The sequence below is a fragment of the Aliivibrio sp. S4MY1 genome, assembly GCF_028765545.1.
In the GTDB taxonomy this organism is placed as follows: Bacteria; Pseudomonadota; Gammaproteobacteria; order Enterobacterales; family Vibrionaceae; genus Aliivibrio.
Genome location: NZ_JARACP010000023.1, coordinates 1 through 46,879, shown reverse-complemented (window position 1 = coordinate 46,879; position 46,879 = coordinate 1). Strand labels below are relative to the sequence as shown.

Genomic DNA, 46,879 nt, shown 5'->3' with positions numbered 1-46,879 from the left:
TACGTCTGGATAAAAGTAAGATGATGCAGAATAGACACAGCGAAGTGGTAGTTCAGTTGATTAAGCTTTTTATCTCCTTCTTCATCCTGTATTCTTTTTATATCAATATTTCAAGGATGATTTTATGCGCTTCAAGCCTCTCCTGTTTCCTTCTATTTTTTTATATCTATCTTCTTCAGTGGCATTAGCTGATGAAACTCGCCCTAAAATTGGGTTGGTGCTTGCTGGCGGTGGAGCAAAGGGTGCTGCACATATTGGGGTACTTAAAGCACTAGAAGAAATGAAAATCCCCATTGATTATATTACAGGTACCAGTATGGGGGCTTATATTGGGGGGTTATATGCATCAGGATTAAGTGCGGATGAAATCGAAATCTTTATTGATACTATTGATTGGAATAGCGGATTTGTTGATAAAGTTGAACGAAGTGAAAGACAAATTAGAGATAAGGAATATGAAGATCGTTATCAAATCGGAACAGATATTGGCTTCTCCTTCACAGAACTAAAAGCACCAAAAGGCTTTGTTCAAGGCCAGAATATGGCCAAAATCCTGAGAACAACGTCAGGAAATGTTCCTTATTTAGAGTCATTTGATGATCTTCCTATCCCATTCAGAGCTGTTGCTACTGATATAGAGAAGCTAGAGCCTGTGATATTAGATCATGGCAATTTAGCAGAAGCAATGATGGCAAGTATGTCAGTTCCTGGAGCGCTTCCACCTGTTGAATATGAAGGGCGTTTGTTGGTTGACGGCGGTAGTGTAAATAATATGCCTGTAGATATAGCAAGGGAGATGGGGGCAGATATTATTATAGCTGTAGATATAGGTTCTGATTACTTAGAGGCAAAAGATATCTCTAGTTATTTATCTGTAATGGGGCAATTAACAAATTACATTGTAAAAAATAGCACCCTTCAGCAAGAAAAATTATTAGGTGAAAAAGATATATTACTTTCTCCCCATGTAGGGAAAATGGAAACTGCTGAATTCGATCGAATGCCTTTTGCTTATGATAAGGGTTATGACATTGCTTATGAAAAACATAAAGTATTAGATAAATTAGTTATATCAGAGAAGGCTTATCAGGCTTATAGCGATAATAAATATAAAAAAACAGAGCAACTTATACGTGGTAATTCGTTACCAATAAATAAACTGCAATTAGAGAATAAAAGTTTATATACAGAAAAAATGTTGCTAGACCGTCTTAATATTAAAGAAGGTCAAACATATACCGCCGATGAATTAGAAGCACATATAAGAGATTTATATGTCATTGATAGATTTGAACGAGTTGATTATTACTATAAAGAAACAAGTGAAGGAACTCATGATCTTGTTGTTGAAGTTAAGGAGAAAAGTTGGGGTCCAAACTATTTAGATTTTCGCTTTGCTCTTGAAGATGACTTTGATAATCAGAGTAAATATTCACTAGGAATGTCGATTAATTTTACTGATATTGAATTAACGGGCTTTAGAGATAATCGTTCAGAATTGAGAGTTAATTTTGAGTTAGGAACCGATAAATTGATCTCTGCTGAGTTATATACCCCATTTTTAATCAACCAACTATTATTTACATCATTTAAGTCGACTTATAGTGTTGAGCAGAAAAAATTCTCTTTATCAGGTAATGAATTAAGTTCAATTGATAATGATTTTCCCTTGGAGTATAGCGATTTAGTTCTTGAAGCTGCGTTTGGTCTACAGGGGCGTTTATGGAGTGATTTTAGGATCGGTGGACGATACACTAAAGGTGATGTTGCTTTTAGTAGTATCTCAAGCATTGATGCAAGTTATACTCGAGAAGGTGTTTTTGCTCAGTATCGTCTTGATACATTAGATAACTATACTTTCCCAACTAAAGGTTTCTACGTTCGTTCAGAGTATCTATATTCTCATGATAATGTAGATGACAGTGTTATTGATATTGATGGAACAAAAGATTCAGTTATAGAGTTTACTGTGAACACAAGGGCAGCTTGGACTTATTATCGTCATACTTTCGTCGGTAATTTTGAGTATGGCGTTGTTGAAAATAAAAAGGGAGATTTACAGTTAGAGCCCAAATCACTCGGTGGTTTTTTACGTTTATCAGGTACACCAAAAGATAGCTTAACAGGACAAAATTTAGTTTTTACTAGTCTTGTATATCGATATCGCTTAATGGATAACGATTTTGGATTATTTCAATCACCTATATATTTAGGTGCCTCAGTCGAAAATGGAGGGTTATGGAATGAAGAGAACTTCAGTGATGCACCAATTTACACTGCGGGCTCTATTTTTGCTGGAATAGACTCACCAATAGGCCCAATTATTTTCGCTTATGGTCGCACAGAACAAAATCACGAATCAGTATATTTAAGTATTGGTGCAACTTTATAATGTTTAAAAGTGCGCCATAAGTCGTATGTTGTTTGATGTGGTGAGATTTTAATTTTGAGTTAAATTTGCTATCATCTCGCCACATTTTTAGTCTATTCCGATACATATTCTCTTGTTTTATTGAGATTTATAACAGAATTAAAAAGTTAATGGATATAAACTGAATTGTTTCCAAGGATGTTTACTCATTAAGAGTAGACCAGAAAGTGAGGAATTAAGTCGTGCTTGAAGCTTATCGTAAACACGTCGAAGAGCGTGCTTCAGAAGGTGTGGTCCCAAGACCATTAGATGCTGAGCAAGTAGCAGCATTAGTTGAATTAGTAAAAAATCCACCGCAAGGTGAAGAAGAATTTATTCTTGATTTGCTAGAAAATCGCATTCCACCGGGTGTTGATGAAGCGGCTTATGTAAAAGCGGGCTTCTTAACTGCAATCACAAAAGGTGAAGTGGCGTCTCCATTAGTTAGCAAAGCAAAAGCGACTGAACTGCTTGGTACTATGCAAGGTGGTTACAACATTGAACCTCTAGTCTCTCTACTAGACGATGCTGAGCTTGCTCCAATCGCTGTTAAAGCATTGTCTCATACTCTACTTATGTTCGACGCATTCTACGATGTAGAAGAGAAAGCGAAAGCAGGTAATGCTTCAGCACAACAAGTACTTCAATCTTGGGCTGATGCTGAATGGTTTACTGCTAAAAATAAAGTAGCAGAAAAAATTACTGTTAAAGTATTTAAAGTCACTGGTGAAACGAACACCGATGATTTATCTCCAGCGCCAGATGCGTGGTCACGTCCTGATATTCCAGTACACGCAAAAGCGATGCTGAAGATGGAACGTGATGGCATTACTCCTGATGAACAGGGCAGCGTTGGTCCAATTGCTCAAATTGAAGAAATGCAAAAAGAGGGTATCCCACTGGCTTATGTTGGTGATGTTGTTGGTACGGGTTCTTCACGTAAATCGGCAACAAACTCAGTACTTTGGTTTATGGGTAAGGATATCCCGTTCGTACCAAACAAGCGTACTGGCGGTGTTTGTCTTGGGGGTAAAATTGCACCAATCTTCTACAATACAATGGAAGATTCAGGCGCACTACCCATTGAACTGAACGTACAAGATATGAACATGGGCGATATCATTGATATCTACCCGTACGAAGGTGTTGTTCACAAGAACGGTTCTGTGATTTCAAACTTTGAGCTAAGCAAAGTACTTCTTGATGAAGTGCGTGCTGGTGGCCGTATTCCACTGATCATCGGTCGTGGTTTAACAAGTCGCGCTCGTGACGCTCTAGGTCTAGCTGAAACGGATCTGTTTGCTAAACCAATCGATCCATCGGCATCTGATAAAGGCTACACACTAGCTCAGAAGATGGTTGGTAAAGCATGTGGTGTTGAAGGTGTGCGTGCTGGTCAGTACTGTGAACCTAAAATGACGACGGTAGGCTCGCAAGATACTACTGGTCCTATGACGCGTGATGAGCTTAAAGATCTGGCGTGTCTTGGTTTCTCTGCTGACCTTGTTATGCAGTCTTTCTGTCACACATCAGCATATCCAAAACCAGTTGATGTAAACACGCATCACACGCTACCTGATTTCATCATGAACCGTGCGGGTGTTTCACTTCGCCCTGGTGATGGTGTTATTCACTCATGGCTAAACCGTATGCTTCTTCCTGATACGGTAGGTACAGGTGGTGACTCGCATACTCGTTTCCCTCTAGGTATTTCATTCCCTGCAGGTTCTGGCTTAGTAGCATTCGCTGCTGCGACAGGTGTTATGCCTCTTGATATGCCTGAATCTATTTTGGTTCGTTTTAAAGGTGAAATGCAACCGGGTATCACACTACGTGACCTAGTACATGCGATTCCACTATATGGCATCAAGCAAGGCCTACTAACGGTAGAGAAAGCCGGTAAGATTAACGAATTCTCAGGTCGAGTTCTTGAAATTGAAGGCGTTGAACACCTATCTGTTGAGCAAGCTTTTGAGCTTTCTGATGCATCGGCTGAGCGTTCTGCTGCAGGTTGTACTGTTAAGCTATCTCAAGAGTCTATCGATGAGTACCTGAACTCGAATATCGTTATGCTTAAATGGATGATTGCTGAAGGTTACGGTGATGTTCGTACGATTGAGCGTCGTATTACGGCAATGGAAGAGTGGTTAGCGAATCCTGAGTTGCTGTCTGCTGATTCAGATGCGGAATACGTGCACGTTATTGAGATTGATCTTGCTGACATCGATCAACCAATCCTATGTGCACCAAACGATCCAGATGATGCACGTCTTCTTTCTGACGTTCAAGGTACTGATATTCAAGAAGTGTTCATCGGTTCTTGTATGACCAACATCGGTCATTTCCGTGCAGCAGGTAAGATGCTTGAAGAGTTTAATGGCTCTTTGAATACTCGCCTATGGGTTGCTCCGCCAACTAAAATGGATAAAGACCAACTGACAGAAGAAGGCTACTACGGTATCTTCGGTCGTGCTGGGGTTCGTATTGAAACTCCGGGTTGTTCATTATGTATGGGTAACCAAGCTCGTGTTGCTGACAAGTCGACGGTAATGTCTACGTCTACTCGTAACTTCCCGAACCGTTTAGGTACTGGTGCGAACGTTTATCTGGCTTCTGCTGAGCTTTCTGCTGTTGGCGCGATTCTAGGTCGTATTCCAACAAAAGAAGAGTACTTAGAGTACGCTGAGAAGATCAATGCAACCGCTGCCGATACATACCGTTATTTGAACTTCCATAAAATGGGTCAGTATACAGAAAAAGCAGATACGGTTATCTTCCAAGAACCCGCTTAATCTTTGTTTATAAATGAAAAAAGCAGCCAAATCGGCTGCTTTTTTATTGCGTTGAATCTTAAGTTAATTATTTTTAATGTTCATAGAGTAAATAGCAGCGACATTTCTTGCTGTGTTTTCAACATTAATAGCGGCTTCTTTTAGCGCTGTTTCTAATGATACAGAGCGAGGAACAACACTGAATACTGCATCAATACCATATTCATGAACAATAGCGCAATCATCAGATAAGCAACCAGCAATGCCAATAACAGGTAAATCAAACTTTTTCGCTGTTCTTGCTACACCAATAGGCGTTTTGCCATGAATGGTTTGGCTATCGATACGCCCTTCACCTGTAATCACTAAATCTGCTTTAGCCAGCACATCGCTTAAATTAACTGCGTCCATAACGATTTCGATACCAGGGCGAAGAGTAGCATCAAATAAACCAAGTAGTGCAGCGCCAAGTCCACCAGCAGCCCCAGCTCCTGCCGTTTCTTTTACATCTTTGTTTAATTGTGATTTCATTACATCAGCATAATGGCCTAGGTTTGAATCTAATGTTTTTAGCATTTCAGGTGTTGCCCCTTTTTGTGGGCCAAAAACATAAGAAGCACCTTTGGGGCCGCATAATGGATTATCAACATCGCACGCGACTTCAAGCGTAATATCATTAAGGCGGGGATCTTTACTTGATGTATCGATCGTTGCAAGGTGTGTTAAGGAACCTCCACCAAAAGCAAGATCATTACCATTTTTATCCAGAAGTTTGATGCCAAGCGCTTGAGCCATGCCAATGCCGCCATCGTTAGTCGCACTACCACCGATACCTACAATAATATGTTTTACACCTTTATCGAGAGCCGCTTTAATTAACTCGCCAGTACCATAGGTTGTGGTGTGTAAAGGGTTACGTAAACTTGGTTCAACAAGGTGTAAACCTGATGCCGCAGCCATTTCAATAATCGCGGTTTGGCCATCGCCAAGTAATCCATAGAACCCTGTTACTTGTTCACCAAGAGGTGAGGTAACCGTATGTTCAATGATAGAACCGCCAGTAGCGTCAATTAGAGATTGAACTGTCCCTTCACCGCCGTCGGCCATTGGTAATTTAATATATTCTGCGTTAGGTAATACTTGTTTAAATCCAGCTTCAATTGCCGTAGCGACTTCCATCGCTGTTAAACTTTCTTTGTAAGAATCAGGAGCAATAACAATTTTCATAATAAAGCCTTATTAAACAAATAAACCGAAGACACCAAAGATGAGCGTTGAAACAGTTGCGATCATAAGACCAACCGCTGATTCATATGGGATAAGTTTTAAACGTTCTTTCATGTCCATGTGAACTGCGCCACCTGTTGCATGAAAGAAGCTACCATGTGGCATGTGATCAAATACTGTCGCACCCGCGTGGATCATTGCAGCACCAGCAAGAGCAGGAACGCCAAGCTCTAAGATAGTATGACTAAAGACACTTGCTGCAACCGCTGTACCTGCGGTCGTTGATGCTGTTGCGAGTGACATCATGGCACCTGAGATTGGCGCTAATAAATAAGAAGGAAGACCAGAGGCGGTTAATATTTCAATTAAGCCTGATTTAAGTCCAGAGTTCGCAATAATGCCAGCTAGAGTACCGGTACCAAGTAGCATTACCGCCACTGGAGCCATACGAGAAAGGCCAGATACTGCAAAGTGATTGGTGTCTCTAAAGCGCCCCATAGCAACAGCACCTAGTAAACCACCAAGTGGAAGTGCGATGAGTGGATCAACGTTAATCCCAGCGATAGGACGTAGAGCAAGAAGGCTAATAGCAACAAGAGGAGCGACGATTGAAGTAACGAAACTTGGTAAGCGAGAATGATCAACCGCCACGACTTCATGCTCTTGAACTTTGCTGCCTTTATTGACTAATTTCTTAGCGATAAAATAGGCAAAGACTAGACCGAATAAGCCAGGAATCACACCTGCTGCCATTACTGAGGTTAAAGGGACATTGAATGCGTCAGCCGCTGCAATGGCGTTTGGATTAGGAGACATAACGTTACCCGCTTTACCGCCTCCAACCATAGCTAATAGAATCGCCATTTTTGAAAGATCAGCACGACGAGCAATAGCTAGCGCAATAGGAGCTACGGTGATAACAGCAACATCAACAAAAACCCCAACGGCGGTTAAGATCATTGTTGCTACCGCTAAAGCCAGTAAAGCTCGAGTTTCCCCGACTTTCTTTACAATGGTTTCAGCAATAGAGGTTGCTGCACCAGATTCGATTAGAACACCAGCAAGAACACCAGCAGCTAGAATACGAAGCACAGCAGTAACAATGCCTTGCGCACCACCTATCATTAAGTTAACGGTATCTGTAAGTGATACACCACCAATAACACCACCGATTAAAGCACCAATGATCATGCCATAAGCCGGCGGTACTTTTTTCAAAATGAGTGTTATTGCAACGGTTAAGGCGGCGAGTGCACCTAAAGTCGATACTTCGATCATATTAACGTTCCATTTAATAATTAAGATGCCAGTAATCTATCTTTAAGCATAGAAATAAGCTTTAGACGAATGAACAAATTTTATCGTCTGGGTAGACCTTTGATTGTGCAGTTGCACAAATGTGTATTATGTATAACTTGATAGTGTTGATAAATATAAATAAGTGCGATCATTTATCTTATTGATATTTAATGATGTTTCTTGTTGTATTTTGTCTATTCGATAGCGAAGAGTATTTCGATGAATATGAAGCGTATTGCAGGTTTGAGCTGAATCACAATTATGACTAAAAAAAGCTCGAAGCGTTTTAATTAAAATACCTTTTGTATCGCTGGCCATTAATTTTTGGATTGGAAGGGCGAGTTGTTCTGAACGCCATGCATCGGTTTGTAAGCCATCAATTAAAACAGGCAAGACATTATCTTGGTAAAAAAGAATACGACTTTTTGAATTGGCAGTATTCATGGTGGCTTTGGCTGTCATATAAGATTGCGCCAGCCCTTCTAGATTTGGAAAGTAATCACCAAGCGCTATTTTTATCGTGAACTTTTCATCATGAGAGATCCTTTGGAAAAGTTGGCGAATACGTTTTTCTTCGTGCGATCTATTCCAGCCACTATCAGTCAGCGTAATAGGTTTTAAAACCACGACTTCATTTAGAGTTACAGAGCTAATTGCCACTAAATTATCGCGTTCAGGATATTCTAATAAATGAACTAGTTTTTGTAGGTGAGTAAGAGAGAGATTCTCTCCTTTAAATGAATCAACCTTAATAATGGTAGCGATCCTAGGTTGATGAAGATCGAGTTCTAAGCGTTCAGCAATCGAATACAGTTGTTGAGTGTTGAGATCAGAAGGTTGAATTAGCTGTAAAACCAACTCTTCCTTATGTCGTTTCGACCACTGTATCTCTGTCATTAATGCCGCTTGCTCTATGATTAGTTCAGCAGTCATTTTTACTAATTCACCGTATTGTTGAATATCTATTGGGTGGCCTGAAATACCAACCACACCAATGATGTGATTTTGGAAAATAATAGGCAAGTTGATCCCCGCTTTTACCCCACGTAATTGCTGGGCTGTAGAGTGGTCTATCTCGACAATACGGTTCTCATTAATAGCTAAAATAGCGCCCTCATGACGGCAATTAAGACGAGATGGATCGCCGGAACCAATGATCACACCAAACTCATCCATCACATTGACAGAATGCTTGATGATTTTCATTGAACGTTCAACGATTTGCTTTGCGATCACGGTGGTTAGTTGCATGGTTGAATCTCTTTCATCATGGAATAAGGGGCTTAGCTATAAAAATACTAGGGATAGGATTATACTGGAGGAAAATAGCTCAGCACTGTCTTTGGTTAAAAACGTGTGAGCTAACGTCAATTATCGTAAGGGTTTCCGATGGATTACGAATTTAAGAAAAATACACTCGATGGCACCTATCATGCGAACTTTTCTATGGGGCATGAGGCTATGGGGCGTTGGCTAGTGGAAGATGTTGCAAAAGATACTGAGCTATTAGCAGAGTTGTATCAGCAAATAGCAGCAGTAAAAAATACTCAAGACGAATGGAAGCGCTCAGGAAAGGTGATGACACTTATCCTAAGTGATCAAGAAGTTATCGTGCAGGAAAACGTGCTGTTTGAAAACTCAGAAGAAGAGTTTGAAGAAGATATTCATATGTATGACGATGAATGTATTTCAGTATGTGGGTTAGAGGACTTTGAAACTATGCTCCAAAGTTGGGAAGCATTTATTCGACGCTTCTGATATTAGTTGTTATTGCTCAATACTAGGGAAAGGCTGCACTTATTTAGTGCAGCCTTTTTTTTGTTATTGGAAATGGATAACATTAACATATTGAAATTATTGCATTTTCAAAGTTGGCACATGAATTGAATTGTTAAGTATAAGTTACAAATAATTCAAGGACTGAAGCATGAAAATAATCAATGCCATTATAAAGCCATTTAAATTAGATGATGTACGTGAAGCGCTTTCTGATGCTGGCGTCGATGGAATGACGGTATCAGAAGTAAAAGGGTTTGGTCGTCAGAAGGGTCATACAGAACTGTATCGTGGCGCTGAATATCAAGTCGATTTTTTGCCAAAGGTAAAACTTGAAATTGCCGTTCAAGCAGAGCATGTAGACAATATTATTGAGGCGATTACAAAAGCTGCGCATACCGGAAAAATAGGTGATGGTAAGATTTTTGTGTATGACCTTCAGCAAGCGGTGCGTATTCGTACTGGCGAAACTGACACTGAAGCACTTTAAGGATAGAGGAAACAATTATGGAACTTTCAACAACTGTATCAGAACTTCGTTATGCCCTAGATACCTTTTTCTTTTTAATGTCAGGTGCTTTGGTTATGTGGATGGCAGCAGGTTTTGCCATGTTAGAGGCGGGCTTAGTTCGCTCAAAGAATACCACGGAAATATTAACTAAGAACTTGTGCTTATATGCGATTGCTTGCACCACGTATTTAGTTGTCGGCTATAACATCATGTATGTTGATAATACGGCGGGTGGAATTATGCCCTCTATTGGCGCTTTAATTGGAACTCAATCAGAAGGGGCCGATCATTCACTAGAGTCTGACTTCTTTTTCCAAGTGGTTTTCGTTGCTACCGCAATGTCAGTAGTATCTGGTGCAGTGGCTGAACGTATGAAACTTTGGTCTTTCCTTGTGTTCTCTGTCATCTTAACGGCCTTTATTTACCCAATGGAAGGGTATTGGACATGGGGTGGTGGCTTCTTATCTGAAGCAGGATTTAGTGACTTTGCCGGTTCTGGTATTGTACATATGGCTGGTGCTTCAGCCGCATTAGCTGGTGTGCTATTACTTGGCGCACGTAAAGGTAAGTACGGTAAGAAAGGCCAAATTTACCCAATTCCTGGTTCTAACATGCCACTGGCAACATTAGGAACCTTTATCTTATGGTTTGGTTGGTTCGGATTTAACGGAGGTTCTCAATTAATGATTTCAGATTTTGAGAATGCAACAGCAGTAGGTCAAATCTTTTTGAATACTAATGCTGCAGCTGCAGCTGGTGCAATCACAGCGTTATTCGTATGTAAAACTACGTGGGGCAAAGCGGATTTAACCATGGTATTAAATGGTGCATTAGCTGGGCTTGTAGCGATTACCGCGGATCCTTTATCCCCGTCTCCATTAGCGGCTGTGAGTATAGGTGCTGTTGCTGGTGCATTGGTTGTCTTTAGTATTGTTGGTTTTGATAAAATTAAGATTGATGATCCAGTGGGCGCGATTTCTGTCCATGGCGTATGTGGCTTATTTGGTTTGATGGTTGTTCCACTTAACAATGCAGATGCAACCTTTGGTGCTCAACTATTTGGAGCTGTGGTTATTTTTGCTTGGGTATTTGGTGCTAGTTTAGTTGTTTGGGCGATATTAAAAGCAACCATGGGCATTCGCGTATCAGAGGATGAAGAGCTTGAAGGAATGGATGTACATGACTGCGGCATCGATGCTTACCCTGAGTTTGTTAGTGTGAAATAAAGCTAAGTTAATATTTATTTACAAATTATGAAGCCTCAACATAAACAATGTTGGGGCTTTTTTAGTAAATAATGCGTGAGATCATTGCCATTTAAGAATTGATTTGTATAATAGCGATATTGATAAGTATTCTTATTACCATTTGTAACTAGAGAAATATTAAAGGAATATCATGAAAAAGTTATTATCAGTTTCTGCACTAATCGCAGGTATGTTTGCACCAAGTGTTATGGCTGCTGAAGAAGTTAATGTTTACTCTTACCGTCAGCCTTTCTTGGTTGAGCCAATGTTTAAAGAGTTTACCAAAGAGACTGGTATTAAAGTTAACGTGAAATTTGCTAAAAAAGGCTTGGCTGAAAAGCTAGCTCAAGAAGGTGAATTAAGCCCTGCTGATGTTATATTAACAACAGATATTAGCCGTCTTGCTGAGTTAACAAATAAAAATCTAGTTCAACCAGTAGATAGCAAAACGATTGATGCTAACGTTCCTGCTCAATACCGTGATTCAGATGATGAGTGGTTCGCATTAACGCTACGTGCTCGTAACGTATATTCATCTCGTGACCGTGTTGGTAAGTTAGGTGCTGATTTTGATTATGCTGATTTAGCAAATCCTGAGTGGAAAGGTAAAATCTGTACTCGTAGTGGTAAGCATCCTTACAATGTTTCTCTTGTTTCTTCTATGATTGCTCATCATGGTGAAGCAGAAGCAAAAACATGGTTAGAAGGTGTAAAAGACAACTTAGCTCGTAAACCACAAGGTAATGATCGTGCTCAAGTTAAAGCGATTAAAGAAGGTCTTTGTGATCTTGCTTTAGGTAATAGTTACTACCTAGGTAAAATGGTTAACGATCCTAAACAAGTGCCATGGGCAGAATCGGTATACATTAATTTCCCAAATCAAAATACTGATGGTACTCATGTTAATGTGAGTGGTATGGCGATGGCTAAATACGCACCAAATAAAGACAATGCATTAAAACTAATGGAATTCTTAACAGGTGATGTTGCTCAAGGTATGTACGCTGAAGTGAACTATGAATACCCAGTAAAACCTGGTGTTAAACGTTCTGAGTTAGTTGCATCTTGGGGGGATTTCAAAGCCGATACACTATCTCTAGATGCGATTGCAGATAACCACACTAAAGCAATTAAACTTTTAGATGAAGTGAAGTTTGATCTTTAATTTGATATTTACTATTGGTGAGGTAACAATACCTCACCATTTAAAAAAGAGCCTTGCAGTTTAGGCAATGAAAGAAAAATTATTATTCTGGAAAACCAGTAGTTGGAGTTTATCTCTACTACTGGTTTTGCCGATCTTAGCGATCCTATATACCGCACTAGGTAATACCGATGATATTTTTACTCATCTGTTTAATACTGTGTTACCTACCTATACGTTAAATACGGTGTTATTAGTATTTGGTGCGATGTTCTTTTCCTTAATTTTAGGGGTTCCTTCTGCATGGTTCATGGCCATGTGTCGCGTACCTTCCTCTTCTATTTTGCAGTGGGCGTTGGTGCTTCCTTTAGCAATGCCTGCTTATATTGTTGGCTATATCTACACCGATTGGTTAGATTTTGCTGGACCTATCCAAGTATTACTTCGAGATATTACCGGGTGGCAATCCTACGGGGATTATTGGTTCCCTGATATTCGTACCTTAACCGGTGCTATTCTTGTGATGTCTTTAGTTCTTTATCCCTACGTATATTTACTTGCTCGTGCTGCATTTATGGAACAAAACATCAGTTTGTTGCAATCAGCTCGTCTACTGAAATGTACACCTTGGGAAAGTTTTAAACGTATCTCTTTGCCTCTTGCAAGACCTTCTATTGCGGTAGCTTTATCTCTTGTAGCGATGGAAGCGTTAGGAGATTTTGGTACGGTTAGCTACTTTGCGGTTAATACGTTAACGACGGCGGTTTATGATACGTGGTTAGGCTACTCGAATTTGAATGCGGCTGCGAAAGTGTCCGCATTTATGTTGATGGGGATCCTATTGCTCATCAGTGGTGAACGTTATAGCCGTCGTAAACAAAAAATGTTCCAAGAGAAGTTTAATACCAATGAAGAATTTCAATATGAACTTCATGGTTGGAAAAAATGGGGCGCATTTACTTGGTGTTGGGGATTGGTTTCCATCGCATTTATTTTTCCGTTGTTACAATTGATTAGTTATTCTTTTCATTACTTTGAAGAGAGTTGGACGGCAGAGTTTCAAGAGTACGCAATAAACAGCTTATACGTATCTTCTATTGCTGCCGTTATCGCTGTCATTATTGCTTTGGTGGTGAATTTTTTACACCGTTTACAACCAAATAATAAATGGAGTGTAATACCAATGCGTTTGGCATCTCTTGGCTATGCAGTTCCAGGAACCGTACTTGCCATTGGGGTCATGCTACCAATGATTGGGTTGGATCATCTTGTGAATGATATTTCAAAACAATTAGGCTTTGGAATGGTTGGTTTAATTTTCTCAGGTTCAATTTTTGCGTTAATTTTTGCATCTGTAACTCGCTTTTCAGCTGTTGCGATTGGGTCGATTGAAAGTAATTTAAATAAAATCCCCCCTTCATTAGACATGGCATCACGAACTTTAGGTTGTGGAACATGGTCGATGTTACGTCGAGTGCATTTTCCATTAATTCGTCGTGGTTGCTTGATTGCTGGGTTATTAGTCTTTATTGAAACCATGAAAGAGTTAAATGCGGCATTGCTATTGCGTCCATTTAACTTTGAAACTCTTGCAACGTATGTATTTAACTTTGCTTCTGACGAGCAATTAGAAATTGCAGCAATGCCTGCAGTATTATTGGTTTTAGTTGGCTTGATCCCGTTGATTATAGTTAACCGTTCTCTGGAGCAACATCATTAATGAATTCTGCATTATCTATCTCTAATTTGACTTGTCGTTATCATGATCAAGATATCCTGACTCAGCTATCACTAAATGTTGAGTCTGGTGAAATAGTCTGTCTACTTGGGGCGAGTGGTTGCGGTAAAACAACATTATTAAAAGCGATTGCTGGTCTTTTGCCTTTATCTGAAGGTGAAATGAATCTTAATGGTAAGGTGATTACTGACAGTGATACCTGGTTACCACCAGAGCAGCGAAATATAGGTATGATCTTTCAAGATTATGCATTGTTTCCCCATCTTACGGTAAATGAAAATATCGGTTTTGGCTTAAAGAGCTGGGAAAAGCAGCGAGCGACAGAAAAAGTTGAATCTATGCTTCATCTTGTGCATTTAAGTGGCTTTGGAGATCGTTATCCTCATCAATTATCAGGTGGTCAACAGCAGCGTGTTGCTATTGCAAGAGCACTAGCCAGTGAGCCAGATCTTCTGCTATTGGATGAACCATTCTCTAATATTGATACTCAAGTACGTCATGATTTAATTAAAGAAATCCGCCGTATTTTTAAAGCTCAAGGTGTAACTGCAATTTTCGTGACCCACAGCCGTGAAGAGGCCTTTGCTTTCTCTGATAAATTAGCGGTAATGAATCATGGTGTGATAGAGCAGTTTGGCAGTGCGAATGATTTATACTATTCACCAAACAGTCGCTTTGTGGCTGATTTCTTAGGTGGTGGCTCGTACGTATCAGGCATGATTGATCAAAATGGCAATATTGAAACGGCCGTTGGCTTCATTTCTTGTGGTCGCAGTTCTGATGATCTTAATAAAAAAGCAGACGTGTTGCTTCGTCCACAGAATATAACCTTGTATCGAGATAATGCGGGAGAGGCGGTAGTGCAAGAGCTGCAATTCATGGGAGATACTTGTCGTTATATTGTTGAGCTTAATGGCACTCAACTGATTGGTGTTTCTAATGACGCATTATCGAATGGGGAGAAAGTGAGAGTGGATATTAAACCTCATTGCCCAATTGTTTTTGTTCAAGAAAATAAATAAAAAGAACCCAGCTAATCGACTCAAGTATTAGCTGGGTTAATTCTTTAGAATTTTGGTTTTAGTTAAAACGTAGAAACTAAAGAGAAAGGAAAGCTTTCATTTGATTCAGTACTTTTTCTGCTGTTAGTTGGTCTTCCATTTCAGAAAAAATTCTTAGCAATGGCTCTGTTCCTGAGAAGCGAGCAATCACCCAACCACCATTTTTGAAATAGACTTTCGCACCATCTTCATAGCTTACTTTTTCTATTTCATATTCAAATTCAGGCAGTTGTTTTTCAATATAAATTTTATTGTACAGTGCTTCTTTTTCACTTGATTTAAAAGTACAGTCGCCTTCGGCAGTATAGGCATAACCATATTTAGCATAAATTTCATCAAGCATTTCAGATAATTTCTTTCCTGTTACACTGATCATTTCAACTAATAAACTTGAAGCGAATACGCCATCTTTACCTTTAATATGACCACGAATAGTTAAGCCACCCGAGCTTTCACCACCAAGTAAAGAATCATCCGCTTCCATTTGTGAACTAATATGCTTAAAGCCTACCGGAACCTCAAAGCTCTTTTCACCGTGATCCGCGGCAACTTTATCTAATAAGTGAGTGGTCGCGATATTACGCACAACAGAGCCTTTCCAGCCTTTGTACTCAAGTAGGTAATAATAAAGTAGCAATAGCACTTCATTTGGATGAATAAAATTACCTTTTTCATCAATGATACCTAGACGGTCAGCATCACCATCGGTACCAATACCAATGTCATAACCATCATGAGCAACTAAGTGTTTTAAACGATAAAGTGTTGCTGCATTTGGAGATGGCATTAAACCGCCAAAAGAAGGGTTTTCACCATCATTGATAACGTCAACATCACAACGAGCACTAATTAATACGGTCTGTAGGGCATTTTTTGCTACACCAAACATAGGATCGATCAGTACACGTAAATTCGCTTTTTTAATGGCTTCCATATCGATAAAGTTAACGATGGAATCAACGAATGCGTTCATTGGATTGATGATTTCAATGCAACCATCATTTAATGCATCTTCAAAATCGACACTGCTGACATCTTGCTGCGTCAAATGCGCAATTTGTTGCTCAATTTTTTGAGTGATTATTTCATCAGCATCGCGTCCGCCTTCAATGAAGACTTTAACGCCGTTGTAATCAGCAGGGTTGTGAGAGGCTGTAATGCAAGCCGAGTAAATACATCCCATCTCTTTTGCTTGAAACATAACAATTGGCGTTGGGACAAATCGGTCAATAAAACTGACTTTAATGCCATTTGCTGCAACAACTTCAGCAAACCATTTACCTGCTTTATCTGAAAGAAAGCGACGGTCATAACCGATAACAAAGCCTTTTTCTTGCGCTTGTTCATTGATCATAATATTAGATAGGGCTTGAGCAACAAGGCGTACATTGTCTTTAGTGAATTCTTCACCAATGAAAGCACGCCATCCGCCAGTACCAAATTGAATCATTGTAAATTCCTTTTAGAGTAAGGAACTTGTAATAAGCTCCTTACTTTTATCATTTAAATTAAGCGTTAATTAAACGAACTTAACCCATGATTACGATAACGTCGTTCACACTGCCTTCTGCTTGAACAGGGACTGCGCCATTAACTTCTTCGCCATTAATCGTGATAGATTGAACGCCTTTACTTACTGAGTTAGGGTTCTTAACTTGAATGTTGTATGTCGCACCACGCCATTGACGAGTCACCGAGAACTCAGGCCAATCAGTTGGAATACAAGGATCAATCGTTAACCCTTCAAATCCAGCACGTACACCAAGAATAAAGTTAGTTACTGCGAAGTAAGCCCAACCAGAAGTACCTGTTAACCAAGGGTGGTTAGCTCGGCCATGATCTTGATGATCTTTACCCATGATAAATTGTACGTATGAGTATGGTTCTGCAACACGCTTTTCAATCATGTCATTTTGGTTGTATGGGTTTAGTGCGTCGTAGAATTTCATTGCACGGTCACCACGACCTAGTTTCGCTTCTGCTACCCAAGCCCATGGATTTGGATGGGAGAAGATTGCACCATTTTCTTTTACGCCTTGGTAAACACGAGTAACAAAACCGATATCATCGTTTGGTGTTGCGAATGAAGGTGAATTTAGGTGTAAACCGTATTCAGAGAATAAGTTCTCATCAACCGCATCCATCGCTTTCTCACCGCGCTCTTGAGATACAGCACCAGATAAAACCGCCAAGGTGTTTGATTCAAGGTGAACACGGCCTTCAGTTTGCTGTGCTGTACCAATTTTGTCGCCATCTTTGGTTAGACCACGAATGTACCAACCGCCTTCTTCATCCCAAAGATGAGTTTCACACGCTTCGCGTACATTAGCTGCCATTTCCGAGTATTTAGTTACATCAGCGTCATTATTACGGAATTTTGCTAAATCTAGGAATTCTTCTAATGCCCAGAAATGTAAGAATGAAACCATTGATGATTCACCACCACCCAAGTTCAGGCAGTCATTCCAGTCAGCACGTAAACCTTTACAAATACCAGTACGACCAACGTATTCTGCAGAGAAATCTAACGCCGCTTTCATGTGCTCATAAACAGTAGCGTTACCGCCATCAGCGTATGGGATCACTTCGTCGAAGAAAGAGTGTTCGCCAGTTTCCATTACATATTTGATGATAGTAGGAACGATCCATAAATGGTCATCAGAGCACGTATCTTCAATACCGTGGATCTTATCGTCATCCGATGGAGTAGGAACAACGGTTGGTGACTTTGATGGTTTCACGTCTGCTTTTGCAGGATCGAACCAGTCAGGATCAAATAGGTGTAGACCGTAACCCGCTTTAACTTGGCCACGTAATAAGTCTACGATACGTTTGCGAGTCATTTCAGGGTTTGCATGAGGTACAGAGATCGCATCTTGAGCGGTATCACGGTAACCAAGACCCGTACGTCCGCCTACTTCGATGAATGATGCGAAACGAGACCAAACCACACAGGTTTCAGCTTGATACAGTGTCCAAGTGTTGATCATTGTATCCAAACCTTCGTTTGGTGATTTAACTTGGAATTTATCGCAACGCTCACTCCAGTGATCTTTAATCTCTTGGAAAGCGGCATCTACATTAGCTACATCTTGGTATTTTTGACGTAGACGCTCACCATTGCCTTTACCTAGGCCAAGTACGTAAGCAAAACGAACTTCTTCGCCCGGTTGAATAGTGAATTGCTTATGAAGCGAACCACAGTGGTTGTAACAGGTTTGAGCCGAGTTAGAGCATTGACCTTTTTCAACCGCAATTGGGTTTGCTTCGTCACGGTATGCACCTAAGAAGCTGTCACGTTGGCCGTCGTATGAATCAGGATCAAACGTAGATGCTAAGTAGTAGAAACCTTCAAAATCATTGGTATTGTAGTAAAGATCGTATTCGATCACGCCTTCATTGTAAGACGTACCAGCAGAGTACAATGACATTTGGTGGTTTTGGTTATCTGATTGGATATGGCTGAATGAGAATTCAACAAAAGAGAATGCAGAGATAACGCGAGGCTTATCGCTAGTATTCTTAATAACCACATCCCACACTTCAGCGTCTTCACCTTTTGGAACAAATAAAGTTTTAGTTGCTTCAATGCCGTTGTAGTCACATTTGAACTTAGAGTAAGACAAACCGTGACGAACTTCGTAGCTTGCTTCATCTAAGCTTTTAGCTACAGGTTGCCATGAGATTGACCAGTAATCGCCAGTTTCATCATCACGCAAGTAAACATAGTGTCCAGGGCGATCAAATGTGCCATTTGGACGGAATTTAGTAACACGATTATACTCTGGAGAGTTATAGAAAGAGTAACCGCCAGCATTGTGAGAAATAACCGTACAGAATTTCTCTGTACCTAAATAGTTAGTCCATGGTGCTGGTACGTCAGGGCGAGTGATTACATATTCACGGTTATCGTTATCAAAAAAGCCGTATTTCATTGTTTTATCCTTAACTAAAATACTAATAATTGGGTGACTTATGGTTGACGGAAATTAATACCCTGACGTGTTAGGGTTGGTAATCGTCCATTTAACCTTGATAAAAAGTCTGTCCAGTTTCTGTGTTGTTTTTGTGTCCACATACCTTCAGATATCGCTAAAAGGCGTGGGAAAATCATGTAGTCCATACGCTCTTGGTTATTGATGATTTCACACCAAAGCGCGCATTGAATGCCAAGAATTCGTTTACGAATAGGGTCGTTATCAGCAAGTTCTGCTAATGGTTCATAGTTATATGCATCTTCAAGAGGAAGTACATTAGCCCAATCAACTCCTGGTTCTTCTGGAGCGTAATCTTGAGCCATATCTAAGTAAGTCGTTTGTCCAGGTTGAAGTACCACATCAAAGCCTTGTTTTGCACAGTTAAGTGCCGCTTCTTCGCTTAACCAAGAATAAATAACCGTGTCTTTACTGACTTTATTGCCATGTTGAGCTTCTTCCCATCCAAGCATTCTTTTACCAAGCTGTTTCAATTTTGTTTCAGCGTGACGAAGTAGGTGGCCTTGAAGCTCTACAGGATCGCTATAGCCTTGTTGTTTCATTAGTTCTTGGCATTTTGAGCTGTCTGTCCAAACGCCTTTTGGAACTTCATCAGCTCCGATATGAACATATGGAGCAGGGAAAAGTGCAGCAACTTCTTCAAGTACCGTATCAATAAAGGTGTAAGTTCCTTCTAATGCAGGAGAAAGTACATTGTCTGTGTAATGTTGGATACTGCGATAATTTGAGTGATCGTCGGTATCAACTAATAAATGAGGTAGTGCTTTAATAGCAGCACGACAATGCCCAGGGATATCAATTTCAGGGATCACGGTAATACCACGAACTTCAGCGTAAGCGATCACCTCTTTAATTTCTTCTTGTGAGTAAAAGCCACCATGAGAGCTAGCAACATGCGTATATTGAGGCTCTAAAAGATGGTTAGAACCACGCCAAGCACCAACTTGAGTTAATTCTGGAAATGCTTTGATCTCAACGCGCCATCCTTCATCATCAGTGAGATGCCAATGGAAAACATTGAATTTGTATTGAGCTAATTGATTGATTAAACGTTTTACTCGTTCAAGAGGGTGAAAGTGTCTTGCACAATCTAACATCATGCCGCGGTAGTGAAAGCGTGGTTGATCTTTAATTTTCACGCATGGTACTAGCAGTGTGTCTTCATTAATTAGTTGCAATAATGTCGCGCAAGCATGAGCAAAGCCTTCACTTGAGCCAGCATGGAGTGTGACTTTATCTTCTATCACTGAGACTTTGTAAGCCCCTCTATCTAGAGTTGGGTTAGCAATAAATTGGATCTGCCCATTATCACTAATCGGATGATTTTTTGATGTAATTATCTTTAGCTCTTCACTTAGCCATGTCGCAGGCCCTTCTGCTAAGTGAGTTTGAATCTCAAGTGAGGAATTCGTTAAATTAAATAACCCATCAAGACGTTGAACTGATTCTGGTTTTGGAATTAGCGATAATTCAGCAGGTGCCACTCTTGGAATTTGAGTGCGCTCAGTATGTGGTGATGCTAATACTATTGGAGAAATAGATACCTCTAAAAATTGAGGTTTTATAGCATCAGCAATGAATATCGCTGCATCATCAAGACCATCAGAAATAAAACGAAAAGGAGCAGTTCCAATACTGAACTCTACGTAATAATGGTTGTTTGCTTTTAGTACTTGGTTAGCATTTGGAATAAGCTTACAGAAGCTACCGGTTTGCTCTAAAGTACCTTGCGTATTGCTGTGTGGAGCTATGAAGCGATCAATCGTAAAGTGAAATTGCCAATGATGAAGATCCACATCGCTTAAATTATGTAAGGTTAAGCCAAAGCGGCTTAGATTGTCTTTTTCTGACAAAACAACAAGATCAACACGATAATCCATCATATTTTCCTTATAAAAATGCTAGAACAGGTTATGTTCTGCTTTTCCTGCCATCATGATGCCACCTTCAATCGCATCACATTGTGGTTGTACTAAATATTGGCGAATAGAAGGGGATAACCACTCAACAATGCGTTCGCCAATACTTCCCATTAACGCAATTTGTGTTGCGCCTTTTTTATTTAAAGCAGTTAAGAACATTTCTATATCGCTAGCTGTTTGCTGTAACAGCTCAATAGCAAGATCATCTCCTTTTAATGCAAGAGCGAAGATAGTTGGAGAAAACTGTCCATAATCACATGGACGAGCCGTTTTAGACCAATCAACGATGCTATCGATATCATGATTAAAGTGCGCCAATACATGTTCGGTTAGAGCTGTCATAGGTTTTATACCATCAGAAGCCAAAAGCGTATGTTGAATTAAATTAAGGCCCATAATTGCTCCGCCACCTTGATCAGATATTGGGAACTCTCGACCGCCAACAACATGTTGCTGAGCATCTTGAATGTAGATGCCACAAGAGCCAGTTCCAGCAATCATAATGGCACCGTTTTTACCTTTATGAGCACCTAAGCAAGCGCCGTAAGCATCGGTATTAAGAACCATTGAGGCAAAAGGATGAGCTTGTAGCATAAAGTTATGCCAAGCGGATTTTTGTTCAGCGCCAGCAAGGGCTAAACCAACGTGCATGCGAGAGAAGTCTGCGTCAGTTAAATTATGTTGTGCAGCAGCTTGAGTGATGGCATCAATGATCGAATCCATTGCGACATCGACCCCAAGCAAGATGTTGGCGCTGCCACTCTTCGCTTCACCAAGTAACTCACCTTGTGCATTGCGAATTCGAGCGCGACAAGACGTACCACCACCATCAATACCTATGTATAAATGCGTCATGATTATGCTCCTTTCTCTGAGTAATAAGCAGATTGAGACATAATGGCTAATAGATACCATGCTCCGTGAGGGATCCATTGTTCGCCCCAACGCCAGTTTTGCAACATGTCCTCACCGTGTGGTGCTGGATTAAATGCGATATCTTCTTCATCGTCAAACCCGCCTGTAATACCGTTACAAACACCACCTTTAGCATTAAAGAAGCCTAAATGAGGTAAGTAGTCAGGATTGTTGTGTCCATGACCGTCTAACATACACATGTCATAAGGATTTAGGCCTAATACCCAGTTCAAATTATGCTGAGCAAATTCAGTGAGTTTTTGTTTTACATTAGTTGATGCCAAGTGCGGCAGAACAAGGTAACTCATGCTAGCAAGAGAGCTGAGTCGTGCGTTTTCTCCTTGCCACCAATAACCTGACTCATTGTCGTGAGCAACAAAGAAAGCGCTGTGTTTTTCACCATTAACGGGTTTTACATATTGTCTTGGGTAACCAAATGGATTGAATACTTCAGAAGATACAGTTAATTCAAATTCAATCGCTTGGTTGATAATTAGTTGAGTATGAGCTTTGCGGCTATTATCCGTTTCTACTTCTAAGTATTGAGATAGCGTAATAACAGGAAGGCCAGCTTCTGCTGCGTGAAAATATGGACGTTCGCCATTATCAGTCGCTGACCAGAAATGTGAGAAATTATCATCACTTTGTTGACGAGCTGATAGTTTATCTGCCCAAGTGCGCGCTTCAATTAAGAAGGTGTTATCTTGAGTTGTTTTGAAAAGCTCAATAACGGCAAGTAGAGCACAATATTCATCAATAATATTCTCTTTGCCATTATTTAAGTAACTAAGATTGTTTTCTTTTAAATGCCAGTAACCTTTTACTGCTGCTGCGAGATATTCTTCTTGAGTATACTCACCATCTGTTGCTAAGCGAGATGCTGCGGCCAATGCGGCGATAGAAACGCCACCACCTTGGCGGAATCCTGCTTGATAGTCATCAGATTTTAGACCATCTTGGGTTGCATAAGCACAGATATCTCGTTGATTGATATCCTTGCTCCACTTGTCAAATACCGTCATGTAAAAGAAACCTTCCGGACTTTGCATTCTAACTAGGAAGTCAGCACCAAATAACGCCTCTTCCGTAAGACGGGTGCGAGAGAATGCGGCAAAATCCGATAGGTTTTGTGTTAGTTCTAATCCTTTTAGCATATTCCAAACAACCATCGGAATTTGCTGAGGGTTAAGATAATTTGCATAAGACAAATGACTGAGGTATTTACTTACGTCACCAGACGCATCGTACCAACCACCATGAACATCGACGGTTTTATTACTGTTTAATAAAGGGGCTTGCTTATCTTGCTTATCAAAAATTCCGCCACAACGTTGTGATTTAAAGTAGTGCATAACATCAGAAAATGTATGACTCATTAATAGGTTGGTTTTGATAATAAAAGGGTGAGAAATCGCTCCTTCGATAACAAGAATGAATTCTCCCTGTTCTGAGAATTCATTAAATGAGATCTCAGCAAAGTAACCTTGATGCCAATGAGCAACTTGGTTTGATGAAGAAATAGAAAAACGGTGTTTTACCTCTTGTGTTTGAGTACAAACAATTTGACCTGATATTGGCTGTGCTAAGGCAGTGGTAGTCAATAATACCGCTGATTTCGGTCCGTTTGTTTCATATCCAATATGGTTAGTTAACAGTTGCATCTATTTCTCCAAAATACCAATTACTGCTGTTCGATATTACTAATGAAATTAATTTTCGTATAAGTAACAACGAACAAAATGGTTGTCTGACAGTTTTGTTACGCCAGGCATACGTTCTTTACATTTTTCTGTTACGTGAGTACAACGGCCGGCAAATGGGCAACCTGCTGATTCTGGTGTCCAAAGAGGAATTTCCCCTTTGTTACCTTTCAACTTGGTATGGATCGATTTGCTTGGATCTGGCACTGCTGATACTAGTAATTGAGTATACGGGTGCTGAGGATCATGGATGATCTCATCAGTATCTCCCCACTCAACCATATGCCCAACATACATTACCGCGAGATCTTCTGCGATGTAACGAGCAGTTGCGATATCGTGCGTGATGTAAAGTAGAGACATTTCTTTCTCAAACTTCATCTCTTCCATCAGGTTAAGAACCCCTGCACGGATAGATACATCAAGCATGGATGTTGGCTCATCAGCAAGTACTACTTCGGCACCTACTGCAATATTTCGAGCAAGGTTTACACGCTGACGTTGACCACCTGAAAGTTGATGCGGGAATTTAGCCGCAGTCTCTTTTGGTGGAATTAGACCTACTTGTTCAAGAAGATCATACACACGCTCTTCTAACTCTTTCTTATTACCCGGAGCCACTTTCTTGTGAATAAGAAGAGGACGAGCAATATGATGGAAAATGTTATGGGTAGGGTTTAGAGAACCAAATGGGTCTTGCCAAACCATTTGAACACCTTCGCGATAGCTCATTAAGTCACTTTTCTTAACGATATCTTGAATATCACGACCTTTGTATTCAATTGTACCGCCTGTAGGCGCATACATTTTTGCGATCATTTTTGCTGTAGTGGATTTACCAGAACCTGATTCACCAACCACAGAAAGACCACGACTTTTGTACATTTTGAATGATACGTCGTTGATCGCTCGCATCATTGGGTTTTTTAGTGCGTTACTGCTTACAGGGAAATCTTTAACTAGATTTTTACCTTCAATCAGTAATTCGCCAAATGCTTTGCTCATAATTTACTCCAGAAAATCCGTTTTATGCTTTTGCTTGTGCAATTGTCTCACCGTAAAGGTGGCAATTTGACAAGTGACCAGGCTCAATCTGACGAAGCTGTGTAGGAATCGTACGGCATGCTTCGTGTACACGATCACAACGAGACTGAAAGCGACAACCTTGCGGTATTTCTAATAAATTAAGAGGGTTTCCAGGAATACCCGTTAATTTGGTTTTTGGCCCCGTTAGTGGTGGGAATGAACTTCCCAGCCCTTTTGTATATGGGTGGTAAGGAGAGGTTAAGATCTCTTTTGAAGAGGCAACCTCGATCAATTCTCCTGAGTACATGATCCCAATGCGATCTGAGAACTCAACCATTAACGATAAATCGTGCGTAATAAATAGAATTGAGAAACCAAATTCTTCTTTAAGCGCATAAATTTTCTGTAAAATTTCACGTTGAACAACAACATCAAGTGCCGTTGTTGGTTCATCCATAATGATCATTTTAGGGTTAAGTGCTAATGCAATGGCAATAACCAAACGCTGACGCATACCACCAGAGAACTGGTGAGGATAATCACTTAAACGGCTCGGGTGAATATCAACAATTTCCAATAAACCTTGAGCGCGAGTAATCGCTTGCTCACGAGTCATTGTGGTATGGCGCATGATTACATCACAAAACTGCTCTTCCATCGGAAGTACTGGGTTTAATGCGTTCATGGCACTTTGGAACACCATTGACATTTCACTCCAACGGAAAGCCTGCATTTTTGGGTCGCTATATTTTAAGATGTCTTGACCATCAAATATAACCTCACCACCAGTGATGAATGCAGGCGGCTTATGCAGGCGCATTAAAGAGAATGCAATAGTTGATTTACCACAACCAGATTCGCCTGCTAGACCAAAGACTTCACCTTTACCAATGTCAAAACTCACATTGTTTACTGCTCGTACATCACCTGATTCAGTAATGTAATCCACACATAGATTGCGGATAGAAATTTGTGGGTCAGTCATATTAATCTTCCCTGTTCCAATTTAATTCTGGTTTGCCTAAATCTGGTTTACGTTCGTTAGTGTCTTGAGCCGCTAGTTTTTTCCAGCGCTTCATGCCTTTATGAGAACGTAGTTGTGGGTTTGCAATTTCATCAACCGCAAAGTTCAGCATTGCAAGACCGATAGCTAGAATAGTCAGAGCCATACAAGGGGCTATTAATTCCCACCATGCGCCAATTAGAATTGATGATGATGTTTGTACGTTGTAAAGCATGATGCCCCAACTGATTGTACTTGGGTCGCCAAGACCTAAGAACGAGATTGTTGCTTCCATCATGATTGCATACATCACTGAGCCGATAAAACTAGCACCAACGATTGAGATAAGGTTTGGAAGAATCTCAACAAAGATGATACGCCATGATGACTCACCTAATACTTCGGCAGCTCTTACAAATTCTTTCTCACGTAACGCTAAGGTTTGGGAGCGAATAACACGAGCACCCCAAGCCCAGGAGGTACACCCTATGATGAGGGCGATAGTCATCGGCCCAGCTTCACCAATAAAGGCAGCAAGAACGAATAGCAGTGGATATTGAGGTATAACCAGCATGATATTCATTGCTGCTGTTAGTACATCATCCACTTTTCCACCAAAGTAACCTGCAGAGATACCGATAATCGTTGCTAAGAAACACACAACTAAGCCAGCACCAAAACCTACTGCTAGTGATACACGAGCACCATGAGCAAGTTGAGACCAAACATCGCGACCCATGCGAGTCGTTCCCATTACGTGATCTGCTTTCTTAGACATTAGTAATGTACGGCGATCTGTCGCAAGGTTTTCAGATACCCAACCATCAGGGTTATTCTGAGCTGCGTTTACAACAAAGCTTGGGTATTCATGTGGTTTACCTGTACGTTTATCTGGTGCGTGATCACTAAGAAATGGTGCAAACACAGCAATAAAGATAAACATGAATAGGATACCTAAACCAAATAGAGATTTAGGGTTACCAGAAAGTAATTTAATTAAGCCTTTCATTATTATTTTCCTCCCTTGCGTAGGCGAGGGTCTAGAACAACATATAACATGTCAGCAAGAAGGTTAAAGAACAGCATGAACAGAGTCATGATAAGAAGCTGACCTTGAAGAACTTGGTAGTCACGAGATGTGATAGCGTTAAATAGTACAGAACCAAGACCTGGGTAGTTAAAGATAATCTCAACGATTAATTGACCACCAATCGCCATACCTAGTGACATTGATAAAGCAGTAACACTTGGAAGCATTGCGTTTCGTGCAGCATAGTTAAATACAACTCGGTTTTCGCTTAATCCCTTTCCTTTAGCCATGGTGATGTAATCTTCACCAAGTAGGTTAATCATGTTGTTACGCATGTTAATTAGGAAACCACCAATTTGAACGATTGAAGCACATAACAGTGGAAGTATTGCATGATAAGCAACATCTTTGATAAATGCCCAACTTGTCCAATCAGGAATAACACCTGGGGTATACGCATACCCTGTTGGGAACCATTTTAAGCCGACAGCAAAAGTAAACATGGCAAGCATAGCAATAACTACTTGTGGGACAGCTTGAATAACCAGCATCCCAGGAGAGATGAATGTGTCATAAGCACTGCCGCGTTTCCACGCTGCGAAAATACCTAGGATTGAACCTAAAGAGAAAGACAAAACAACCGCGGTACCAGCAAGAAATAGAGACCAACCAAATGCGCCGCCTAATAGTGTATTTACACTTAAAGGGTAGAACTTGATAGAAGTACCTAGATCCCAAGTTAGAATGTTTTTGATGTAGATAAAGTATTGCTCGTATAGAGGGCCATCAACAAAACCAAGCAGTTGTTTCATCGCCTCGATACGCTCAGGAGTTACCTGAGTGGTTGCATTAGCGAACATCATGACAACAGGATCACCTGGCATTGCTCGCGGAATGATGAAGTTAATCGTTGCAGCAACGACCAACGCAATAAAATAGAACGATAAACGTCTTAGAAAAAATCCCATAACTCACACCTTACTCATCCAGATATTGTTTGCCTGACCTGGAAATCAGGACATAAAAACCCCTGACGACGAGCGCCATTCCTTTAGCTAGTAGGGAAGGGGGGAATAGGCGGTGCACAAGGGGTACACCGCAAAGATAGTTACATATTACTTAACAGGTTTTAGGTCAAGAACGTGTAGAAGACGCTCAGGGATACCTGCCCAGATATTTGGACGACCCTTAGGATTCTTCTCGTTCCACCAACCAGTGAAGCGTTTAGTGTTGTATTGGTACATGTAAGCACCAGACATTACAGGGATTGTTACTTGATTCTCTGCAATGATTTTCTGAATGCCATGAGCGATTTCTAGTTGCTCATCACGGTCAGCTGTTTTGTAGAAGCTATCAAGTAGTGCATCCAGTTTCGCATCTTTGAAGTAGTGCATTGCGAAACGTGGCATACCATCACCATTTTGAAGTGCTGAGTTATAAGCACTGTTCCAGTATAGGTGAGGATCGGCACCGTGGAAGTAGTTAGTGTAAGCTACATCATAAGTTGCATCTAACATCGCTTGGTTGTAAACCGCAAACTCTGGAGTACGAGCTTTTGCTTTAATACCAACTTCATCTAGTTGCTCAACAGCAAGTTGAACCGTGTTGTTGAAGTCAGTCCAACCATTTGGTGATTGCACTAGAAGCTCAAACGATTTACCTGATGGAGTTTCAACATATCCATCACCGTTAATGTCTTTAAAGCCTGCTTTAGCTAGTTGCTTTTGAGCCGCTTCAACATTGTATGTATTGAATTTCTTGTACTTGTTATGAATAGCTTCATCAGACCATGCTTCAAATGCATAACCAAGACCAGATGCGAAATCATTCACAGTACCGCCGCCGTAGAATGCGATATCAATGATGGTTTGACGATCAAGAGCCATACCCATAGCGCGACGGAACTCAACGTTTGTTAGTGCTTCATTTTTAGCTGCATCAGGGTTTTTGAAGTTAACCATGAATGCTTGTGTACCTGATGGCGGGTACCAGTATTGGTGGTTAGGACTTGCTGAAGCGTAAGTACGGTCAATGTCAGGAATGAAAGATGAAGTCCAATCAAGTTCTGAGTTAACTACTTTACCTAATAATTGGTCGTTGTTTGCGATTTGAGGTACACGTAAACAGTCTACATCTAGGTTGTCGTTATCCCAGTAATTCGGGTTACGACATTGAATATAAAGTTGTGGTGTAAAAGTATCAATTTCAGTAAATGGACCTGTACCTACTGGATTTTCGTTAGTAAACGTTGTTGGGTTTTCAACTTTAGACCAAATGTGTTCAGCAACGATTGGAACTAATGAAATTTCGTATGGAACGTTTGAGTTAGCTTCAGATAGGCTAAATTTAACTTGATATTCGTTTACGCGTTCAACTTTTGTTACCCATTTATTGATACCACGTTGATCAAGCTCAGGCTTGTCTTTTAATAGTTGGTAAGAATAAATCACATCATCCGCTGTGAATTTCTCACCATCAGACCATTTTACTCCTTTACGAATGTCAAAAGTAACACTCATAAGATCGTCAGACATACGGAAGTCTTCAGCAAGACGCATTACAGGTTTATTACCGTGCATCTCATTAAAGATAACTAATGGTTCGTAAACAAAATCAGTTGTTGTACGAAGGTTAGTTGCTAAGTATGGGTTAAAGTTTTGGATCATTGTAGGGTAGAAATCTGGCACTACTGTTAGCTCACTACGAGCAGCTGCATCTGTTGCTGCAAAACCCGTTGTTGCTGCTAATACAGCAGCAGCTAGTGTAGTTTTTTTAATATTGGCAAGCATAGCTGTTCCTTACTCTTTGCTTTAGTTTCACGATATATACGTCTTTATCAATTCGATAAACACACATTAAAGACCTACCTCAAATCCATTTTTCCAAATTGCGTTTAAATGTTTTTTGAGTGGCCTGTAGGCCTTGGGCATGTATAGAAAAGCGCTTTTACATTAAAACGTCAATTTCGATTACCGTTAAAAACGGCAAAATTGATCAATTTAACGTTAAAACCGTTACTTTTAATTATTTTGTTCATTATTTGAACTGAGTTGGCTGTGTGATATTATTCATGTAAATGCCGTACTATAAAGTTAGATGTTAGTGATTACTAACTCTGTTATCTTTTGTTTGTAATGGACTTGGCTTTTGTTAGATAGATGGTGATAGGGGTCACTAGTGAACTTTATCGTTAATTTTACCGCTAAAATTATCACCTTGAATTTGTTGTGAGTCGCTTCTCATTATTATGACAAACTGATTAAACCTAGGGTATTAAGTACTGATATTCGTAAATTTAGCGGTATTAAGAATAGATTTTGGAAGGCTTATTTCGCCATGATAATTTGTAATGATGAAAAAAAACCTACAAATAATTGTAGGTTTTTATTGGGATAAAAATAGAATAATTTAGGCTGATGCAATGAGAATTTGAAGTTTGTCTTTAATTCTAACGAGCTTTTCTCGCTGAGTATTGTGCTGTTCACAATGCGTCAAGATGTACTCTAGGGTGCTTATTACTGTGCGCCACCTTGGTGTTTTAGGTAATGTTTCAACGCGCAAATACTTATCAAGAGTTCGAGTCTGTAATGTACTTCTATCTAGGTAAACTCGCCATAAGCCACTTTCTTCGGCTAAAGTGTATTTAGTTTGTCCTGTTGATTCTTCCCAATAAAGTAGCCCTGAAGTCATACCATCGACAATTAATTCACGCATAATGGTGCCTTTATCGTCTTTATTCTCGTTAGCTTTTGTGACTAATTGAGCTATGTCGCCATTGAGGAGAGATAAGGAATCTAATTTCTGTTTATCTCCGTCAAACGCAAAAGCAGAAAGTGCCTCAACAGCGCTTTCTAAATCATGAATGCGCTGCTCACTGGCTTCATGTTTGTGACTTACGATGAGCATTAATGATAAACCAGACTCTGCTGGTAGATGCAAAAGGTCTGCATTAATTTGCTCTATTCCACCATCAATATAAACATCAATATTACCTCTGTGATTTTGCTTACTTTCAATTAAGCTTCGTTTGGCAATCAGTTCATCAATAGAGTAGCGAGTTAGTTGCTCTTCTGTTCTTTGGAATAGCTTAGCTGCTGCGTGATTAACATATTGAATGTTGCCATCTTTTTTAGCGCAAATAATAGCCTCATGAGCATGATTTAATTGCTCTAAAATATGTGTTTGTGTTTCTAGTAAGCTGGCTTCTACTTTTTCTCTATGACGTATTTCTTGTAGTAATCGGCTGTTTTCATTAATAAAGCCTTCAGTTTGACTTGCTTGAATATGTGCTTTAATTCTGGCAGCTAATTCTTGTTTATTAAAGGGTTTGCTTAAATAGTCGTTAGCACCAGATTCAAACCCTCTTACACGATCTTGAGTTTGATTTAATGCAGTGAGCATGATGATTGGTAGTTGTGAATGATTGTATTCTTGTCTTAGGGATTGACACACCTCATAACCACTCATACCTGGCATCATTACATCTAGTAATAATAATTCTGGCTTTTCTTCTTTTAGTACCTGCAAGGTTTCAGGCCCGTCATTTGCTGTTTTAACGCGATAGCCCTCAAGCTTTAAAAAGCTACTTAATACTTGAAGGTTTACTGGTTCATCATCGGCAACTAAAAGTAAGGGACCATCAGGATTCTCAGGGATCTCTTCTGCTAATTCATCCAGATTGTATTCTAACTTCTCAGGTGTTTGATAATGAGCTATGTCTTCTTTAGTAAGCAATTTATGATGTTGTATTTGCTCTTTTGTTGCTAAAGGAATAGTAAAGCTAAAAGTAGCCCCAACCATTGGTTGACTGCTTACATAGAGAGAGCCGCCCATGAGTTCAATGAGTTGGCGGCTAATTGATAAACCGAGTCCAGAGCCTTGGCGGTAGCGATTTGAGTCATGTCCTGCTTGAATCAATGGCTCAAAAATATGCTCTAATTCATCGGCAGGGATACCATGCCCAGTATCGACAACTTGCACTCTTAAACATTGGTCAACGACGCTAGCTGAAATTACAATTTTACCTTCTGAGGTATACTTAATGGCATTGCCAATTAAATTGTAGAGAACTTGCTCAAGACGCTGTTCATCGGCATATACAGAAGGTAATGATTTATCTACTTGGTTAATGATACGAATAGTTTTATTGCCAAGTAAGTGTTGTGATAATTCGAGGACTAGACTTGTTGCTGCAGATAGATCTGCTACATGGCGGTTAATATCCAGATTACCATGACGCATTTTATGGTAGTCCAACAGATCGTTAACTAAATTAGTTAGCCTTTGACCGCTGTTAATGATTATTTCTAATTGGTGTCGGTGTGAAGCTGATATTGGCCCATTTGCCCCAGTATAAAGAGCTTCAGCAATACCAACCATGCCATGTAACGGCGTTCTTAATTCGTGAGATGTAGTTGCGAGAAACTCATCCTTTAACTTATCGGTTGCTTCCAGTTCCTTATTCTTATTTTGAATAAGCGCGAGATTCGCCTCTAACTCTTCGTTCTGTGTCTTGATTAGTTGAATCTTCTCTCGAATTGAACGTTGCATTCGAGCAAAACTGACCGCAAGACGACCAATCTCATCTTTTCTATCGGTGCTGATCATATCTTGGTCTAGATCGCCTGCTGAGACACGCTCAGCTGCCCAAGTAAGGCGTAAAAGAGGTGCGGTAATCGAATTAGATAGGAAATGAGAAGCTATAACAACACTGACAATAGCGATAATCATAGCAACAATAAAAATCTGTTCTAATTGCTGAATACGTGCAAATGCTTCTTTTTCAGGTAGTTCAATAGATAACCCCCAAGTATGGTTATCAATAGTAATAGGAGTAAATGCAGCCAATACTTTTTGATCTTTTTTATCAGTAAAACTACCTACACTCTTATCTCCAGAAAGTGCTGCGATTATATTTTTAGATAAATTTTTCTTTGTATCATTATTGTTAATACGTGAGTAAGAGTCCTCACCAACAAAATAAGTTTTAGTCGAGTTGTTTTCTTTGTAATCTAATAGTTTAGATAAACCAGTATTTGGTAGCTTAAAAAGAGCAAAACTATGCAAGTAGCCTTGTTGTACGATAGGTGCAGCGAACCAAGAGATATTCTCATTATTGATATAAGCAAAGTCAGAGAAAATAACAGGAATATTTTCCTTATTTTTCGTCTTTTTCATCATATCTCGTACTTGGCTATAGGTTTTTTCTAGTGCAGTATTTTTATACTTACCTGTGAGTAAATTGGTGCCGTAGTTATCTTCTTTTTTTGTGGAATAAACAACATTACCGTCAATATCAACAAGAAGAATATCAGTAAAGTCAGAACGTTTTAGTAGTTCTTGGTAGGCCCAATGATAACGTTTATGCAAAAGACGATAGCGCTCACTACCAATATAAGAATTAGACTCTGGTAAAATACTGGTGCGGATCTTATTACCAGATCCTTCTATATATCGTTGCTGCGCGTTCTCTCTGGCGTTTTCTATAGAGCTACCTAAATGAGGAAAAGCACTGACGAGACCATAGAATCGACCGCCACTCGCATTGGCAAGCTCAGAGCGTGCAAAACCTAATACTTCAGACTTTTTTGCTTTGAAGTAGTCCGTTATTTGTTGTTCTTTATTGTCCCTTAGCGAAACTAGGTGGGCAGTACTTTGAGTTGCCAAATCTTGACTATGAGAGTGAAGAAAGAAAATAGCAATAATTGACAATGGCGTAATACTTAACGCAAGAAAGGCAATCATTAACGTATTTTGAAGACGTTTAAAGTGTTGTTTTTTTTCCATATTTTAGCCTGGTTTACACTGTGGTCCATTCAGCGGAATTGACACAATTAACGTGTCAGTAGTTATTGTTATGACGAATATTAACGAGAAGTTCTGCTGCTCTTATACGTAAATTACGTTAAAAATCAAGCAGCAGAAGAGTAAAGTGCGGCGGGGTGCTAGATTATTTTTGTGCAGCGTAAATTTTAAATTTGTTATTTTTTGATAGGGTTAAGCATTCCCCAAAGGCTTTTTCAATAATAGGTGGGTATTGTAAGAAACTATTCGCAACTAAAATCAATTGGCCTTCATGAGTTAGGTTTTGTGGTGCTTTTTCTAGTAGCTCTTCTGTTGAAGAGTAGTGTGTCTTTAAACCAGCATGAAAGGGAGGATTACTGACAATAAATTGGTAATTCTCTTTAGTATCAGAATACACATCACTCGCAAATACTTCACCATCAAGGTTATTTGCTTTTAGTGTTTCAATTGATGAGGCAATAGCAAGGGCACTGATATCTACCATATCTAAATGAATTTTAGGGTTTAATGTTTTCATTACAGAGCCTAAAACGCCAGCGCCACAACCAAAATCAAGTACATGACCGCGTAAAGTAGGTAGCGTTTGTAATAAAAGCTCAGAGCCTTTATCAAATTCACCATGGCTAAATACGCCTGGTAAGCTTCTTACTTCAATTGTGTGCTCTTCAAATTGAACTTGATACTCTTTAAACCACGATTGTAGGTTAAAAGCTGGTACTGATTCTGTACATTGACCCCAATAAAAGCTGCAGCGACGAGCAGAATCAAATTTATTTATTGGCCCAAAATCAGCAAACATTTTTTCAATGCTTTTTACGCCACTTCTATTTTCACCAACGACAACAACTTCCGTCTCTTTACCTAACTTTGCTAATAGCATCATTAGGAGGTATTCAGCCTCTGCTTTTGCTTTTGGCCAATAAAGCAAGATCAAGTCTGCATTAGTGTCTTCGGTTAACTCTGCTCCAAAATAGCAGTTGATGTCTGTGTGGTTTTCAAACGTCTTATAATAACCATAGTTTGTAGTAAAAATAGAGGTTGAAGCACAGTGTTTAACTAGCTCAAGTGGGAAGTCATCAATAAGTTCACCAGCAATGAGGACGTGTTTACCTTCAAAATAGGCAAGTTGGCGTTGAGTTATTTGACTTGGAGCAGAGTAAGACATAGTGGCCTCGAAAGAATACAAAAACTGACGAGATTGTCGCACAAAGCTAAGGGAAGCAAAAGAAAAGTAAGAGGCTGTTTATCAGAGTAAATAAATACAGCCTCTATTTATACCAATCTACATAAGTATTTGATTATTCTTGCTTGTTAAAATCGATTATATCAGCGTTATAAATTTTGTAATTAGATCCACTAGTTACTGTAATTTATGCCTTGCTCTAATCGATTTTTCCTAAGCAATTATCTGAACAACTACTTATCCAGAATGGTATTAATGGTTCTTAAGGTGTTAACTTTTATCTTGTTGGTCTAAAAATTCTTTAAATTCAGTCTCATACATATTAAATAACACCAATGTTAGAGCGAAAATAATAGGACCATAAATTAAGCCAATTAAACCATATAAATGGATTCCGCCTAATAAAGAAAAGAAAATAAGCAATGTATTCATTCCTGAATTACCTTGCATTAATAATGGTCGTACAATGTTGTCAATCGAACCTACCACTGCAACCCCCCAAACCGTTAAGAATAATGCCCATTCCCATTGATTCGTTAGTAGTAAATAAATCGCTGCTGGAACCCAAATCAGTGCGGTGCCGACCACTGGAATAAATGAAGCAAAGCCCATCATTGTTCCCCAGAATAACCCCGGAAATCCAGCTAACCACATAGCAAAGCCGCCAGCTAAACCTTGAACGATGGCTGTCAAGAACGAACCTAGTACGGCTGATTTTGAGACTTCTTCAATCTCATCAAGTAAACGATCTTCTTGGCTTCTTGAAAGGGGAAGTACGTGTCGAAATGCTGAGATAATCTTATCTTGATCGCGTAATAAGAAGAAAAGAACAAAGAGCATTAAAAAGAAGTTCATTAATACATTGGTGACATCCCCAAGGATCTGGGCGCTAACACCAACGACTCTGGTACCAACCTGAGAGGCTAATTGAGCTATTTTTTGGGTTATTTCAGCAGGATCAATAGCATCAAAAGGTAAGTGCTTATTAAAAAAGGCTAATATTTGAGAAACTATAGGGTGCTCAAATAATGCTTGAACACCACCTTCGGTAACCCAATGATAAGCGTCTTTAGAAAAAGTAGCACCTTGCTGTACGATAGCAACAAAAACAAAAAACAAAGGAATAGCAATAATAAAAGTGAGTGCCATACAGGATAAGATAGCGGCACTGTTTGGACTGTTTGGCAGTTTTTCACTGATTTTATTATGCAATGGCGCAAACAAAAGAGACATAATAAAAGCAAGAATGATTGGGTTTAGGTATGGTTGTATTAATAAAAAACATGCATAACTGGCAGCAAGTAAAGCTGCGATTAAAACCCAATGACTGGAATTTAGTTTATTGAAATGAGACACATTCTTCCCTTATGATGCGGTAAGTTATTTATAAATAATGGTAGTAAGTTAAGTTATATAGGTACTTGGTTAGCTTAGCAAGAATAATGGGGAGTAATAATGGGCTGTTGTGATAAAGAGACGTGTAGCAGTAATAAAAAAAGAAAACTTCCAATAATCCCTCTTATTATTGTTGGATTAATGGTATTGGTTATTTATTTCTGGCAATAAAAATGGCTTCTCAATAAGCAGAGAAACCATTTTTTATTTACGCTGGTGATTTATTTAGTGCTTGAAGCCATTTCAGCAAAACTGCGATCTGCGGCTTCTAATGTCGCTTCGATTTCTTTTGGTCCATGAGCTAAAGAAGTAAAGCCAGCTTCAAATGCTGAAGGTGCAAGATAAACACCATGCGATAGCATTAGGTTAAAGAAACGTTTGAAGCTTTCAATATCACATTTAGTGACGTCTTCATAAGTAGTAATAGTTTCTTGATCAGTAAAGAAGAAACCAAACATACCGCCAACGTAATTAACTACCATTGGGATACCGTGCTTATTTGCTAGCTCTTTTAAGCCTAGCGCTAATTGCTTTGTTGTTGTAGCAAGGCGTTTTTCATTGCCTTCTTCTGTTAGTACTTTTAAGCAAGCAAAACCAGCCGCCATTGCTACAGGGTTACCTGAAAGCGTACCTGCTTGGTAAACAGGACCCGTAGGGGCAATGTATTGCATCACCTCTTTACGGCCACCAAATGCACCAACAGGCATACCGCCACCAATAACTTTACCTAGCGTTGTTAGGTCTGGTTTGATGTTGTAGTAACCTTGAGCACAGTTTTCAGCTACGCGGAAGCCTGTCATTACCTCATCAAAGATTAATAGCGCGCCTTCTTCATCACAAATTTGACGAAGACCTTCATGGAAGCCTTCCACAGGAGGGATGCAGTTCATATTACCTGCGACAGGCTCTACGATAATACAAGCGATCTCACCCTTGTTTGCCGCAAATAACTCACGAACCGAGTCCAAATTATTAAATGTTGCAGTTAGCGTGTATTTAGCAAAATCAGCAGGTACGCCAGGAGAGCTTGGTTGACCAAGTGTTAACGCACCAGAACCGGCTTTAACAAGTAGACTATCGGCATGTCCATGGTAACAACCTTCAAATTTCATAATTTTATCGCGGCCAGTGTAACCACGAGCAAGACGAATGGCGCTCATTGTTGCTTCTGTCCCAGAGCTAACCATGCGAACTTGTTCCATTGATGGAACTAATTCAGAAACGAGTTCAGCCATGTTAATCTCAGTTTCTGTTGGAGCACCAAAACTTAAACCACGTTGTGCTGCAGAAATTACAGCTTCACGAATAGCTGCATGGTTGTGACCAAGGATCATTGGACCCCAAGAGCCAACATAGTCAATATAAGCTTTGCCATCGGCATCAAAAATTAATGGGCCATCGGCACGCTCAATAAAGATTGGTGAGCCACCAACGCCAGCAAAAGCACGAACAGGTGAATTTACGCCACCAGGAATTTTATCTTGAGCTTTTGCGAATAGTTCTGCTGATTTGGTCATTACTTATATCCTCATAGTAATCAATTGGACCAGTTGCGCGCTATTGTACCTAAAAATGCTTGAGTTGATCGTATTAATCCCCATCTAATAGTAAAATAGTGACAGGAAATGCGATCCCGATATGAAGTGGCAAAGCATTAGATATAATTGAATACTTGAATGAAACAGTCAGGTATTAGATAATCAGCAATAAAATAGAATTGGAAACCAATCCTGAGAGGTTTAAATGAGTGATGTATCTGTGCCGTTAACGTTTTCTGATGTTGCCGCAGCAAAAGTAAAAACGCTAATTGCAGAAGAAGAAAACCCAAATCTAAAACTACGTGTATACATTACTGGTGGTGGTTGTAGTGGTTTCCAATACGGATTTACGTTTGATGAAGAAGTGAACGAAGGTGATATGACCTTAGTTAATGATGGCGTAACCTTGGTTGTTGACCCAATGAGTTTACAATACTTGATTGGTGGTGTTGTTGATTACACCGAAGGGCTTGAAGGTTCTCGTTTCTTCATTGATAACCCGAACGCAACAACAACCTGTGGTTGCGGTGCTTCGTTCAGTGTATAAAAACTGATAAAGAAGGTAAGTTAGAGGATTCTCGCTTACCTTTTTTTATAAATTTAAGTTATAAAGGTTACTTAATTCCTACAGTAAATCAGGATGTATTACTGTTTACCTACCTCTAAAGCACTAAGGATTGTTGCTATGGGTAAATACGCATCTTGTTTTTTTTCATATGTTCTCCATCGTCCTTGGATAATTTCTTTCTGTTTATTTTTAAGCTTATTTCTATGGATAATAAGCGGCCCTTCTCATGCAGATAATGCAGAGATAAAAGAAGATAATCAGTCTTTGAGCGTTCCTCTTGCACATGTCATTGTTGAACGATTTCAGTCTATCCCCACCCATAAAACCATTTCTTTATATGGCAGAACTGCGCCTGATCGTAAAACAATATTAGGCGCACAAGTTGGTGCTCAAATTGAGGATATCTTAGTTAGAAAGGGCGTTAGAGTAAAAAAAGATCAACCAATTGCTCATTTAGATATGGCAGATCTTGACTTACGTTTAAGCCAAGCCAAAGCCATATATTCGGTACGAATGAAAGAGTTTAAAGCAGCAAAAGAACTTCGTCGAAAAGGATTGCAAGGCGAAGTCGCTTTTAGTCAAGCTGAAGCGTCTTTAGCTGAAGCAAGAGCGAGTGTAAGAAATGCTGAGCTTATATTAAAGAATACAACGATTACCGCCCCATTTGATGGCATTGTAGAACACCTTTTTGTTGAGGTAGGTGACTTTGTGAGTCGTGGTGATCCTGTTGCAAAAATTGTGGTATTAGACCCTTTAGTTATCGAAGTTAATGTGAGTGAAAGGCATATTGGGCAGATTGATAAAGGACAGAAAGCAGAAGTTTTTTTTATTAACGGTTTATCAATTGAAGGATATGTTCGTTATATCTCTAGCGTATCCTCATCGTCGACAAATACGTTTTCTGTTGAAGTTGAAATACCAAATACAGGTACAGAAATTTCTGCAGGTATGAGCTCTGAAGTAGAAATAAACCTCGATCTTCAACCTGCGCTAAAAGTGTCACCGGCTATGTTGGCATTAAATGAAGCTGGAGATTTAGGGGTCAAAACGGTTATTCAAAGTGAAGGGCACGCAGACAGTGATCAACAAGTAAAATTTGTGCCGATCCAATTAGTAAAAGCAGAAGATGATGGGATTTGGTTAACGGGACTTGGTGATGAAGTCGATATTATTACCGTTGGTCAAGGGTTTGTCCGTGATGGTGACTTTATTCACGCAAAACGTAAATAGGGACATTGTATGTTAGCCATTATTAATGCGGCTCTGAGTCGCTCACGTACTATGCTACTGCTATTGGTACTATTACTTGTAGCAGGTGTATCGACTTATATTATTATCCCAAAAGAGTCGAATCCGGACATTACGATCCCAATCATTTATGTCTCAATGAGCCATCAAGGTATTTCTCCTGAAGATTCTGAGCGCTTATTGGTTCGCCCGATGGAGCAAGAGTTACGCTCTATTGAAGGGATCAAAGAAATGACAGCGGTCGCGGGGGAAGGCCATGGCTCAGTAACATTAGAGTTTAATGTTGGAACGGATTTGGATAAAGCCCTTACCGATGTAAGAGATGCGGTTGATCTGGTAAAACCGGACTTACCAGAAGAGAGTGATGAGCCAACCGTACATGAAGTTACTCTAGCAGCAGAGCAAGCCGTATTATCCGTAGTGCTATATGGAACGGTACCTGAGCGAACCGCAGTACAAATTGCACGAAAATTACAAGACAAGCTCGAAAGTTATAAGCAAATATTAGAAGTTGATATTGCTGGAGATCGAGAAGATGTTGTCGAAATCATAGTAGACCCTCTTTTATTAGAAAGTTATGGTCTAGATCAAGCCGCTATTTATAATTTGATAGCGTTGAACAACCGAGTGGTTGCAGCTGGGTTTGTTGATACCGGTTATGGACGATTTTCAGTTAAAGTCCCTTCTGTTTTTGATTCATTAAAAGATGTCCTTGAATTACCAATTAAAGTTGATGGTAAGAAAGTGGTGACTTTTGGAGATATTGCAACGGTTCGAAAAGCGTTTAGAGACCCTAATAGTTACGCTCGACTAAATGGTGAAAAGGCCATTGTCCTCGATATCAAAAAACGCTCTGGCGAAAACATAATTGAAACAGTTGAGATAGTAAAAGCAGTTTTAGCCGGTGCTCAAGCGCTTGACTCATGGCCAAACAATTTATTGGTAAAATACACGTGGGATGAGTCAAAAGACGTTAAGATCATGCTTAACGATCTGCAAAATAATATTTTATCAGCCATTTTATTAGTAGTGATTGTCATTATTGCTATTCTAGGAGCAAGAACGGCCCTTCTGGTTGGGATCTCAATTCCTGGTTCGTTCCTAACTGGCCTATTAATGTTAGCGCTATCTGGGTTAACCATTAATATTGTCGTGCTATTTTCGCTTATTATGGCGGTAGGAATGCTTGTTGATGGCGCAATTGTGGTTACTGAATATGCCGATCGACGAATGCAGGAAGGTGCGAACCGTCTTGATGCCTATCGAGAAGCTGCACAACGAATGGCGTGGCCGATCACCGCATCTACCGCAACCACCTTAGCTGCTTTTGCTCCTTTGTTATTTTGGCCTGATATTACAGGCGAATTTATGAAGTACTTGCCTCTCACCTTAATTGCTACACTGAGTGCATCTCTTGTTATGGCACTTTTATTTGTCCCGGTTTTGGGGAGTTTATTGGGTAAACCTCAACAAGTCTTACCAAAGAAGAGGGAAAAACTGTATGCGTTAAGTCAGGGGGATTTTAGTCAAGCTGAAGGGATAACAAAACTCTATTTTCATACATTATCAATGGCACTTAAGCACCCATTTAAAATTCTGTTGTTAGCAATAATATTAGCAATAGGGATTGGGTTTACTTATGCGAAAGCTGGTTTGGGTGTTGTCTTTTTCCCTGATGTTGATCCTCCATTCTTAACGGTCAAAGTGCGCTCTCATGGTGATCTTTCTATTAATGAGAAAGATAAATTAATGGTTGAAGTGCAAGACCAAATATTGGGAATGAAAGAATTAGACAGTATTTATACGCGAACTGGTGGCGATGATGAAATTGGACAAATTCAAATAACCCCAGTGGATTGGCAATATCGCAGACCAGTGAAAGAGATCATCAATGATTTAAGGACTCAAACAAAGGACATTGCAGGTATTGAATTGGAATTTAGTACACCGAATGCTGGCCCTCCGAGTGAGCATGATTTAGTTATCGAACTCAGTGCAAGAAGCGGTGAGTTACTTAATCAATCAGTAATGCGAGTAAGAGAGTGGATTGATGCGAATCCAGCCTTTACGAATGTAAGTGATACTTCAAATAAACAAGGTATTGATTGGAAAATTGATATTCGTCGAGATGATGCCGCACGCTTTGGTGCGGATGCAACACTGGTTGGTAATACAGTGCAATTTGTGACTAATGGACTCAAAATAGGGGATTACCTACCAGATGATAATGATGAACAAGTTGATATTCTTGTTCGTTTTCCTGAAGAACATCGAGACATCGGACGTTTTGATGAGTTAAGGGTAAAAACCGTTAATGGATTAGTTCCTATCACTAATTTTGCACGAATTATCCCTACTCACAAACAAGATACGATTCATCGAATTGACGGGCATCGAGTGTTAACGGTAAAAGCCGATATGAGTGATGGTTATAATTTGAGTATTGAATTACCAAAAATTAAATCAGCCTTAAGCTCTTTAAATTTACCTGATGGGGTTGAGTTTAAACTCAGAGGTCAAAACGAAGAGCAGAATAATTCAGCCGCATTTCTTCAAAATGCTTTTGTTGTTGCTTTAGCGGTGATGGCGATCATTTTGGTCACTCAATTTAATAGTTTTTATCAGGCTTTCCTTATTTTAAGTGCTGTTTTATTTTCAACGGTTGGTGTCTTTGCTGGTTTGCTTATCTTCCAACGTCCTTTTGGCATCATTATGTCAGGGATAGGAGTCATTTCTTTGGCTGGGATTGTTGTTAATAATAATATTGTACTTATTGATACCTACAATACATTGCGTAAAGAAGGGCTTGAGAAAGTTGATGCAATATTACAAACAGGGGTTCAGCGTTTACGACCAGTGTTATTAACCACAATAACGACGATTTTAGGTTTAATGCCAATGGTATTGGAAATGAATATCGATCTGGTAAGTCAAAAAGTAGAGTTTGGTGCTCCTAGTACCCAGTGGTGGTCACAATTAGCAACCGCTGTAGCTGGGGGATTAGCCTTTGCTACTGTATTAACTCTCGTATTAACACCTTGTTTATTGATGCTAGGTAGAGATAAAAAACACTCAAGTTAAGGATAAAAATAATGCCCTATGTTGTCACTGATTAATGACATGATAGGGCATTATCTTATTTTCATTTATTCGTGGGTTAATACAGGGTGATTACCTACAATAAACTGACTGTATTGTTCGAGTTGTTTTAAACGCTCTTTTGCTACCACTTCAAACTCTTTTTTATCATTGCCTGTTAACGATTTTGATTGAGGTAACGAAACGGTTCTTGCGTCTTTATGAACTCCGTTTACTAAGAATTCATAATGTAAGTGAGGCCCCGTAACTCGTCCTGTACCGCCTAGGGTACCAACCGTATCCCCTTGTTTTACTCGTTGCCCCGTTTTTACATAACGTTTAGTCATATGTAAATACTTAGTAATGTAAGTATTACTATGGCGAATGAATACGTAGTTACCATTAAATTGGTTATAACCTGCTTTATCAACCACGCCATCACCTGCTGCCCAAATAGGGGTGCCAACAGGTGCGACATAATCAGTGCCTCTATGTGCTTTTCGCTGTCCAGTTACAGGGTGCAAGCGACGAGGGTTAAAGTTAGAGCTCACATAACGGAAGTTAATTGGGGAGCGTAAAAAAGCCTTTTTCATTGCTCGGCCATTTGGCTCATAGAAATTACCATTTTTATCATTACGAATAGCGGTAAAGGTATCTCCGCGATTGGTAAAAGAAGCCGCAATAATATTTCCTTTACCTGCGTATTCACCTTCTGCATAACGCTCTTCATAAAGAACGCTAAAACTGTCGCCTTCACGAATATCTAAAGCAAAATCAATGTCCCAACCAAAAATGCCAGCTAATTCCATTATTTGGTTTGCATTTAAACCTGCGCTAATTGAAGCATTCCAAAAATTAGAGGTAATTGTCGCTTTGGTATAATTAAGTTGGGTTTCGATCTCTTTTTTTTCAAATAAACCAATATACTGATCACCTACTTTACTGATCCTATAGGTTTCAAATTTACTAATAGGGCGAATAAGTTGGATAATTTCTTGGTTTTTATTGAAGCCAAACTTTAATTTATTACCAGGACGGAGACGGGTTAATTGTTGTTCAATTTCTTTATCACTGCTGGTTAGGTTATAAAGTTGGCGAGCGGTTAGTCCTGCTCGACTGAATAATACAGAAGCACTTTCACCTGACTTAACCGTATAATTCTCCCAAGATAGTTGCTTATTTGGGGAGGCTTGTTCATGCGAAATAAGTGATTCTTGACGAATTTCAATGGGGTATGTTTGTCCGACCGCTAATTTATAAAAGCCTGAGTCAGGGGCGACCGAGTCTGGAATTGTCGCTACAGCAACAATTATCCCAGCGCTACAAATACCAATAAGAATACGATGGATAACAGGAATGCGAGTTAATTTAGATAATATCATTCGACTAATTAGGTAAAGAATTCATAGAAATAACAACATAGAAGTTTAGCTTGTTTTTGAGTTAACTGCTATGTGACGAAGTTATCGTTTTGTCACCTTTTAATAAAAAAAAGTTCCATTAATTAAAAATAAACAAAAAAGCCAACTCAATAATGTGAACAGAGTTGGCTTAATGCTTTATTTATTGAGAGCAAAAGTCGGTAAAGATAGATGCCAGCGAATAGCGGCTAATCGAATGACTAATGTTGTCGCTACGCCAAAAAGCATGGCTGTCGAACTTTGAATATTAAACTCAAGAGCTGATGTGTGGACTATTCCTCCGATAATACAAGCGGTGGCATACACTTCGCTTCTTAATACCATTGGGACTTCACGAGCAAGAACATCACGAATAATACCTCCTCCGCAACCAGTTATTACCCCCATAATCACGGCAACCATTGGATCTGCGTTATAGCTTAGGGCCTTTTCAACACCAATTCCGACAAATACAGCTAATCCAATGGCATCGGATACAGGAAGAATATACCAAGGAAGACGTTTTGGTTTTCTGATGATTAACATGGTTAAAATGCAAGTAACAAAAATGACTAATAAATAGTTAGTATCAGTAATCCAGAAAACAGGGGTGGCGCCAAGTGCCATATCTCGAATTGTTCCTCCTCCAATAGCGGTAACGCTAGCGAGAACTGTGACACCAAAGGGGTCCATTTTTAATCGTCCCGCTAATAAAACGCCTGAAATAGCAAAGATGGCGGTACCAAACATATCAATTATATAGATTAACATCTTGTCCTCTATGACTTACTGCATGATGTCGTTGAAATAAAAGTTATAACCCATGTTTGATTATAACCATTAGAGTGCTTTGAAGAATTAACCAAATAGCGATTCTCCAGCTTAAGAAACGATGTATTTGCGCTAAATGAAGAGCTGATGGCGCAATTTTTCCTCCCAGCTTTGGGCGGCTAATTTTCTTGCCCTGATAAATAACAGGACCACCAAGAGAAAGCTCAAATTTTTTACCAATAATGATAAGTAGCCACGCATTATTTGTATTTACCCAGCTCTTACGTTGCTGATTTAAGGTGTGGAGTGTGCTTTGAAGGTGCTTACCAATAAGACATAACAGGCTAAATAGTTTTAAAGGAATAAAATCAAGAAAAGTTTGTATGGTTAGGGCGGGAATACCAAATGGTCGGAATGAATCTCTTGATGGAGACCAAGCTCTTGCTAACTCTAAAGATAAGCGATAGATAAATGCGCCAACCCCTCCAGCAATACCGTACCAAAATAAAACACCAATGACGGTTCTTGCGTAGCCTAAAATTATCGTTTCTGCACTTGCTTTGCCTAAACCTAGCAGAGATAAAGGCTCAACATCTCGATTAACCCAAGGTTGTAGAGCTGTCTTTGCTTCTTCTTTATTATTTTGATTAATTGATTGAATTGTATCTTTACAGAGTTTTTCAACGCCTCGCCATTCTAATGAAATAAGAAGTAGTCCCAAATTAAATAGAGGAAGGTTCCAAACTATGGGTTGAGCTGCGATACAGACAATAAAAGCAGGGATGATCATTAAGGCCCAAGCGAGAGAGCCAGAAAGAAAACGTTGTTGATAAGAGCGAGTATTATTTACTTTGTTCGCTAATAACTCTGCGAATTTTCGCCAAATAGTCATGGGGTGGGCATGAACTGGGATTGGTAAAAGTAAATGAAATAATAACGCCCCCCATAAAACCAGTAGAGAATAATCAGCAATGAGTAAAGAGAATTTTTCAAGCATATATGTTTACTATATAGAAGAGAGAAAATTGAGCTAACGTTTGGCTAGCTCAATTTAGGATGCTATTTATTTAATAGAGCAACCATTTTGGTCACCATCTCAGATGAGCTTTGTGCAGCAAGAGGTAAAAACTCTTCAAAACTCATTGGAGACTCTTTATCTGCAACATCTGAAATTGCACGAACAACAACAAACGGAACTTCAAATTGATGACATGCTTGAGCTATCGCTGAAGCTTCCATTTCAACAGCGATAACTGATGGGAAGTGAGTTCGGATAAACATCTGGCGTTCAGGTGTGCATACAAAAGCGTCACCAGTGCAGATTAAGCCACGAACAGCGTGTTTATTTTCCATTTGTGTCAATGCTTGCTCTGCTACAGACATTAAGTTCTCGTCAGCTTTAAAAGCGGCTGGCTGTTGTGCCATTTGGCCCATTTCGTAGCCAAAAGCTGTTACGTCTGCATCATGGTGGCGTACTTCTGTTGAAATTACGACATCGCCAAGGTTTAGTGATGAATCAAACCCACCCGCCGAACCCGTGTTTAGTACCAGATCTACATTATGATCTGAAATAAGTAATGTTGTCCCTACTGCTGCTGCAACTTTACCAATACCAGATTGCAGCAATACAATGTCTGCTCCAGCTAAGGTACCAGTATGGAAAGTACATCCTGCTTTTGTCGTGGTTGTTAAACCTTCAATTTGTTCTTTTAGAATGGCAACTTCTTGTTCCATTGCACCGATAATGCCGATTTTCATGTGTATATCTCAAGTAAGGTTTGAATAGATGATAATTGTAACATAGCTATTTAAGCGTGAGGAGATAAGACTCATAGAGGAAATAATCAATAAAATAGCCTTTTTAGTATGGTATTTGCTCGACTTGGTTAATTGTTGCTCTAACGGTGTTTTTTTAAATAAAAAGGCTTGCACGAAAATCTGAATTGCCTATACTGCGCATCCACTGACACGGAGCGAGTGATTCAAATCACAGCATGCCTTGTTAGTTTGCTCTTTAAAAATTTGAAACCTATTAATCTGTGTGGGCACTTGTGAGTTGATAATCACTATTTGCGAAAGCAAACTGTTTGTTTTCATTTTTTAAAATGAAAGTAAATGG

Annotated in this window: 32 protein-coding genes; 11 read left to right on the top strand and 21 right to left on the bottom strand. The window is 39.6% G+C overall.

Features of this window, described 5'->3' with window-relative positions; all coding sequences use genetic code 11:
* Positions 1–124: 124 nt before the first annotated feature.
* Entirely contained in the window at positions 125–2,392 is a 2,268-nt protein-coding gene (locus PVK71_RS18445) for a patatin-like phospholipase family protein (protein WP_274420555.1), read from the top strand.
* 221 nt (positions 2,393–2,613) lie between these two features.
* Positions 2,614–5,202, top strand: coding sequence for a bifunctional aconitate hydratase 2/2-methylisocitrate dehydratase (gene acnB / locus PVK71_RS18440; RefSeq protein WP_274420554.1), 2,589 nt, complete (start codon positions 2,614–2,616; stop codon positions 5,200–5,202).
* 63 nt (positions 5,203–5,265) lie between these two features.
* Here the strand turns inward: acnB and PVK71_RS18435 are convergent, their stop codons facing one another.
* From PVK71_RS18435 to PVK71_RS18425, 3 genes are all read right to left on the bottom strand, one after another.
* Positions 5,266–6,408, bottom strand: a complete 1,143-nt coding sequence (locus PVK71_RS18435; RefSeq protein ID WP_274420553.1) for a glycerate kinase — start codon at positions 6,406–6,408, stop codon at positions 5,266–5,268.
* 12 nt (positions 6,409–6,420) lie between these two features.
* Positions 6,421–7,686, bottom strand: coding sequence for a GntP family permease (locus PVK71_RS18430; RefSeq protein WP_274420552.1), 1,266 nt, complete (start codon positions 7,684–7,686; stop codon positions 6,421–6,423).
* Between the two features lie 126 nt (positions 7,687–7,812).
* On the bottom strand, positions 7,813–8,958 hold the full coding sequence (locus PVK71_RS18425) for a sugar diacid recognition domain-containing protein (protein ID WP_274420551.1): 1,146 nt from the start codon (positions 8,956–8,958) through the stop codon (positions 7,813–7,815).
* A 138-nt stretch (positions 8,959–9,096) separates the two neighbouring features.
* On the opposite strand from PVK71_RS18425, the gene PVK71_RS18420 reads away from it, so the two are divergent.
* From PVK71_RS18420 to PVK71_RS18395, 6 genes are all read left to right on the top strand, one after another.
* The gene (locus PVK71_RS18420) at positions 9,097–9,465 is read left to right on the top strand and encodes a YacL family protein (RefSeq protein WP_130046222.1); all 369 of its coding nucleotides are present in this window, start codon (positions 9,097–9,099) and stop codon (positions 9,463–9,465) included.
* Positions 9,466–9,634: 169 nt separating this feature from the next.
* Positions 9,635–9,973 carry a P-II family nitrogen regulator gene (gene glnK / locus PVK71_RS18415; protein WP_274420550.1) on the top strand — a complete coding sequence of 113 codons (339 nt, stop codon included), beginning with the start codon at positions 9,635–9,637 and terminating at the stop codon, positions 9,971–9,973.
* Positions 9,974–9,990: 17 nt separating this feature from the next.
* The gene (locus tag PVK71_RS18410; protein ID WP_130046221.1) at positions 9,991–11,220 is read left to right on the top strand and encodes an ammonium transporter; all 1,230 of its coding nucleotides are present in this window, start codon (positions 9,991–9,993) and stop codon (positions 11,218–11,220) included.
* 172 nt (positions 11,221–11,392) lie between these two features.
* A complete protein-coding gene (locus tag PVK71_RS18405; RefSeq protein ID WP_130046220.1) occupies positions 11,393–12,406 on the top strand; it encodes a Fe(3+) ABC transporter substrate-binding protein in 1,014 nt (337 codons plus the stop codon).
* Between the two features lie 67 nt (positions 12,407–12,473).
* Positions 12,474–14,105, top strand: a complete 1,632-nt coding sequence (locus tag PVK71_RS18400) for an ABC transporter permease (RefSeq protein ID WP_274420549.1) — start codon at positions 12,474–12,476, stop codon at positions 14,103–14,105.
* Entirely contained in the window at positions 14,105–15,145 is a 1,041-nt protein-coding gene (locus tag PVK71_RS18395; RefSeq protein WP_274420548.1) for an ABC transporter ATP-binding protein, read from the top strand. The genes PVK71_RS18400 and PVK71_RS18395 overlap by 1 nt, the downstream gene beginning before the upstream one ends.
* Positions 15,146–15,221: 76 nt before the next feature.
* On the opposite strand, the gene PVK71_RS18390 is transcribed toward PVK71_RS18395, so the two are convergent.
* The 14 genes from PVK71_RS18390 to hemL form a co-directional block, all read right to left on the bottom strand.
* On the bottom strand, positions 15,222–16,634 hold the full coding sequence (locus tag PVK71_RS18390; protein ID WP_274420547.1) for a phosphoglucomutase/phosphomannomutase family protein: 1,413 nt from the start codon (positions 16,632–16,634) through the stop codon (positions 15,222–15,224).
* A gap of 79 nt (positions 16,635–16,713) precedes the next feature.
* Entirely contained in the window at positions 16,714–19,119 is a 2,406-nt protein-coding gene (locus PVK71_RS18385) for a GH36-type glycosyl hydrolase domain-containing protein (RefSeq protein WP_130088227.1), read from the bottom strand.
* 38 nt (positions 19,120–19,157) lie between these two features.
* A complete protein-coding gene (locus tag PVK71_RS18380; RefSeq protein WP_274420558.1) occupies positions 19,158–21,059 on the bottom strand; it encodes a beta-N-acetylhexosaminidase in 1,902 nt (633 codons plus the stop codon).
* A 21-nt stretch (positions 21,060–21,080) separates the two neighbouring features.
* Complete coding sequence (locus tag PVK71_RS18375) at positions 21,081–21,956, bottom strand: N-acetylglucosamine kinase (RefSeq protein ID WP_274420546.1); 876 nt, start codon at positions 21,954–21,956, stop codon at positions 21,081–21,083.
* Positions 21,957–21,958: 2 nt separating this feature from the next.
* On the bottom strand, positions 21,959–23,677 hold the full coding sequence (locus PVK71_RS18370; protein ID WP_274420544.1) for a glycoside hydrolase family 9 protein: 1,719 nt from the start codon (positions 23,675–23,677) through the stop codon (positions 21,959–21,961).
* Positions 23,678–23,725: 48 nt separating this feature from the next.
* Complete coding sequence (locus PVK71_RS18365) at positions 23,726–24,721, bottom strand: ABC transporter ATP-binding protein (protein ID WP_130046212.1); 996 nt, start codon at positions 24,719–24,721, stop codon at positions 23,726–23,728.
* Between the two features lie 22 nt (positions 24,722–24,743).
* Positions 24,744–25,727 carry an ABC transporter ATP-binding protein gene (locus PVK71_RS18360; protein WP_130046211.1) on the bottom strand — a complete coding sequence of 328 codons (984 nt, stop codon included), beginning with the start codon at positions 25,725–25,727 and terminating at the stop codon, positions 24,744–24,746.
* Between the two features lies 1 nt (position 25,728).
* Positions 25,729–26,754 (bottom strand): ABC transporter permease, encoded by a 1,026-nt coding sequence (locus PVK71_RS18355; RefSeq protein ID WP_130046210.1) that lies wholly within the window; start codon positions 26,752–26,754, stop codon positions 25,729–25,731.
* A gap of 2 nt (positions 26,755–26,756) precedes the next feature.
* Positions 26,757–27,743: an ABC transporter permease gene (locus tag PVK71_RS18350; RefSeq protein ID WP_130046209.1), complete on the bottom strand. Its 987-nt coding sequence runs from the start codon at positions 27,741–27,743 to the stop codon at positions 26,757–26,759.
* Between the two features lie 147 nt (positions 27,744–27,890).
* Positions 27,891–29,564 carry an ABC transporter substrate-binding protein gene (locus PVK71_RS18345; protein WP_130048893.1) on the bottom strand — a complete coding sequence of 558 codons (1,674 nt, stop codon included), beginning with the start codon at positions 29,562–29,564 and terminating at the stop codon, positions 27,891–27,893.
* Between the two features lie 619 nt (positions 29,565–30,183).
* On the bottom strand, positions 30,184–33,561 hold the full coding sequence (locus PVK71_RS18340; protein WP_274420541.1) for a response regulator: 3,378 nt from the start codon (positions 33,559–33,561) through the stop codon (positions 30,184–30,186).
* Between the two features lie 163 nt (positions 33,562–33,724).
* Complete coding sequence (rsmC, locus tag PVK71_RS18335) at positions 33,725–34,744, bottom strand: 16S rRNA (guanine(1207)-N(2))-methyltransferase RsmC (RefSeq protein WP_274420540.1); 1,020 nt, start codon at positions 34,742–34,744, stop codon at positions 33,725–33,727.
* A gap of 288 nt (positions 34,745–35,032) precedes the next feature.
* Positions 35,033–36,118: an AI-2E family transporter gene (locus tag PVK71_RS18330; RefSeq protein WP_274420539.1), complete on the bottom strand. Its 1,086-nt coding sequence runs from the start codon at positions 36,116–36,118 to the stop codon at positions 35,033–35,035.
* A gap of 260 nt (positions 36,119–36,378) precedes the next feature.
* Positions 36,379–37,674: a glutamate-1-semialdehyde 2,1-aminomutase gene (gene hemL, locus PVK71_RS18325; protein WP_130048889.1), complete on the bottom strand. Its 1,296-nt coding sequence runs from the start codon at positions 37,672–37,674 to the stop codon at positions 36,379–36,381.
* A gap of 226 nt (positions 37,675–37,900) precedes the next feature.
* Between hemL and erpA the strand changes: the two genes are divergently transcribed.
* The 3 genes from erpA (at position 37,901) to PVK71_RS18310 (ending at position 42,592) form a co-directional block, all read left to right on the top strand.
* Positions 37,901–38,242, top strand: coding sequence for an iron-sulfur cluster insertion protein ErpA (erpA, locus tag PVK71_RS18320; RefSeq protein ID WP_274420538.1), 342 nt, complete (start codon positions 37,901–37,903; stop codon positions 38,240–38,242).
* A gap of 138 nt (positions 38,243–38,380) precedes the next feature.
* Positions 38,381–39,493, top strand: a complete 1,113-nt coding sequence (locus PVK71_RS18315; RefSeq protein WP_274420536.1) for an efflux RND transporter periplasmic adaptor subunit — start codon at positions 38,381–38,383, stop codon at positions 39,491–39,493.
* A gap of 9 nt (positions 39,494–39,502) precedes the next feature.
* Positions 39,503–42,592, top strand: coding sequence for an efflux RND transporter permease subunit (locus tag PVK71_RS18310; RefSeq protein WP_274420534.1), 3,090 nt, complete (start codon positions 39,503–39,505; stop codon positions 42,590–42,592).
* A gap of 65 nt (positions 42,593–42,657) precedes the next feature.
* Here the strand turns inward: PVK71_RS18310 and PVK71_RS18305 are convergent, their stop codons facing one another.
* From PVK71_RS18305 to mtnN, 4 genes are all read right to left on the bottom strand, one after another.
* Positions 42,658–43,968, bottom strand: coding sequence for a peptidoglycan DD-metalloendopeptidase family protein (locus PVK71_RS18305; protein WP_274420556.1), 1,311 nt, complete (start codon positions 43,966–43,968; stop codon positions 42,658–42,660).
* A 180-nt stretch (positions 43,969–44,148) separates the two neighbouring features.
* Positions 44,149–44,760, bottom strand: a complete 612-nt coding sequence (locus PVK71_RS18300) for a TRIC cation channel family protein (RefSeq protein ID WP_274420533.1) — start codon at positions 44,758–44,760, stop codon at positions 44,149–44,151.
* A gap of 43 nt (positions 44,761–44,803) precedes the next feature.
* A complete protein-coding gene (locus PVK71_RS18295; protein WP_274420532.1) occupies positions 44,804–45,757 on the bottom strand; it encodes a cobalamin biosynthesis family protein in 954 nt (317 codons plus the stop codon).
* 62 nt (positions 45,758–45,819) lie between these two features.
* Positions 45,820–46,518 (bottom strand): 5'-methylthioadenosine/S-adenosylhomocysteine nucleosidase, encoded by a 699-nt coding sequence (gene mtnN, locus PVK71_RS18290; RefSeq protein ID WP_274420531.1) that lies wholly within the window; start codon positions 46,516–46,518, stop codon positions 45,820–45,822.
* Positions 46,519–46,879 lie beyond the last annotated feature (361 nt).

Excerpts from the sequence above, each read along its gene's own strand:
- PVK71_RS18445 (WP_274420555.1), top strand. The coding sequence starts at position 125 with ATGCGCTTCAAGCCTCTCCTGTTTCCTTCTATTTTTTTATATCTATCT.
- PVK71_RS18435 (WP_274420553.1), bottom strand. The coding sequence starts at position 6,408 with ATGAAAATTGTTATTGCTCCTGATTCTTACAAAGAAAGTTTAACAGCG.
- PVK71_RS18430 (WP_274420552.1), bottom strand. The coding sequence starts at position 7,686 with ATGATCGAAGTATCGACTTTAGGTGCACTCGCCGCCTTAACCGTTGCA.
- PVK71_RS18425 (WP_274420551.1), bottom strand. The coding sequence starts at position 8,958 with ATGCAACTAACCACCGTGATCGCAAAGCAAATCGTTGAACGTTCAATG.
- PVK71_RS18420 (WP_130046222.1), top strand. The coding sequence starts at position 9,097 with ATGGATTACGAATTTAAGAAAAATACACTCGATGGCACCTATCATGCG.
- glnK (WP_274420550.1), top strand. The coding sequence starts at position 9,635 with ATGAAAATAATCAATGCCATTATAAAGCCATTTAAATTAGATGATGTA.
- PVK71_RS18410 (WP_130046221.1), top strand. The coding sequence starts at position 9,991 with ATGGAACTTTCAACAACTGTATCAGAACTTCGTTATGCCCTAGATACC.
- PVK71_RS18405 (WP_130046220.1), top strand. The coding sequence starts at position 11,393 with ATGAAAAAGTTATTATCAGTTTCTGCACTAATCGCAGGTATGTTTGCA.
- PVK71_RS18400 (WP_274420549.1), top strand. The coding sequence starts at position 12,474 with ATGAAAGAAAAATTATTATTCTGGAAAACCAGTAGTTGGAGTTTATCT.
- PVK71_RS18395 (WP_274420548.1), top strand. The coding sequence starts at position 14,105 with ATGAATTCTGCATTATCTATCTCTAATTTGACTTGTCGTTATCATGAT.
- PVK71_RS18390 (WP_274420547.1), bottom strand. The coding sequence starts at position 16,634 with ATGATTCAATTTGGTACTGGCGGATGGCGTGCTTTCATTGGTGAAGAA.
- PVK71_RS18385 (WP_130088227.1), bottom strand. The coding sequence starts at position 19,119 with ATGAAATACGGCTTTTTTGATAACGATAACCGTGAATATGTAATCACT.
- PVK71_RS18380 (WP_274420558.1), bottom strand. The coding sequence starts at position 21,059 with ATGGATTATCGTGTTGATCTTGTTGTTTTGTCAGAAAAAGACAATCTA.
- PVK71_RS18375 (WP_274420546.1), bottom strand. The coding sequence starts at position 21,956 with ATGACGCATTTATACATAGGTATTGATGGTGGTGGTACGTCTTGTCGC.
- PVK71_RS18370 (WP_274420544.1), bottom strand. The coding sequence starts at position 23,677 with ATGCAACTGTTAACTAACCATATTGGATATGAAACAAACGGACCGAAA.
- PVK71_RS18365 (WP_130046212.1), bottom strand. The coding sequence starts at position 24,721 with ATGAGCAAAGCATTTGGCGAATTACTGATTGAAGGTAAAAATCTAGTT.
- PVK71_RS18360 (WP_130046211.1), bottom strand. The coding sequence starts at position 25,727 with ATGACTGACCCACAAATTTCTATCCGCAATCTATGTGTGGATTACATT.
- PVK71_RS18355 (WP_130046210.1), bottom strand. The coding sequence starts at position 26,754 with ATGAAAGGCTTAATTAAATTACTTTCTGGTAACCCTAAATCTCTATTT.
- PVK71_RS18350 (WP_130046209.1), bottom strand. The coding sequence starts at position 27,743 with ATGGGATTTTTTCTAAGACGTTTATCGTTCTATTTTATTGCGTTGGTC.
- PVK71_RS18345 (WP_130048893.1), bottom strand. The coding sequence starts at position 29,564 with ATGCTTGCCAATATTAAAAAAACTACACTAGCTGCTGCTGTATTAGCA.
- PVK71_RS18340 (WP_274420541.1), bottom strand. The coding sequence starts at position 33,561 with ATGGAAAAAAAACAACACTTTAAACGTCTTCAAAATACGTTAATGATT.
- rsmC (WP_274420540.1), bottom strand. The coding sequence starts at position 34,744 with ATGTCTTACTCTGCTCCAAGTCAAATAACTCAACGCCAACTTGCCTAT.
- hemL (WP_130048889.1), bottom strand. The coding sequence starts at position 37,674 with ATGACCAAATCAGCAGAACTATTCGCAAAAGCTCAAGATAAAATTCCT.
- erpA (WP_274420538.1), top strand. The coding sequence starts at position 37,901 with ATGAGTGATGTATCTGTGCCGTTAACGTTTTCTGATGTTGCCGCAGCA.
- PVK71_RS18315 (WP_274420536.1), top strand. The coding sequence starts at position 38,381 with ATGGGTAAATACGCATCTTGTTTTTTTTCATATGTTCTCCATCGTCCT.
- PVK71_RS18310 (WP_274420534.1), top strand. The coding sequence starts at position 39,503 with ATGTTAGCCATTATTAATGCGGCTCTGAGTCGCTCACGTACTATGCTA.
- PVK71_RS18300 (WP_274420533.1), bottom strand. The coding sequence starts at position 44,760 with ATGTTAATCTATATAATTGATATGTTTGGTACCGCCATCTTTGCTATT.
- PVK71_RS18295 (WP_274420532.1), bottom strand. The coding sequence starts at position 45,757 with ATGCTTGAAAAATTCTCTTTACTCATTGCTGATTATTCTCTACTGGTT.
- mtnN (WP_274420531.1), bottom strand. The coding sequence starts at position 46,518 with ATGAAAATCGGCATTATCGGTGCAATGGAACAAGAAGTTGCCATTCTA.